This is a genomic window from Cohnella fermenti, from assembly GCF_004801405.1.
Taxonomy (GTDB): domain Bacteria; phylum Bacillota; class Bacilli; order Paenibacillales; family Paenibacillaceae; genus Cohnella; species Cohnella fermenti.
Window position 1 is genome coordinate 1 of the sequence record NZ_SSOB01000058.1, and the last position, 55,427, is coordinate 55,427.

Here is a 55,427-nt window from a genome sequence, read left to right on the forward strand (position 1 = left end):
AATAACCATTCTGTGAAAGATGCGTCGAAGAGCCGTATGCGGGAATTCCGCACGTACGGATCTGTGAGGGGGACGGGCACAATCCTCGAAAGGAGAGGCCCTACCTACTCGACCATAAAATCGCAAAGCTGGCGGATCAGAGGGAAAAGACATTGAACCAGAGGGGGCGAATAGCCTCGCGGGGAGCCGGATTGGCGAGTTTCGTGCGAGCATCGGATGGTCTTCGAATGGTCGTCGTGCGAGCGCCGGGCTTGCGTTCTGCCGCGAATGCGAATGACGTATGGTGGACCGGCATCTGGGGAAGGATGAACCTGATCTTCATTCTTCTTCCAGAGGTGAACGGGCATGAATCGGGCAGAGCAAGCAAGCGACGATTTGTCGGCGCCGCCGACAATATCCAACATTGTAGAACAGTTCGAGAACTGCGCCGACTTCATCAGACGCGATTATGCCGCCGGCGGAATCAGCGTCTTCTATCTCGTCTCCGTGGTGGGCCAGGAGCCTCTGTTCCGCGACATCGTCCATCCCTTCGGGACTTCGAGCGAGGAAGACCTGCCGGCTATTCTCGATTACGCTCCTTACCGCTTGGCCGACGATACCAAAAAATGCATTGAAGGAATTCTTGCCGGTCACGCGGCCATCTTCCGGGAGGACAAGGCCTGGCTTGTCGATCTGGGCGAACCGCAGGGCCGAAGCGTCGAGCAATCCGAGACGGAGACGGTTATCGCCGGGCCGCATGACGGCTTCGTCGAGAGCCTGTACCAGAACGTCTCCGTCATGCGCGCGCGGGTCCGCAGCCCGCGGCTGAAGACGGTTATGCTGTCGGTCGGCGAGATCTCCAATACGCAGGTGATGCTGATGTACGTGGACGGCATCGTAAATCAAGATAACGTGGATACGCTGACGAACCGAATTCGCAGCATCGAGATCGATGCGGTCGGCGAAGGCAATATGCTTGTCCAATTGATCGACGAGAACCCGAACTCCGTCTTCCCGCAGTTTATTACGACGGAGCGTCCGGATGCGGCCGTGTCGAAGCTGATGGGAGGGAAGATCGTCGGCATCGTCGACGGAAGTCCCTCCGTCTTCGTATGCCCGACATCGTTCAGCGACTTCTTCTCTTCGCCGGATGATTACTATCAGCGATGGATGCTCGGCTCCGCGCTTCGTCTGCTTCGGATCATCGGATTTGCCATCACGATAGGATTCACGGCTTTCTACGTGTCGGTAACCACCTTCCACTACGAGATGATTCCCCATACGATGCTGCTCAATCTGACGGAATCCCGCAGCAAGGTGCCTTTTCCCCCGTTGTACGAAGCACTTCTTATGGAGACGACGATCGAACTGCTCCGCGAAGCGGGAGCGCGCCTGCCGACCAAGATCGGACAGACGATCGGCATCGTCGGCGGGATCGTTATCGGCCAAGCAGCCGTGCAGGCCGGCTTCACGAGCAACATTCTGATTATCGCGGTCGCTACGTCGGCGATTGCATCCTTCGTCATCCCCAGCTACATCATGAGCGCGTCGCTGCGCCTGATTCGCTTCGGATTGATTCTGCTCGCCGGGCTCCTTGGCAATCTGGGCATCTTCTTCGGAATTACGCTCATTATCATTCATCTGGCGGGAATCACCAACCTCGGGGCCTCGTACCTGACGCCGCTTGCGCCGATGAGCTTCCGGGATATGCTCGATACCATCGTGCGAGGTCCGTTCTGGGCGCTGACCCGGCGGCCGACGATCTCCAGATCGCCTAATCGGGTACGCGTCAAGAGACGAATATGAATAGGCGGTGAGATTTGTTGAAGGAGAAGATCAATGGATTCCATCTGGCGTTATTTATCTACATGTGCGAGCTGGACGTGACCGTCTTCAGCCTCTCCCGGATCACCGCCGAGAATGTCGGGACGAACGGCTGGGCGGCGCTATTGCTGCTGTCTCCTGTCGCTTTGTTCAATATTTATCTTTATCGTCTGCTCTTCCGAGTAGGCGAAGGGCGATCGGCGTTCGAGCTGCTGGAGGGCGTGCTGCCCAACTGGGTCCTGTTCCCGGCATACGCGGTGCTGGCGTTTTTCTGGGTGACGCTTGGAAGCATGATAGGCAAGAACTTTATGCTGATCTATCAGACCTTCGCCTTCCAGACAACCAGCCCGAGGCTTCTGTTTCTGCTCTACTGCCTGGTTGTGTATCCTCTGCTGATCAAGGATGCGTACAGTATTCTTAAAGCGATCACGATCTTTTTTATTCTTACTTGTGCGATGAACCTGTTAAGCCCGTATTTCTTCGGAGATTGGAAGCTTGTCCGACTCACGACTTCTTTCTTCCAAGGGGGGGATCGGGCGCCTTCCTTCCACGGCTGGTTCGAGATTTATCTCGTATTCGTCGGCTTCGAGGTGGTGCTGTTCTTGTTCCCTTACCTGGACAAGAAGGGCGCCGCCTTCCGGGGAGCGTATATCGGTCATCTGCTTATCACGTCCGTTTATCTGCTTGCCGTCATTATCGCGTTCGGCTTCTTCAGCTTCCAGGAAGTCCAGGTTCTGCAGTATCCGCTGATCAACACGTTGGAATACATTGAACTGCCCTTCCTCAACCGGATGGAAAATTTGATCTTCACGGGTTTTCTCTTCGCGAACCTGGTCTCCACGGTCATTTATTGTTATGCCGGCAAGCTTACGCTGCAGCGGATCGTTCCCCGGGTCCCCGACAAGCTCATGTCGGCATTGGTTGTGGCGGCGGTATTCGTGATCAGCGGCTTCTTCCATATTCTGCGTGACATCGAACGATGGCTGCAGACAGGCTTGATGACGGAAGCGATCCTGTCGTTCGCGATGCCGCTCGCTCTGCTTCCGATGGCGGCGTATCTGAAGAGGAGAAAAAGGAGGCAGAGCCAACGTGGGAAAGCTTCGTAATCTCGTCGGGGTTGTCGCGCTGTCCTGGCTGCTGGCGGGCTGCGGCGATCAGCGGGTTCTTGAGAAGATGGGTTTTATCCGGACGGTCGCTTACGAGCTGCCCGACGGAGAGGAAGATGAAGGGAAAAAAGAAAAAATCAAGTTCACCATCAGCATTCCGAAGCTCAACCAGAAGGAGTCCATTCTCTATACGACCATCGCGAAGACGGCCAGGGAGGCGAGGATCGACTTCGATCGCCAGAACGACCGGAGAATCGTGAACGGCCAACTGCGTCAGGCCCTCTTCGGCGAGAGCCTGGCCAGAGAAGGGGTGTGGGAGCATATCGATTCGCTGATCCGGGACCCTTCCATCGGGAATCGCGTTCACTTCCTCGTGGTTGAAGGGTCGGCGGAAAATCTCATGAGGCGGTCGTATCCCCAAGGCGGCACGGCGGGAGAGTACATCGACAACCTGATTCGGACGGAGACGGGAACGCTGAACATGCCGGACACGAATCTGTATTCGTTCACCCGCGATTACTATGACGACGGCATCGAACCGATCGCAGCGATCATACGCGGGAACCCCGGCAGCATCGAATTCAGCGGGATCGCCTTGTTCCTCAAGGACAAGATGGTAGGCAAAGTGCCGCCGGACGATATGCCCTACTTCGGAGCGATGTACGGCAAGGTTAAGTCGGGCGACCTGTTCATGGACTTCAAAGGCGAGCAGTACTCCAGCGACGCCTCGTCCATGCTGTACTTCTCCAGCACGCGGAAGGTCAAGGTCAACGCGCCGCCTTCGGAGCTCGCCGGTCCGAAGGTCACGCTCAAGCTGAGCTTGATCGGTTCGATTCTGGAATACTTCGGCCCTTCCGGAATCAGCAATGCCGACCAGCAGGTCAGGCTGGAATCCGAGATCGCGATGCTCGTCAAGGAGAAATGCGAGGAACTGGTTCGCCGAATGCAGAAGGCCCACGCCGATGCGATCGGAATCGGTCAATACGTTCGCAACGCGATGCCCTATTCCGAGTGGAGGAAGCTCGATTGGGCGGAGACGTTCTCCCGGGCGGATATCGACGTGCAGGTCAAGGTTCGGATCAAGAATGCCGGCAAAATCATATGAGGAGGACGTATGGTCCGGCGAGGTAGGCGGATGGTCTGCGCGGTTGCGGTTGCGGGCTGGCGTCGGTCGCGGAGTGTGCTCGACACCGTCAAGGCTTTCCTGGCCGCTCACATGTGGGCTCCGTCGTCCGCTGTCGGCAAGAAGGAAGAGAGCCTCGCTCGGGAGGCTCTCTTTGGCGCTTGTGCAGTCGTTTTTTCGCGGAAATAGGCGTTCCTCCACGGCCAAACAGGCTCCTGCCCGGTTGCGCGACAGGGATGCGGTTGCATATATTATGTTGAGTCCCGGAGAGCATTGACAGGCCGAGATAGGTTCTGAACGCCATGGTCGCCGCAATATCCGACCTGGCCGTACGCCCAAAATTACCGGGTTACCGCACCAGCATCCGAAGCCGTTCATATGATAAAGTTGACTGTATCCCTTAACCTTGTAATCATTCCATTCCCGGGCAAGGAGGGGTGACACACTTGAAAGGCAACGACCACAAAAGCAAATTCCTTCTAACCAACCGGGAACGCGAAGTCTTCGAACTTCTCGTCCAGGATAAGACGACTCGCGATATCGCCCAGCAACTGTTTATCAGCGAGAAAACGGTCCGCAACCACATCTCCAATGTTATGCAAAAGTTGAACGTCAAAGGTCGTTCGCAAGCGGTTGTCGAGCTTATCAAGCTCGGGGAGCTCAAGATCTAACGCGGCATGCGAGGCGGATTCGCGGGTGCAGCCGGCCTTCTTTTTCGCTGTCCTACCCGGGCGGCGGAAGAGAGGGCTCTTGGTTGTTGAATAACGAAGGCAAGCGATGTTTAGTCTAGAGGATGGCTTGTTTTAGGCGGTAAGCGTAATCTTCATTGTTTCAAAGTCCGCTTTGCAGTTGACTCTCATCATGAAGTCAATGCCAAGTATTCCGTCAAAGCCATACGATTCTTGTATCGATCCGAGCTGGACAGGGAAGTCCTTTAAACAAACATGCTCAATATAAAGCTCAGGGAGAAACTGTTCGTAGCATATCTCGCTTGTTCCCCCGACCCCATACATTCGCTTGGCCCTGCCATGGATAAAATCAATGTCTATACCAATCTGAGCAAGCCTATCGGTATCAAACACAGTTGCTGCACAGCCAGTATCGAACAGGATGTTCGACAAGACAACCGATTGGTTGTTGTGAGATAAGGTCAAAGAAACAATCGGCAACCCGTGTTGGAGGTGGATATTCATGGTCGATGCCGCACACCCGAGAAGAATTCTTCAACTACCTCTACATCGCTTCTGCTGGTGTGGAATACATAGAGCTCGCGTGATGGATGCAGCTTGTGAAAATGTTTGTAACCGCTCCATGCCTCTTGCGGATTATTGTAGTCCTGTATAACCGCCATATCCTCCAATTGACGAATACGCTCATTAGAGCTTGCTTTTATCGCCTCCACTAATACCAAACGGCTTGGATACAGTTCGGTAATTTCTCCCCACTTCATCGGCCGCACCTCGCTTGAATTGTTGTACGTCCAGTATAGCAGAATGGAAGCAAGCGCGGAGAGTGTATGGAGGTCCTTTGCGATTGGAGAGGTCCGCAACCGCATTACGAATATAATGCAAAAGTTGAACGTCAAAGGTCGTTCGCAAGCGGTTGTCGTGCTTATCAAGCTCGGGGAGCTCAAGATCTAACGCGGCATGCGAGGCGGATACGCGGGTGCAGCCAGCCTTCTTTTTCGTTGCCCGACCCGGGCGGCGGAAGAGAGGGCTCTGGGTGGTTCATGGCCAATGCCGCCCACCCGAGAAGAACTCTTCGACAACCTCTACATCGCTTCGACTGGTATGGAATACATAGAGCTTGCGTGATGGATGCAGCTTGCCAAATGTTTGTAACCGTTGTTTAGCGACGTTTATTAAGAACAAACACCTAATAGCCGGAGGTGAATAAACTGGAGCAAGAAGGGAGCTGGAGATATGAATGGTGTGTATTTTGCGAATGGATATCTTCTAATTCCCTATTGGTCCCCGCAATTATCCTCTCTATCGTACAATAATGATTCAGCCCCGCGGAGAAGAGCTCTTCAGCCCGATTCTCCGGATGCTCCGAATAGCTCGGAACCACCGCTATTAATATTCCAGCAACCGCTTATTATTAGTATGTGGAAATACTTTGACGTCCTGTATAAGAACTATGAGGAGTATCGGGATCAAAAATGTATTAAATTTATTGAAACTGATTACAAATGTGAAGAAATAAACTTCTTTGGCACTAAAATTACGTTGGGATGCGGAGGTCAACCGGGTAAGCAAGAATGGCCTTGTAAATATAGGCGGATTTTACGGATTCAACTTCGGGTGAATGCGCGGGACCCTAATCCGAGTACGCAGCATCTGTTAGACAGTCTGAATTGTTTTAAAAATGCCCCAAATGCGGCTAAGAAGTTCGATGAAATTGTTTCATTAGACGCAGGAAGAGTTATTCGAGAGGATACTCTTGAAAAGGCGCGAGCTGAAGCATTGAACACATATATCGAAGAAGTACGCAATTGTATACCAAGTGAGCATCGCAACTGGTTCAACACCTTGGAATTTTCCATTACAACTATGCCAACAGTAATTGAAGACTTTAAGAATATTACTCCGGATCCACCATTGCCGCCGGGGGCGAGACCGATATGATTCGTAAACTGGTCCTGTAAGGATTTTATGCGAAAATTCACATTCGTGCAGCGAGGTAACGGGCAGGTTGGGCGATTCTATGTGAAAAATAGCATACATGGAGAAAATTCCGGTTCGAGTTGCTGTATGTATGCTAAAAATCATATAAAACGTCGGGATTCCCGCTAATTTCGGCTGACGAATGTGAAAAATCACATAAAATCGCGGCAACCTGCCGTCACCGCCGGAAGACGGAGACGGTCTCGTGAAGCTCGCTGATATGCTTGGTCAGAATGTCGGACGAGGCCGCCACCTGCTCAAGCGCGGCGACCTGCTCCTCCTCCATCGAGGAGATCTCGTCGATCTCCTGCTTGATGCGCTCCGCGCGGAGCTCCGCTTCCTTCACGAGCTGATGGACCCGCTGAACGCGCTGGCCTCCATGGTTGATCTCCTCCGTTATCGTCTGGACCTCCGCCTGCACGGCCGCATTCGCTTCATGAATGGACCGATACCCCGCTTGCGCCTTCGTTGCCACTTCTTCGCCAATGTGCAGTTGTGCCATACTCTCCGTCATTCGATTCTGAATCGCTTGCACGGTGTGACGGACATGGCCCATCTTCTCGTCAATCTGCGCGGAGAGGCTCGACGTCTCGCCGGCCAACTGCTTCACTCTGCCAGCGATAACCGCGAAGCCTCTGCCGTGCTCGGACGCTCTCTGCGCTTCGATTGCGGCATTCAGCGACAGGATGTTCGTCTCGGACGAGATTCTGCGGATGTTCTGCAGCATCGCGGCCATCTCTTGCGAGAGCCGATACAGCAGGTTGGCGTCATGGTCCACTTGCGTTACGGTCAGTTTGAGCTTGGCGAATTGGGCCATGAACGCCTTGATGTGCCGATTGCCTTCCCCGGCGATATGCAGCGAATCGCAGGATTTGGCGTTGATCTTGTGCGAATTCGTTGTGATCGATTGGAATAACCGCACGAGCTCGTCGAATTCGCGCACCGATAGTCGGATGTATTCGTCGTGCTCGTACAAGGATTGCGAGACCTTCATGGCCGCGGTGGCGATGTCTTCTCCGGCCTGCTTGTTCTCGCGAAGCCCCGCATCCATCCGGCCGGAGGAGGAGGCGACCTGTTTGTTCGTCTCCCGCACGCTGTCGATGATGGTGCGCAGCGTCTCGAACATGGTGTTGAAGGCTTCGCACAATTGCCCGATCTCATCGCGGCTGCGGCTGAAGACGGGCTCCAGCGCAAGCTGGCCTTGGGCCAACTGGGAGGCGTTCCCGCTTAATTTGCGCAGCGGCACGGCGATCCGACTTGAGATTCTCCAGGCGATGAGCAGAGAAACGGCGATGACGGCAGCAAATACAACGCTGTACAGGAGCACGTTATGGTTGAAGCGGGAGGTGATCGCATCCTTCTCGGACGAGCTCGCGATTAATTTGGCGCGAATCAACTGATCCAGATCCGACTCCACAAGGCTTGAGACCAGCACGATATTCTCGAAGAGGGCCGTCTGCTCGTCGACGGTCGCTTTCGCGGCAATCTGCCGATCCAGCTTGTCCAACTGCGATTTGAGAGAATCCAGCGTTTTACGGACGGCTTCGATTTTCTCTGTGACTGCGGGTGCTCGCTCCTTCTTCTCCAATTCCGATAATTGCTCTTCCATATGTTCGATCATCGCATGATGCCCGCTCTCCTCGAAGGTCTGCCGTCCGTTCACGATCTTCTCGATCTCCGGGTCGAACTCCGACTTGAGGGAGCCGGTCAAGGCATTGGCCTTCTCGATGGACACGAGCATGGCGTTGTATTGGCCGATATCGTTGTTGAATACGATCAACTGAGCCCCGCTTACCGTCCCCATCAATACGAGCACCAGGACAAATGCGATAATCAGTTTGCTTCTAATGGGCAGGTGTCTGTACCCGTTTATTCGATTCACTCTTATTAGATTCATTTGACGGCCCCCTTGGAAAATAATTCATGTCAAAACTGCTATGCCCAACCTACTATGAAACTCGGGGGGAAGTCTTTAGTATATTCAGCTATTTTATGCAATGTTCCGATGTTTGGAAGCGATTCCATTGACGGCTGCCCATAAAGCTGAAAAGTATATAAAAAGACAGTTTATTCTAAATACGAACGGAACCCCGATCCTCTATCATGAATAATCATGACCTGGTCATCCGCGAGGAATGTCATGAGCAGGTTCGTTATTCATTATGTCTAGAGGAGGCAAAAAAGCGTTGAGAAACTCGGCAGCAGGCAGGAAAAAAATAGGACGTAAAGCTTGGGCGTTTATCCTATGCGTCAGTATGCTGTGCTCCTTCATGTCGCCGGCCATGACTTCGGCGGAAGAGGTTGCGGTTACGGCAGTTGCGCCGCTGAAGGCGTTCCATGAAGACTTTAACGGCGGGAATTCCGTCAGTTGGACGACTTATCACGGGACATCCGCCGAAGACGGCCGCGGGATCTGGTCCGTGAATGCAGCGAAGCAGTATAGCATCAAGGGGTCGCCGGGCGCCAAGACGGTGGCGGACAATACGTACTTCCAGGACCTCGTCTATGAAGCGGATTTGACCGTCGGTGGGGCCAACTCCGACTCGACCGGTTTGCTCTTCCGGGTGAACAACCTGTCCGACAACGTTGCCGACGGCTACACCGGCTATTATGCGGCATTGACGGTGGACAAGAAGGTGACGCTCGGCCGGGTAACGGGCAACGGCGATGTGTGGAAGGAGCTGGTGGCGCCGACGCCGGTCCGTTGGAATCGCGGACACGTTAAGGTGATCGCGGTCGGCAACCATATCCGGATGTACCTGAACGATATGGACACTCCGGTCATCGACTATGTCGACAACGACGGCCAGCAAATTACGGAAGGCGGCCAGATCGGGCTGCGAACGTGGTGGGGAACCACAACGATCGATAATATCGTCGTCAGAGAGTATTCGGAGCAGCAGACGGCCGCGCCCGAATTCAGTGTTGCTCCCGGCAATTACGCCCAATCGCAAGCGATTGCATTAACGTCGGCTGCGCCCGGCGCGGTTATTCGATACACCGTGGACGGGAGTCAGCCGAACAGCGGCTCTCCGGTGTATGTGGCCCCCATTGCAGTGACGGATGCGACAATTGTCCGAGCGTATGCCGAGAATTCGGGCGAGATGGTCTCCGATACGGTCGAGGCATTCTATTCGATCTCCAGAACCGAGGCGGAGTGGACGGACGACTTCGCGGACGGCAATGCGGACGGATGGACAACGTACACCGGCATCCAGACAGGCGTATGGACGGTAACGGACGGAAGATATGAAGTGCAGAACGGCAGAGGCGACAAAGCGATGCTGGCTGTCGCTCCCGAGAATTTTATTGTGGAAGCGGCGATCAATCCTTACGCAAGCGGGCAAGCAAGCGGATTCGCGCTGCGGGTCAGCGATCCCGGGAACGGCGCGGACAAGATGAGCGGCTACTTCGTCGGGATCTCCCCGATCGGAACGCTTGAAGTCGGCAAGATGAATTCTGCGGGGAACGGCGGTGCCGGCCAATGGACAAGCATTGCGAACCAGACCGCCGCCGTCTATCCCAATACCGATAACCAGTTGAAGGTAGCAGGGCTCGGTTCGACCTATTACGTCTTCTTGAACGGCAAGCTGGAGTATCAGTTTACGGATGCGGACTACCAGACCGGCGCAATCGGACTGAGAGCCTGGAACGACAACAACAAAGTGTCTTACGACAACGTCAAGATTACGAGCTTAACGAACAAAGCGGAAGACTTCACAGCGAGCTTCGATGACGGAACGGCTCCGGGCTGGACGACGTACGGCGGCACCTGGAGTGCGGCAGACGGCAATTACAAGGTGTCCAAGGGTGCCGGCTACAAGGCGGTGGCGGATGGAACCCAATACAGCAATCTGACGTTCGAGACGGATATTGCGATCAGCAACGGTTCGAGCGACTTCAATGCCGGTGTGCTGTTCCGCGTCAGCGACCCGACGGTCGGCACGGACAATCTGAAGGGGTACTATGCCGGGATTAACGTCGACGGACATGTCGCGGTAGGCAAGTTCAACAACAATTGGACAGGGCTGGCCTCGATTCCTTATCCGATCAACCAGAACCAGGTTTACAGGCTGAAGGTCGTGGCCGAGGGGAAAAACATCGATGTGTATGTGGACGGAGAGCACGTGGTCAGCGTTGCGGATCGGTCCTATTCGGAAGGCGCTATCGGCCTTAGAACATTTAACGTTAACGCCGTCTACGACAATATCCGAGTAACGGACAGCGGGCAGGTGGTCCAACCGACCTATGATTGGTCATGGGTGCAAGGGGCGGTATTCGTACCGACCAACGCGGTTAACCAGATCGAGCAATGGCGCAGCTACGATCACGATATTAACGACCGTGAGCTGTCGTATGCCAAGACATACGGGATCAACTTCGTGCGGGTGTTTATGCACAATCTGCTGTGGGAGAACGACAAGGATCATTTTATTGCGAATATGAATGATTTCCTTGCCCTGGCAGCCAAGTACGATATTAAAGTAGAGCTTGTGTTCTTCGACGACTGTTGGGACGATTACCCGGTATGGGGCGATCAGCTTGCGCCCAGATACGGCGCGCACAACAGCCGCTGGGTGGAGGCGCCGGGCGATGCCGTCAAGGCGGACTACGCCGCCAACAGAGAGAAGCTTAAGGAGTACGTCCAAGGTGTCGTGCAAGCGTTCGGCAGCAATGACGCCGTCGTGTTGTGGAACATCTATAACGAGCCGAGCAACGGCGAGAGCGGCTTGATGGACACCGTTACCAAACAGATCATGAACGATGCCCGCATCTGGGTTAAGGAGACGGGCTCGACGATACCGGTCAGCTCGACGGGCGGCCAATTCTCGGGCGGACCGTTCTCCGACTTCATTACGTACCATCCTTACGAAGCGACCTATCCGACGTATCCGGACCAGTTCGGACCGAACAGCGAGGTTCTGGCCGATGAGGTGATGAACCGGTTGACGCAAACGGTGCCCGGCGTCGTTGAGAACTTCGGAGACAAGGGCTTGGGGTTTGTCATGTGGGAGCTTGGCATTGGCCGGGACAACACGAGATTCCCTTGGGGGAGCGACGTGAATCCGCTGACGGAAGAACCGACGGTTCCCTTCCATGGCGTCGTCTATCCGGACGGCCACCCGTGGGATGTGAATGACATCCGAGCGTTGGTAGGCGATGCTTACGATACGCTGCCGATCTTTAACGTGCAGTACTTCAAGGATACGAGCTTCTCGCAGCTCGCGAAGAAGTCCATTACGCCTCGCATCGACTTCGATCTGGGAGACGAGAGAGGAACAGGCTCGCCCGATCCGACGGCAGGCATCGGCGAAGACAACTTCTCCGTGAGATGGAACGGAACGATTCAGCCGGCCGCAACCGGCGACTATACGATCTTCGCGGACAGCGACAATATCGCGAGAGTATGGATCGGCGGCACGGAAGTGATCGACAAGGAATCGAACGTTCGCGAAGAAGTTAGCGGCACGATCAGCCTGACCGGCGGAGACAAGCTTGCGGTAACGGTCGAATATGTACACGCGACAGGCGCTGCCAGCTTGCACCTGAGCTGGTCCGGACCGGGCATGGCCAAGCAGGTTATGCTTCCGGTATTCACCGCCATTCCGGTTGATTCCGTGACGGTAACGCCGTCCGAGGTATCGGTCAAGGTTGGCGAGACGAAGCCGTTGATCGCGTCCTTCGTGCCGGCCAATGCTTCGAATCAGCAGGCGACCTGGACTTCCAGCAAGCCGGGGGTCGCTGTAGTCAGCGCCGACGGCGTGGTGAAGGGTCTTGCCGTAGGAACGGCAACGATAACGATCACGACGGCCGACGGCGGGAAGACGGCGACGGCAGAGGTGACCGTGACGGAAGGAACCACGTTCACGAACCCGATTGTGCCGGTCTCCTCAAGCGCAGGTTCGGCGGACCCCTCGATTGTGTTCAAGGACGGCTACTATTATTATGTGAAGTCCGTGAACGACACGTCATTGGCTGTTGCCAAAGCGAAGAGATTGGAAGACATCGGCTCGGCGCCGCGCGTAACGGTGTATACGCCGCCGACAGGCTCGACGTACTCGAAGGAGCTGTGGGCTCCGGAATTGCAGTATATTAACGGCAAGTGGTACATCTACTTCGCTGCAGACAACGGCAGCAACGCGAACCATCGGATGTACGTCCTCGAAGGGAATTCGCAAGATCCGCAGGGCACCTACACGTTCAAGGGGAAGCTATCGGATTCCACGAACAAGTGGGCGATCGACGGTACGGTGCTGCAGGCGGACAACAATTCCTTGTACTTCGTATGGTCGGGTTGGCCGGGCGATGTCGACGGCAGACAGAATCTCTACATCGCACCTATGAGCAACCCGTGGACGATCAGCGGGGAACGGGTATTGATCTCCACGCCGACGGAGTCGTGGGAGACGAATGCAACGCCTTACGTGAATGAAGCGCCCGAGGTGTTGAAGAAGGACGGCAAGGTGTTCATCGTGTACTCCGCCAGCGGAAGCTGGACGGACAATTACACGCTGGCAATGTTGACGAACACGGATGGCGACTACCTGAACGCGGCTTCCTGGACGAAGAGCGGCCCGCTCTTCACCAAGATCTCGACTACGTTCGGTCCGGGCCATAACACGTTCGTCCAATCTCCGGACGGAACGGAGGACTGGCTTGTTTATCACGCAACATTGAAGTCCGGCGCAAGCTGGGGCAATCGCAGCGTGAGGGCGCAGAAGTTCGCCTGGAATCCGGACGGAACGCCGAACTTCGGAACCCCTGTCGCGTACAACGCGGCGGTGGAGCAGCCTTCGGGCACGCCTGTCGTTGACCGTGTCAAGTATGAGGCGGAGGATGCGGAACTGCATGGCAACGCTGCCGTTATAACGTCGGAGAACAGCTCCGGCGGCAAGGTCGTCGGCAAGCTTGAGACGGCAGACAGCGATTATGTCGAGTTCACGGTTGAGGCTGCACATGCGGGGGCTTACAGCCTGATCGTTATGGCAGAGAACGGCTCGGCCGATTCGGCGGCGGCCGAGCAGGTCGTAACGGTTAATGGCGCCGCAAGCCAATCGATCTTCTACCCGTACTTCGGTCTGGAGCATATCAATCCAAGCTCTGTCGATGTCATGCTGACTGAGGGCACGAACACGATCCGGTTTACGAAGGCGGCCAATACGGCACGGCTGGACTACATCGTACTCGACCGAATTGTGGCCGATCCTGCGAACAATCTTCCGGTCGAATCGTTGACGCTGGACAAGACAACGATCAATCTGCCCATCGGAACCTCTGCGATGTTAACGTCGTCGCTTAAACCGATTATGGTATCCGATCAGACGGTTAACGTGCAATCCTCCAATCCTGCGGTTGCGGCCGTGACGAAGGTTGGAACCGATTCGGCAACGGGGACCGCGATGTTCAAGGTAACCGCCTTGCAGCCGGGCACGGCGCAGATTCAAGTCGTCAGCGCCGCGAACGGCAGCGTCATGGCGGATAGCTTCGTCAAGGTTGTGCCGGCTCAGCAAGAGCCCGATCTGTCGCTTTACGATGTCGATTCGTTCGATACGCCTGCTCTCAACAGCACGTGGTCGATTTTCCAAGAGTTGTCCTCCAACTGGAGTCTCACGAAGAACAGCGGGTTCATGACGATCCGCACGACGGCGACGGACATCTACGAGGGCAACAACTCGCTGAACAATGTATTCCTGCGGGATGTGCCGGCAAGCGGGGACTTTGAGATCGTGGCGAAGTTCACGGCGCCGGTAACGCTGAATCACCAGCAAGCGGGCATCCTCGTCTGGCAGAATGCGGACAACTTCGTGAAGCTCAGCCATGTATGGGCGAACGGGAAGGTTCTCGAGACGGCCTACGAGATTAATGCCAAGTATCAGAAGCCGGGCAACTTCGTCAAGCATCCGGGCGGAGATACGCATATCCTGAAGATCAAGAAGATAGGCAATGTGTATACGACCTACTATTGGGACGGGTACGAGTGGATTCAAGCCTCCGATCCGGTCACGGCTTCGCTCGGCAGCATCAAGGTAGGCTTCTTCGCCAGCAATATCGTAGCGAGCGATTCGCCGATCGACGCGACCTTCGATTACTTCGCCATTCGGGAGATCGCAGGCGGCGTGGACGTGTCTCCGAAGACGGCAACGCTGCAGGTCGGGGAGACGGTGCAGCTTGAGAACTCGGGCAGCAGCGGTTCGGCTGTCGCTTGGACTTCGGCCAACCCGAGCATTGCGACCGTCAGCGGTACGGGATTGGTTGAGGCGAGAGCGCCGGGAAGAGCGGTTATTCAAGCGGTATCGAGCGGCGGAGACTTCAGCTCGCAGGCCGTTGTGACGGTATCCGGCGGCGTTGCTCCCGGAGAGCTGCTGTACAGCGAAGAGTTCGCCGGCGGGGACTTGGGCGACTGGGCCACCTATGGCGGCGTATGGTCTGTGCGTGACGGCGCTTATGCCGCGACAAGCGGCAATGGCAATAAAGCGATGCTGGAGACCGAGCAGTTCACCGACTTCGTGCTGGAGGCGGATGTGAAGATCGTCAGCGGAACGGAAGCCGGCCTCGTCTTCCGAGCTTCTGATCCGGATGTGGGGCCCGACGCGCTGGAAGGGTACTACATCGGAATTAATGCGGCGACCAAGTCCGCTGTACTGGGCACGTTCGCGAACGGCAAGTGGAGCGAGATCGCGACCAAGAACTTGCCGATCAGCGTGAACGTATGGTATCCGATCAAAGTGGTGGCGAGCGGCAATCATATCCAGGTCTACATTAACGATAATCCGCTTAATGAGAAGCCATATCCGAAGTTTGATCTGGCCGAGCCGTCCCACGCTTCGACCGGGCTGATCGGCTTAAGAACGGTCAATGCGGCTGCGCAGTTCGACAATGTGAAGATCATCTCCTACGAGGAGACCATCACGGGCGCTACCTACAACAACTTGAATCTGCTCGGCGGCATCGCCGACCCGCATGTGATGTACTACGAGGGCGTCTATTACCTCTACGGAACGGACACGGCGAAGTCTTCGACCGATATGCAAGTCGGCATTAAAGTGTATACGTCGACCGACCTTGTCAACTGGACGGAACGAGGCTATGCCCTTAGCAATGAAGATTCATGGGGCAGCAAGCAGTTCTGGGCCCCCGAGGTGATCGAGAGAGACGGCACCTTCTATATGTACTACGCCGTTGAGGAGCATCTGGCGGTTGCCTCAAGCGATTCGCCGCTCGGACCGTTTAAGCAGGAGGTCCAAGCGCCGCTTCATCCGGATACCAAAGAGATCGATGCGCATATCTTCACGGATGACGACGGCAGGTCGTACATGTACTTCGTTCGCTTCAACAACAACAATCATATTCTTGTCGCCGAGATGAACGAGGACATGAAGTCGATCAAGGAGGACACCATTCAGTTCGTATTCGCTCCGACGCAGGAGTGGGAGAACAGCCAGAAGGAGCCGGTTGCCAGCATCAACGAAGGGCCGTTCGTCATCAAGCATAACGGCACCTACTACATGACGTACTCCGGCAACCACTTCCAGAGCCCGGATTACGGGGTCGGCTATGCAACGGCGCCGACGCCTACGGGACCGTGGACCAAGTATGAGTTCAACCCGATTATGAAGTCCAACGAGCTCGTACCCGGAGCGGGGCACCATTCGTTGATTCAATCGCCGGACGGCACCGAGTTGTTCATGGTGTACCATACGCACTATGCCGTCGGTCAGACGGAGCCGAGAAAGCTGGCGATCGACCGGGTCCAATTCGTGCCGCAGGAGAATGGGCCGGATCTGATGGAAGTATGGGGTCCAACGATGACGCCGCAGCTTATGCCTTCTGCAGATGGAGGCGGAGGCGACGGCGGGGAAGGCGAAGGAGACTTCGTGAATGTGGATTCGCTCGTCTTGAGCGGTCAAGGCGGAGCAACGACGATCGCAACGAAGGGCGGAACGCTGCAACTGACGGCTGACGCGCTTCCGAGCAATGCCACGAACCAATCGGTGACCTGGTCGATCGAGAACGGCACGTCCCTCGCGACGATTACGGCTGGCGGCTTGTTGACGGCCGTCGCGGATGGCACGGTAACGGTGAAGGCCGTATCGGTCAGCAACCCGTCGGTGTCGAGCACGATTGCGATTGCGATCTCCGGCCAAGCGCAGGCAGACCCCGGCTCCGGCTCCGGTCCGGGCACCCCGCCGGTTACGACACCGGGCACGGAGACGCCGGCAGAGAAGCCGGATGAGAAGCCGGATGGAAGCGGAGAGCTTGCCGTGTCTATCGTGGATACCAGCAAGCTGCCTGCCGAAGCCCGCGCCATTGCCCGCGGCAATCCTGTCTACGAGGTCACGTTCAGCGTGGACGGAAGACCTGTCCCCGACTTCGGCGGACAATCGAGGAAGGTATCGCTCGACTACAGCTTGAAGTCGAACGAGAAGCCGAACCAGGTTGTCGTGTACTGGATCGGCGACGACGGCAAGCCCGTTCTTATCAAGAACGCGAAGTATGATGCCGCCACTCGCACCGTACAGTTCAATGCCGCGCAAGCCGGCATGTACGTTGCGGTCAGCAACGCCGTTGCGTTCACGGATCTGGCCAAGGCGGCATGGGCGCAATCGAGCATTGAAGCGCTCGCGGCCCGCGGCATTGTGAGCGGCGTGGGCGGCGACAAGTTCTCGCCGGACAGCAAGGTGACGAGAGCGCAGTTTATTACGATGCTGATGAACGCGTTCGACTTCGCGGCTTCGGGCGAGGCAAGCTCGTTCGGCGACGTGAAGGAGGGCTCCTGGTATTACCAGGCTGTCGCTCTTGCGCAGCAGCTTGGCATCGTCAAGGGCAAGCCGGACGGCAGCTTCGGCGTGGACGACGAGATCACCCGCGAAGAGATGGCGGTTATGGCGTATCGTGCTTCCCAGCTTGCCAGGGTTGATCTTGGCGCTGCCGGTGGAACGCAATCGCAGCCATTCGCGGATCGGTCCGACATTGCCGCTTACGCCGCCGATAGCGTCAGCGCCATGCAAGGCGCAGGAATTATCAACGGCAAGGGCAACGACCGGTTTGCTCCGAAGGATCACGCTTCGCGAGCAGAGGCTGCCAAGATCATTTACAGCCTGTTTAACCTGCTGCCTTAATTCCAGCCTTAATCCCAGCCGCCGCCTCCGTTCTCATCGGGGGTGGCGGTTTTTGGCCGCATATAAGAATCTATAAGCTTTGGGGCAGCCCATTTAGAATCGTGCGGGAGGGGGACCGGGCATCTCGTCGGACTCGCCGGATAGAGGGATTTATGTGAAATATCACATTCGAGCGTCGCGATAACGGGCAGGTTGGACGATTCTATGTGAGAAATAGCCTATATAGAGAAAACTCCGGCTCCCGTTGCCGCATGTAGGCTAAAAATCACATAAAACGCCGAGAAAGCGGCTCATTCAAACCGATGAATGTGAAAAACCGCATAAAATCGCAAAAGAGCCGGCGGATCAGAGGGCAAAATGGGCTCACGGAGCGGGAGAGGAGCGGCGCGCTCAATGCCTAGAGATCAGCTAGCCATGCATCCGGTACGCGGCACCGTCTCCCCCGCACCGTCTCCCCCCGCGCCGTCTCCCCCCGCGCCGTCTCCCCCGCGCCGTCTCCCCCGCGCCGTCTCCCCCGCGCCGTCTCCCCCGCGCCGTCTCCCCCGCGCCGTCTCCCCCCGCGCCGTCTCCCCCTCTGGGGGCATTAGGTCTCCTCTCCCGCTCGTTCAGGTAAACATAAGTCCGAATAGTATATAAAAGACCATTTGCGTGTAAATACAGCGCTCTTCCGAATCCGTAAAATGAGAGATGACCAATAAAAACAGAGTGTTCATCCAGGAAGGAGTGGCCTAATGAGGAGCGGAGACGTACTGCTGAAGATGGAAGAAGTGAGCAAAACCTTCCCGGGGGTGAAGGCGCTCAGCGACGTGAACTTTACCCTTCGCCAAGGCGAGGTCCACGCATTGATGGGCGAGAACGGCGCGGGGAAGTCGACCTTGATAAAAGTGTTGACCGGCGTTCATCCGATGGACCAAGGGAAGGTATATCTGAACGGAAGACCGATCGTCGCCAGATCGCCGCTGGAAGCCCAGCACCTTGGGATCAGCACCGTCTATCAGGAGATTAACCTGTGCACGAATCTGTCGGTGGCGGAGAACCTGTATATCGGGCGCTTGCCCAGGCGAAGAGGGGCGATCGATTGGAAGAAGATGCATGCGGACAGCGAGCAATTGCTGAGGCGTTTGAATTTGAACCTGGATGTGAAGAAATCCCTGTCCGATTATTCGGTAGCGATTCAGCAGATGGTCGCCATTGCCAGAGCGGTGGACATGTCCAGCGGCGTGCTGATTCTGGACGAGCCGACGTCCAGCCTTGACGCCCAAGAGGTGCAGCAGTTGTTCGCGGTAATGCGCAAGCTTCGGGACGAAGGCATGGGAATCGTCTTCGTCACCCACTTCCTTGACCAGGTCTATGAGATTACCGATCGCATCACGATTCTGCGCAACGGGTCGCTGGTCGGCGAATACGAGACAAGCAAGCTGTCCAAGAGCAGCCTGGTCACCCATATGATCGGACGCGAGTGGAAGGAAGAGGACGAGCATCGCAAGACGGAATCGAGCTATACGCCGGAAGTGGTGATGGCGGCGAAGTCGCTGACCCGGGCGGGGTCGATCAAGCCGGTAAGCCTGAGCGTGAGGAAGGGCGAAGTCGTCGGGTTGGCGGGACTGTTAGGCTCCGGACGTTCGGAATTCGCCAATCTGATCTTCGGCATCGATCAAGCCGACAGCGGCGTCATGACGCTCGGGGCCGAGCAGTTCCAATCGATGAACCCGAAGAAGGCGATCCGCCAAGGGATCGGGTTCTGCCCGGAGGATCGCAAGATCGCCGGCATCGTAGGGGAACTGACCATCCGCGAGAATATTGTTCTGGCCCTGCAGGCGAAGAAGGGGATCTTCAACTATATTCCGCTGAAGAAGCAGCAGGAGATCGCACAGAGGTTCATCGACCTGCTGCGGATCAAGACGCCGAGCATGGAGCAGCGGATCGACAACCTGAGCGGCGGCAATCAGCAGAAGGTCATTCTGGCCCGGTGGCTGGCCACCGAGCCGAAGCTGCTTATTCTGGACGAGCCGACACGGGGAATCGACGTCGGTTCCAAGGGCGAGATTCGCCGGCTTATTCTCGACCTGGCGAAGTCGGGGCTCTCCATCCTTATTATCTCGTCCGAGCTTCAGGAGATGATTGAATGCGCGGACCGGATCGTCGTGCTTCGCGACCGGATGCAGGTGGGCGAGATCAGCGGCGGCGACATGAATGAAGCAAGCATTATGAAGATGATTGCAGAGGGAGGCGGAACCAGTGAGCAATACCCGCAGACGGGCAGCTAACATCATGCATACGAAGATCATCTGGCCCCTTACCGCCTTGGCCGCGATCCTGCTGTTTAATTTGTTTTTTGTCCCGGGATTCTTCCATATGGAGATCAAGGACGGTCATCTGTTCGGCAGCTTGATCGATATTCTGAACCGTGCGGCGCCGATTATGGTCATCGCCATCGGGATGACGCTGGTCATTGCGAAGGAAGGAATCGACATCTCGGTAGGCTCCGTGCTGGCTATCGCAGGGGCGGTCGCAATCTCCCTGATCGGCGTTGTGCCGCTGTGGATGGCAATCGGCGCCGCTCTGATCGTCGGCGCTCTGTGCGGCCTCTGGAACGGCGTGCTGATTGCTTACCTGGGCATACAGCCGATGGTCGGGACGCTGATCCTGATGACCGTCGGACGGGGCATTGCCCAGCTCATTACGGAAGGCAAAGTGTTGACGACGGACAGCAAGTCTTACGGATTTATCGGCAAGGGGTTCTTCCTCGGGCTTCCCTTCTCGATCTTTATCGCGGCGTTCGTGTTCCTTCTCGTACTGTATCTGAAGAAGCGCACAGCGCTCGGCCTGTTCCTGGAAGCGACGGGGACCAACAAGGTGTCCAGCGAATATGCGGGGGTGGAGCCTCGGAAAATTTACCTGTTCGTCTATATCGTATGCGGGCTGTGTGCTGCGATTGCGGGACTGCTCGTGAGCTCGAACATCAGCAGCGCCGACGCGAATAACGCCGGCTTGTGGATCGAGCTGGATGCGATTCTGGCCGTTGTTATCGGCGGAACGTCGATGCGCGGCGGACGGTTCTTCCTGGCAGGCACCGTAATCGGCGCGCTGTTCATTCAATCCCTGACCACAACGATTTATTCCATGGGCGTGCCGCCCGAGAGAATCATGGTGGTCAAAGCGATTGTCGTTATCATCGTAAGCTTGATGCAATCCGATCGCTTCAGGCAGATGTTCCAGCAGAAGAGCAAGAAGGCGGTGATCGGATGAAGCTCGAACGGATGAGGCTGGGCCTCCGAATCAACCAGAACAACATCATTATTTTCTCAACCTTGCTTCTGATCCTTCTGTTGTACGGAGCCGGTTCGGTGCTTTATACGGGCTTCTTCTCCTGGCAGGTGTTCTTTAATCTCTTCATCGACAACGCGTACCTGATTATCGTGGCCACCGGCCTTGCCTTCGTTATTATTACAGGCGGCATCGACCTGTCGGTCGCCTCCGTGGTGGCTTTTATCAGTGTCGTATCGGCCTCCTTGCTGCAGCAAGGAATGAACGCCTATGCCGTCATGGCGATCTGTCTGATCATCGGCATCTTGTTTGGCGCAGCGCAGGGCTACCTGATTCAACGCTTCGATCTGCACCCGTGGATTGTTACGCTGGCGGGGATGTTCCTGGCGCGGGGCGCGAGCTACTTCATCACCACGCAGAGCATTGTCATCGAGAACCCGACGTACCTGTCGATATCGAAGTACAAAATCCATCTGGTCGGGTCGAACTTTATCTCGGTCAGCGTTATTATCGCCTTGGTCGTAGTCGCGCTGGCGGTCTACGCAGCGAAGTATACCGAGTTCGGCAGAGCGGTGTTCGCCGTCGGCGGAAGCGAGAAGTCCTCGGTTCTGATGGGTCTTCCCGTTCCCCGCATTACGGTGCTGGTCTATACGATCAGCGGCTTCTGCTCGGCGCTTGGCGGGATTGTGTTCACGTTCTACATGCTGTCGGGCTACAACCTGCACCTGATGGGAATGGAGATGGATGCGATTGCGGCCTGCGTCATCGGCGGCATCCTGCTGACAGGCGGCTTCGGCTACCTGGTCGGCCCTCTGCTTGGCGTGATCTGCTCCGGGATCATTCAGACGATCGTCATGTTCCAAGGAACGCTCAGCTCCTGGTGGACGAAGATCGCGGTCGGCTTCCTGCTGTTCCTGTTCATTCTGCTGCAGCGAGTAATCGTTATCCGCAGGCAGAGACGACGGGTGATCAACCATGGAAGCACGATGACGCCTCCGCAATTGCAGCCGTTAACGAATGCTGAATATAGCAAATTATAACGTTATTTTCTAAATACAATCGATTTATAAAACTTTATATTGGGAATGCAAGCAAAACATAGAATTCAAAGGGAGGAACAAACAAGTGTTTAAATTCAAAAAGAGCTCTTACGTAATGACAACCGTGCTGGCGGCGGGGCTGCTGTTATCCGCATGCGGCAGCAACAACGGCGGCAGCGGCGGCGCAAGCAGCTCGCCGGCGAACACGGGCACGAACACGGAGAGCGCGGCTCCGGCAAGCTCGCCGGCAGCGGACAAGAAGATCGTGCTCGGCTTCTCGCAGATCGGTGCGGAGAGCGGCTGGCGCGATGCGGAGACCCAATCGATCAAGGATACGTTCGGCAACGATCCGCAATTCGAGCTGAAGTTCTCCGATGCGCAGCAGAAGCAAGAGAACCAAATCAAGGCCATTCGAACCTTTATCTCCCAGAAGGTAGATGCCATCGCCCTCGCTCCGGTCGTGGAATCCGGATGGGAGACGGTGCTGGAAGAAGCGAAGGCGGCCAACATTCCGGTCTTCCTGCTTGACCGTACGGTCAAGGTAAGCGACGAGTCCCTGTACACGTCGTTCATCGGCTCCGACTTCATTCTCGAAGGCCAGAATGCCGCCAAGACGATGATCGATCAGCTTGGCGCCGACAAGCAGGTCAACATCGTCGAGCTTCAAGGCACGGTTGGCGCAAGCGCCGCGAACGACCGCCAGAAGGGCTTCCAGGAGATTGTTGACGCCAACCCCAACTATAAAATCATCAAGTCGCAATCCGGCGACTTCACGCGCGCCAAGGGCAAGGAAGTGATGGAAGCGTTCCTGAAGTCCGACGGCAAAAACATTCAAGCCGTGTATGCCCACAACGACGACATGGCTCTCGGCGCCATCCAGGCCATTGAAGAATATGGCTTGAAGCCGGGCACCGACATCTTCGTCGTATCGGTAGACGGCATCAAGGCGGCCTTCGAAGCGATCCGCGACGGCAAGCTGAACGTAACGGTGGAATGCAACCCGCTTCTCGGGCCGCAATTGAAGCAAGCCATCCTGGACTACCAGGCCGGCCAAACGCTGGAGAAGTGGATCAAGTCGGACGAAGACGTGTACTTCGGCCAGAAGGCCATCGACGCCTTGCCGAACCGTTTGTACTAAGGGCTAAAACGATAGATTGCAAAGGGGCTCCCGCCTCTTTGCAATTTGTTATGTTCCGCGGCTGGCAGCCGAAGTATACTGATAGAAACATAGAAATAGGTGAGAATGTGATAGCGGACATCAAGAGTTTGGAGTTCATCCAACGGTTTCAGAATCGCAGCATTCGGTTCAAACTTCTCATTTATTTTGTCATTATTATTCTTATATCGATCGCCACTTTAAGTGCGATAGGAACGACCGTGTACAAGCGGTCCATAGAAGATACGACCAATAAGCATACGATTCAGATGATGGGCCAAGTGAAGAACAACGTCATTCATTACTTTAACGAAATGGAAAATATACTCGCCTATCTCGCGAACGACGACAAGGTGACGGCGTTCTTCGCCGCCGCTGCGGAAGCGAACGCTGCCGATCCCGGGCAAGCGCCGCTGCGGGCCGACGTGGGGAAGGTTATCGGAATCTATGAGAACAGACATCCCGAGATTGCCGGAATTCTAATGGTCAATGCGGCCGACCAGTATGTAAGCAACAAGCTGGACAGAATGATCCGCGATCCTTTAACCTCGGAGAGCTGGTACAAGCAGGCGGCAAGCAATCCCGACGAAGTGCTGCTGATCAGCAAGCCGATTGGAAGAAATATTAAAGCGGAGCACAACTACAGCGCGGATCAGGTGCTGTCGTTCGTGCAGGCGATTAAGGACCCGGCCACCGGCGGCGTGCTCGGCGTCATTCTGCTCGATATGGAGCTGAGCATCATCCAGACGGCAATCGAGTCGGTGTCCTTGGGCAAGAGCGGGTTCGTCTATATTACGGATGCCCAAGGCGGCATCGTTTATTCGCCGGTGAATCCGATCGTTTATCGCATTAACAACGAATGGTTGGAAAGCGGTTACACGAGCATCGAGAAGACGATAAACAATCGCTCCTATCAGATTATGCAGGACAGGTTCGAGCATATCGGCTGGAAGATTGTTGTCGTGTTCCCGTTCGACGAGGCGAAGTCCTTCGTTATCAAATGGCAATTCTACACCGTGGTGATTGTCCTCTTCACCGTATTTCTCGCGGTGCTCGTCTCCTGGTTCTTCACCAATTCGATTATCAAGCCGGTTCGCAAGCTGCGCAGAATTATGCAGAGGGTAGAGGAAGGCGAGCTGCATCTGAGGTTCGAGGGCCGTTCGAAGGACGAGATCGGCCAATTGGGCGACAGCTTCAACAAGATGGTCCAGGAGATCGAGCAGCTTATCCACATGGTCTACTCCGAACAAAAGGGGAAACGGGAAGCGGAATTAAAGGTGCTCCAGGAGCAGATCAAGCCGCATTTTCTATACAACACGCTCGATACGATCCAGTGGATGGCCCAGGATCGCGATGCCGACGATATCGTGGAGATTGTCATCGCGCTTACCAACCTGTTCCGGATCGGCCTTAGCAGGGGGAACGAGCATATCCCGCTGGAGGACGAGATCAAGCATGTCGAGAGCTACTTGATTATTCAGATGATGCGTTATGAAGGCAAGCTCAGCTACCAAATCAATGAACTTCCCTATCAACTGAAGAAAAGCAAAGTGCTGAAGCTGATTCTTCAGCCGCTCGTGGAGAACGCCATCTATCACGGCATCAAGATGAAGAAAGGGAAAGGCCACATTCGCATCGAGTCGGAAGCGAGAGACGGCAAGCTGGTGCTGTCCGTCATCGACAACGGGCTCGGGATGAAGCCGGAGCAGCTTGAGATCATCCGGCAGGGCGTGATCCACGTCGGGAACCCCGAGCATAAGGACGGCTTCGGCCTGTTTAATGTGAACGAGCGGATTCGCTTGACGTACGGGATCTCCTATGGAATCGAGGTGCACAGCGAATACGAGGCCGGCACCCGGGTGGAAGTCTTCTTGCCGTTGTAGACAGAGGAAGCGGCCGCTTGAACTTAATCGTCCAAAGGGGAGAACACGATGTGGAAATTACTTATCGCTGATGATGAGCCGAGAATTCGACGGGGGCTGCGGAAGGTGCTTCCGTGGGAGGAGCTGGGCATTCAAGTTGTAGGGGAAGCGGAGGACGGAATCGAAGCGCTGGAATTGGCCAAGGCGACCAGGCCCGATCTCGTCTTTGTCGACATCAATATGCCGTTTATGGACGGGCTATCGTTCATTAAAGAGCTGCAGTTGGAGTACAAATGCCTGATCATCGTCATTACCGGCTACGACGAATTCAAATTCGCGCAGCAAGCCGTGAAGCTGAATGTGTTCGACTACATTCTCAAGCCCGTCGACAAAGCGCAGTTGCAAGAAGTGATCGATAACACGCTGGCCGAGCTGACGAGTCAGAGGATAAAAGAAGAGTTCCGCACGTTTACGAACAAACAGCTAACGAACAATTCCCTTTTGATCCGGGATCATTTTCTGCGGAAGTGGATAAACGGCCTGGTGGACACCGCCGAAGCGGAGGCCAATCTTACTTATATGCAGCTTGCGATTAACGCCTCGACCCGGATGGCGGTGTTTAAGGTTGTGCAGAGCACCAATGTGGGCACCGTGAAGAAGGAATGGACCAAGGATCTGCTGGACTTCGCCTCCAAGAACATCGTCGAGGATATCGTTCGGAACAAATCTCCGCATCTTGTATTCCACGACGATAAAGGTCATCTCGTCCTCTTCTCTTCCATGGAGAAGGAGAGCGATTGGAGCGACCTGTGCACGGCCATCCAGAACAAATTCGAGGAGATTCTTGCGAGGATGGTTATATATGCGGATAAGGTGATGGGGGATTCCTATCTTCGCGCGGACCAGATCTATAACGAGCTCGTCAAGGGCATCAGCATGAAGGGAAGCTTGTCGCCCGTCGTCCTGCTTGCCAAGAAGATTGTCGAGCAGGCGTATGCGATGCCGAATCTGTCCCTGCAGGAGGTTGCGGACCAGGTGCGCGTCAGCCCTACCTACTTAAGCAAGCTGCTCAAGAAGGAGATCGGCTCCTCCTTCATCGACTACTTGACCGAGGTGCGGATCAAGCAAGCCGTGCTCTTCATGAACGATCCGAGCTACAAGGTGTACGAGATCGCCGAGAAGGTGGGCTACAACAGCCAGCATTACTTCAGCAATGCCTTCAAGAAGATTACCGGCGTGTCTCCCATGTCCTATCGCAAGGGAAGCCGGTCATGAAGGGTGCGCAATTGAAGATGCTGTTGTTTATGGTCGCCTTCCTGGGACTGGTAAGCTTGTACTCCTGCAGCGGTTCGGAGAAGCACGGGACAAGCGACGAGGTGAAGTTCCTGATCGGCGTCTCGCAGCCAAGCCTCAACGAGCCGTGGCGCGTGTTGATGAACGAGGAGATCAAGAGGGGGGCGGCGGCCTATCCGAACCTGAGAGTGATCTTCACGGACGGCGGGAACGACAGCGTGCAGCAGAGCGAGGACTTGCATAAATTGATGGGCTACGGGATCGATCTGCTTATCATCTCGCTGGACGATCCGATTGTGCTGACCCCCGCGATTACCGAGATTTACAGCAAGATTCCCGTTATCGTGCTGGGGCGGGGCGTCACGGGGTACGATTATACCTTGTATATCGGAACGGATAATCGGCTGATCGGCAGCAAGGCGGCCGAATATGCGAAGCAGCTTCTGGGTCCCGGCGAGAATCGCATCGTCGAGCTTCTGGGCCTGCAAGGCTCCCCGACGGTGGCCGAACGCAGCGAAGGCTTCCGCGAAGGGCTGTCCGATCGCAGCGATATTCGGATCGTCGATTCGATCTATGCGGACTGGCAGCGCGACAAGGCCGAAGACGAGCTGACGAAGAGCCTTCAGGCCGATTCGGACATCGACCTCATCTTCGCTCACAACGATGCCATGGCGTTGGGCGCATCGATTGCGCTTAAGAAGCAGGGGCTGACCGGGGTGAAGGTGATCGGGGTGGACGGTGTCGCGGGGGAATCCGGAGGGCTGAATCTGGTCGAAAATGGCACGATTACCGGAACCTTCACAAGTCCCACAGGCGGCGGAGAAGCGATCCAGTATGCGGTCGATATTCTGAGCAAGGAGAAGGGGCTTCCGAAGAAGGTCATCCTGAGAAGCCATCAGATAACGGAGCAGAACGCAGACGCGTATATTCGCAAGGCGGCGAACCCCGAGCCGAAGCCGGTGCGGGAATTGACCGAAGCGAGTCCGATCAAGATCGGGTTTGCGCAGGTGGGCCTGGAGAGCGGCTGGCGGCTGGCGCATACCAATTCCGTGATCAATGCCGCGAAGGAAGAAAATATTGAATTGATCTACGAGAACGCGCTTCAGAAGCAAGACAAGCAGATCGAGTTCATTCGCCAGTTCATCGCGAGCAAGGTCGACTTTATCGTCTTCTCCCCGGTGGTCAAGACCGGCTGGGACGAGGTGCTGCTGGAAGCGAAGCAGGCGGGAATTCCGGTTATTCTGTCCGACCGCGAGGTCAAAGTAAGCGACGACTCTCTCTGGACGGCCTATATCGGCTCGGACTTCGTCGAGGAAGGGCGGCGTGCCGCAAGGTGGCTTGTCCACGAGATCGACGACAGCAGCGTGCCCGTCAATATCGTCGAGCTTCAGGGAACGAAGGATTCGGACCCGGCCGTGGGGCGCAAGCAAGGGTTCGAAGAGATTATCCGGAGTGAGCCCAATTATCGAATTGTCCAATCCATGCAAGGCGACTTCACGCTGCAATCGGGGAAGAAGCTTATGCTCGAGGCGCTGGCCGCACACGGCAGCGACATCGACGTCGTGTACGCGCACAATGACGATATGGCCCTCGGGGCCATTGAGGCCATCGAGCAGTACGGCTTGCGGCCGGGCAGAGACATCAAGCTCATCTCGATCGACGCGACCAGGGCCGCCTTGAAGGCTCTGGGCACCGGCAAGCTGAATTTTGTCGTGGAGTGCAACCCGCTGCTCGGCCCTCAGTTGATGAAGGCCGTGAAGGATTATATGGCCGGCAAGGAGCTCCCTATGAAAATCATTACTTCGGAGGGGGTGTTCACCCAGGAGACGGCGAAGCGCGAGCTTGCGACAAGGGAATATTGAAGCGAATATTGTGAAGCGAATATTGTGAAGCGAATATTGAGGGCGGCAATTTGGAACTTTCCTCCGCCCCCGTTCGTTTGATAGAATAAGAGTTCGCCAGCATTCTTTCTTATTCGACTTCAAAGGACGGTGAAGGGCATGAAACACCGGTTCGCCGCTACATATCTCCGCAGCCTGCCGCTTCGCAAGATTGCACTTCTATTGGCGTTGGCGATAATGAGCGCGGGTTTCCTGACGGCCGTTCCGGCCGAGGCGGGCTTCGTCGACCGGATCAAGGACATCTACGAAGCGCCGGACAAGCTTGAGGAGATTCAATCCGAATATAATCAGACGAAGGAAGAGCTGAATCGCCAGGCCGAGCAGTTCGCCGCGGAGCGCGAGGAGCTGCAGCAGCGCACCGAGGCGCTGATCGGGCAGAACGAGTCGCTTGCCGAGCAGAACGGCACGCTGGCCGACCGCAACGATACGCTGGCTTCGCAGAACGAGTCGCTCGCCGCCCAGAACGCGGCGCTTCTCGAACGGCTTGAGCAGGCGCAGCGGGACAAGGAGCGCAAGGCGGCATTGACGAGGAAGATCATCCTGACGGCGGTTACGATTGTCGGCTTCGGCTTGGCGTACTTCTTGTCGATCCGGCTCTGGCGGTTCGCAGCATGGCGCCGTCACCGCCGCTTCGCGGGAGGGCAGAGCCGATGAACGTCGCGGCGCCTCATCCGCAGGAGCATGTCCGCATCGAGCTGGAGGAAGGCGAGGCGCTTCATGTGCTCCATCCGAAGGCGATCGTTGCATTCCGGGGATCGCCGGCCAGCCGCGAGGACCGGGTTATGGACCTGCCGAATGCCTATCGGAAGAGGAAGTGGGTCCGCTCCAAGCTGACCGGCCCGGCCGAAGCGGTGCTCGGCTTGCCGGTCGAATGCTCGCTGACCGTCGTCGACATCGCGGAGGACAGCGACCTTCTGTTTAACTTCCGCCATGTGCTCTTCTATACCGACGGGCTCGAGATGAAGAGCCGCATCCAGAAGATTCGCACGGCATGGATCACGAGAGAATGGGTGCGGATGAGGTTCTCCGGACCGGGGAAGCTCGGCGTTGTCACGGCGGGGGCCATGGCCTCGCTGCCGCTCAGCCCGGACGTGCCGGTGTTCGCCGAAGCCGGGTCCCTCGTCGCCTATCCCGAGAAGGCGGACGTGAGGCTGTCCGTCTACGGGAACACGCTGGCGAGCCAGCACATGGGCGTCCAATGGCAGCTCACGGGCCGCGGCCCGATTCTGATTCAATGCGGCGGAACCGATTCCGGCTTGCGCGATCATCTGAACGGGGACGGCATCGTGAAGCGTCTGCTGCGCGAGCTGCTTCCGTTCGGCGGCGTATATATTAAGTAGCGGGTCTTCGCTCACAGGCGGCCTCCGTTCATTCGACTCGATTCGAACGAACGCCGCGGGAATCGACCGTCTTCCGCTTTTTGCGGCGTCCGTCCCCGGCCTAGTCCACCGGACCAAGCGCGCGGAAGCTGCTTTTTTTGTCGCTCGCCCCTTACGGGGGCGGGCTTTTGACGATTCGGACGAGTTTTTTTTGATTCTATCGGTTCCGACACGACGAACTGACAGCATCTGCGGCCGGCGCTGTCTATAATGAGAGAAAATCCGCTTAAATGCTCTAGATTAAGCAAACTACGCAAACGGAGGGATTGACTATGGAAAAGGTGAATATCGAGACGAATTTTGAGAGATTGGCCGAGAAACACCGTCTGACCCAGCGGGAGAAAGAAATTCTCTCCTACTGGATGCGCGACTACGACTACAAGCATATCGGCATTCTGCTCGGAATCAGCCACCACACCGTCAAGGTTCATATCTCCCGAATCAACCTGAAGCTTCAGGTGAACTCCAAGGCATCGCTTATTCTGAAACTGATCAGCGCATAACGGCCGCTCCATTGAACCCAGCCGCCCCGTCCGGGCAGGCTGGGTTTTTGCCGTGTCGTTCGAAGCGGGAGAATAACGGAGCACGAAGGATCATTCCCGAGCAAATCTGGCATTGACCGGACCGTATCCCCGAAGAAGGACGGAAAACGTTTTTCAAGGACGGTTCTCCCTGTTTTTCGCGGTTTACAGCGGGCCCGTTATGCCTGAAAATGATGAAGTCAACCAACTGTGAACGCGCGTTTACAACTATTATTATTCGTTAATCGAGTAGGAGGATCATCATGAGCACCGCCGAAGCCGCAACCGCCCGCGAAGCCCGCAGTCCGGGTCCGGGAGCGGGTGTCCATTCCGAAGGAGCCTCGTACGGCATGGAGCATCTGTTCGCGAACGAATCGCTGACGGACCGGCGCCCGTCGCGATTCCTGTCGCTGCTGTACAAGGACCATTGGCCGAAGCTGGCCCTCTCCGTCTTTTTCTTCCTGCTTAAGCATTCGCCTGTCTACGTGCTGCCGATCGTCACGGCGAATCTGATCAACCTGGCGACGAAGCCGGAGCAGCACGGCCGCTCGGAGCTGTGGTGGAACGTCGCCGTGCTTCTGGTCGTCATCGTGCAGAACATCCCGACGCAGGTGTTGCACATCTCGTACATGAGCAAGGCGATTCGCTTCGTGGAAGCCGGATTGCGGAGCACGCTCGTGCGCAAGCTGCAGCGGCTCTCGATGTCGGCGCACGGGGAGCTGGCCGCGGGCAAGCTCCAATCGAAGGTGCTCCGGGACGTCGAGGCGATCGAGTTCCTGTCCCGCCAGGTGATGCTCTCGGTCGTCCCCGCCATCGTCAGCGTTATCGTCGCCATCTGCATCACGGCCTCCCGCAGCTTGCTCGTCACCGGGTTCTTCGTGCTGACGATTCCGGCGGCTCTGGTCGTGATAAGGTTTTTCCGCAAGAAGATTCAGAGCTCCAACCAGGAGTTCCGCAAGCAGATCGAGTCGATGTCCGGCCAGGTATCCGAGATGGTGGGCATGATGCCGGTGACCCGCGCCCACGGGCTGGAGCGGACGGAGATCGCCAAGATCGATTCGACGCTCGGCCGCCTGCTGAGCAAGGGATATCGCCTCGATATCGTGGAAGCGTACTTCGGCTCTTCCGCTTGGGTGACATTCCAGGTGTTCCAGGTGCTCTGCCTGGCGTTTACGGTGCTGCTCGCCTACCAGGGCACGATTCCGGTCGGAGACGTCGTGCTGTACCAGTCGTTCTTCACGATGATTCTGAACTCGGTCAGCCAACTGCTTAACGTGTATCCGAACATCGCCAAGGGCTTCGAGTCGATCTACTCCGTGACGGAGATTCTGTTCTCGAAGGACGAGGAGGAATACCGGGGCAAGAAGAAGCCGGAGAAGGTGAAGGGCGCCTTCTCGTTCGAGCGGGTCCACTTCGGCTACCCGAATTCGGACCGCCACGTGCTCTCGGACTTCAGCCTCGAGGTGAAGGCCGGCGAATGCATCGCTCTCGTCGGCGCTTCCGGCGCGGGCAAGTCGACGGTGCTCAACCTCGCGATCGGCTTCAGCCGCCCGTCCAAGGGGAGGGTGCTGCTCGACGGCATTCCGCTGGATGAGCTGGACATGAGCGATTACCGGCAGCGCCTGGCGGTCGTCCATCAGAGCACGGTGCTGTTCTCGGGAACGATCCGGGAAAATATTACGTACGGACTGCCGACGGTAAGCGAGGAGAAGCTGGAGGAGGTCATTCGCATGACGCATCTGCGGGATGTGATCGCCATGCTTCCGCAGGGGCTCGATACGCCGGTCGGCGAGCATGGCGGCAAGCTGTCCGGCGGCCAGCGCCAGCGCATCGCGATCGCCCGGGCGCTGATCCGCGACCCGAAGATCATCCTGCTCGACGAGGCGACGTCCGCGCTCGACAACGAATCGGAATATTACGTTCAGCAAGCGATGCAGGAGCTGATCAAGGGCCGCACGACGTTTATCGTCGCGCACCGGCTGTCCACGATCCGCGATGCGGACCGCATCGTCGTCATGAAGATGGGCCGCTGCGTCGAGATCGGCACCTACGACGAATTGATGGCGAAGCAAGGCGAGTTCTATCAATTGAAGCAGCTTCAGAGTTAAAGTATGATGAGAGGAGAAGAGTGCAGGAGGCGGACGAATGACGGGCAAGAGCGCAGAGGATACGAATGCGGAACTGACGAAGCACGAGCAACTGCTGCATTACATCAAGGAACTGCCGGTCGGCACGCGAATCTCCGTCAGGCAGATGGCGAAGGATCGGGACGTGTCGGAGGGGACGGCCTACCGTGCGCTGAAGGAGGCGGAGCAGCTCGGCTACGTCAACACGAAGGAGCGAATCGGCACGGTGCGGGTCGACCGGAAGCGCCGCAGCCAGCCGGAGCAGTTGACGTTCGCCGAGGTGCTGGAGATCGTGCAGGGCGAGCTGCTCGGAGGCAAGGACGGCCTGGACAAAACGCTGCATAAGTTCGTCATCGGAGCGATGGAGCTCGGAGAGATGATGGGGTATATCGACGCGGGCAGCCTCTTGATCGTCGGCAATCGCTCGAACGCGCAGCGGCTGGCCCTCGAGCAGGGCGCAGGGGTGCTCGTCACCGGGGGGTTCGGCACGAGCGAGGAGGTGCGCACGTACGCGAACGAGAGGCAGCTTCCTATCCTAAGCTGCAAGCACGACACGTTCACCGTCGCGTCCATGATCAACCGCGCGATGTACGACCGGCTGATCAAGCGCAAGATCATGACGATCGCGGATCTCGTCGAGCCGCAGGCGAAGGCGGGAGCCTTGAAGATGGGCGCAACCGTCGCGGAGTTCCTGAAGCTGAGCGAAGAGGCGGGCTACAGCCGCTTCCCGATTACGGACGACTGGAATCGCGTCGTCGGCATTGTCACGTCGAAGGACGTCGTCGGTTCCCCGGGGACGCAGACGCTGGACAAGCTGATGACGCGCAGGCCGATGACGGTGACGATGGCGACGCCGATCGCGTCGGCCGCCCACCGGATGGTGTCGGAAGGAATCGACCTGCTGCCGGTCGTCGACCGCCAGCGGAAGCTGGTCGGCGTCGTGAGCCGGGCGGAGGTGCTGCGGTCGATGCAGTTCGCTTCGAACAATCTGCATCAGGGAGAGACGTTCGACGCGCTGATCTGGGGAGGCTTCTCGGAGCGGAGGGACGAGGAGAATCGGCTCTTGTTCGCGGGGCTGGCGACGCCGCAGATGATCGGGCCGTTCGGCACCGTATCGGAGGGCGTGCTGACGATGCTGATGCAGCAGGCGGCGGCGCGGGCCGCGAACGATCTGCAGCGGCGGGACCACGTGCTCCAGAACATGACGACCTACTTCCTCAGAACGGTGCCGATCGACGCCTCGCTCTCCATCCTGCCCAGCGTGATCGAGGCGAGCCGTCGCCACCTGATGATGGAAGTGACGGTCATGCAGGACGGAGACGTCATGGCGAGGGCGCTGCTTACCGCGCAGACGATCGATGCTTGGTGAAGTAGGAATGGTTGCGCATTCCCGCGAACAGGTTGAACAGGCCGAGCACGAGGAAGATCGCGCCGATGATGACGCGCAGCGTCGAGCCGCTGAACAGCAGCATCTGGATCAGCGCGAGCAGGATCAGCGTGAGGCCCAGGCAGATGTTCATCCGGGCCCCGTACAAGCCTCTCAGAATCGTGTCGGACGACCGGCGCGAACGGTAGCTGAAGAAGACGGACAGGACGGACGATACGATGACAAGCACGCCCAGGACCCATTGAAGTGCGGATTCCATCGAGAGAGTAGCAGCTCCTTCTAGATACGAGTTTTGTCCTCTATTGTAGCATAGGAGCCTGCCCGTGGCATCTGAGCTTGGGTGGCGGGCTTGGCCGGCGGGCTTGGGTGGCGGTCGACCGCTAGGATGAATGTGATTTTTCACATTCGTTTTGGTTTTGAGCGCCGATTTTGGAGGTTTTATGTGATTTTTCGTATATATCGCGCAGTTGGCGAGAGCTTTCTGCTTGATATATGCGGTTTTTCGCATATAATCCGCCAAATCGCCCGAGCTGCAAGGAACGAATGCGATTTTTCGCATTCGTGCTCGTGCGCGATGTGATCGGGGCCCGGAGGCGGCGAGGGGACGCGACTGGGATACCCCCACCCCGTATTTTTGTCGCACTATCGGCAAACGCTCGTTCCATCTTTTCAGAAAGGGTGCCTTATCCCCTCTTGTCAGAATCCTAATTATTGGAAATTCATGGCCTGAACAGACGGGATAAGGCACCCTCTCTAGAGAGACAGATGGGAGCGCTGCCCCCTCTGCCAATGCGAATAGGCGAGCCCTCTGCGCCTCCTGCGGTCACTTCACCGCCGAGAGATTCGCCTCGACCCACACCTGGAGCACCGAATCGGCGAGCAGCATCGTCCGGATGCTGACGGTGTACGTCTTGCCCATGGCCGTCTCGTACGGCTTGCCCGCGATCAGCTTGCGCACCAGCTCCGCATCCGAGCCGATGTCGTAGATGCTGTTGCCGATCAGGATGGACAGATCCTTCTCCAGCTTGGTCTTCAGCTCCGCCTCGGCCGCCTTGTCGAGGGGGGGCTTGCCGTCCTTCTCGAGCACGAACGAGACGATGCTGCGGATGACCGTCACCTTCTTGTTCGCCTGCAGTTGCGCTTCGGTCAGGGAGAGCTGCTCCTTCAGGTCGAAGTTCTGCTCGATGATGCGATTCGATTGGTCCACGACCATCGCATTGTAGAGCGCCGCCCCGACGATCATCCCGCACAGGAAAAACGCGATGGATTGGAGCCCCTTGCGATAACGCTGGAAGTCTGGAACTCTCACTTGCCCTCACCTCCGCCCGTCGCCTCGTCCGTCGCCTCGCCCGTTGCCTCGTCCGTCATCCCGCGTTCCGACACATCCATTGCACGAGCTCGCTGGCCAGATGCGCCCCCAGGAAGGCGAACAAAATATAAGCCACCTGCATGATAGCCGGAGACAGCGCCCCCTTCGAGACATTCCATTCGATCACCCGGATCGGGTCGATCGAGCCGCCGATGGCGACGACGACGGCCCAGATCTTGATCCGGACCACGATGTCCAGCATGATCGTCTGCGGCGGCTGCCAGATGAACAGGGCGGCCATTCCCGCGAGCATCGAAGCGCCCAGCACGACGCCGAACGCGACGAAGAAGTCCAGAGTCGCCTGCGTCAAGAACCGATTCAGGTTGGTCAGTTCGTTCATTCCGTTCATGCCGATCCTCCTCCTCCTAACATCTATATGGGACGTGCTTCGCGTCATATGATACAATTAGAGAAACAAACATATGATCGTATATGATCCGGTGGAAAAGAAGGGATACCCATGTGCGGTTTCGTTCATTTGCATGTTCACAGCGAATACAGTCTTCTGGACGGGGCTTCCCGCATCAAGGAGATGGCGGCCAAGGCGGCCGATCTCGGCATGAAGGCGCTCGCGCTGACCGACCACGGCGTCATGTACGGCGCGATTCCGTTCTACAAGGCGTGCCGGGAGAGAGGCGTCAAGCCGATCATCGGCATGGAGGCGTACGTCGCGTCCGGCTCCCGCCTGGAGCGGGTAAGCCGCAAGGAGCAGCCCATTTATCACCTGACCCTGCTCGCGAAGAACGAGGCGGGATACCGGAACCTGATGAAGCTGAGCACCATCGGCCATCTCGAAGGGTTCTATTACCGGCCGAGGATCGACTTCGAGATGCTGGGCAAGCACGCGGAGGGGCTCATCTGTCTGAGCGGATGCCTGGCGAGCGAATTGTCCCAGCATCTGGCCGGCGACCGGTACGAAGAGGCGAAGAAGACGGCGCTGCGCTACCGCGGCCTGTTCGGCGACGACTACTTCCTCGAGATCCAGGACCACGGCATTCTCGAGCAGAAGAGGGTGGCGGCCGGCATTCAGCGCCTCGCGGAGGAGACCGGCATTCCGCTTGTCGCGACGAACGATTCCCATTACCTGACCGAGGAGGATTCCTCGCTGCAGGACGTGCTCATCTGCATCGGCACCGGCAAAACGCTCGAAGACGACGATCGCCTCAAGATCGAGACCACTCAGCTCTATCTTAAGAGCGAGGCGGAGATGCGGCAGCTTTTCCCACACCTCCCCGAAGCCATCGCGAACACGGCGCTCATCGCCGACCGCTGCGAGCTGGAGCTGGAGCTTGGCCGGCACATCCTGCCGGAGTATCACCCGCTGCCGGAGGGGACGACCGCAGGCGCATACCTTGAGTCGCTGTGCCGCGCGGGGCTGGAGGAGCGCTACTCGCATCGCCCGGATTGGAACGACGGGGAGCGGAAGCCGAACGGAGATTCGAGCGCCCCTTCTTCCTTCCGCCGGCAAGCGGAGGAGCGGCTCGCCTACGAGCTCGGCGTCATCGGCCGCATGGGCTTCGACGACTACTTCCTCGTCGTGTGGGACTTCATCCGGTTCGCCCACGAGAACGGCATCGCGACCGGTCCCGGACGCGGCTCCTCGGCGGGCAGCCTCGTGGCGTACGCGCTGAAGATCACGAACGTCGACCCGCTGAAGCACAAGCTGCTGTTCGAGCGCTTCCTCAACCCCGAACGCGTCACGATGCCCGATATCGACATCGACTTCAGCGACGAGCGGCGGGACGAGGTCATCCGCTACGTCTCGGACAAGTACGGCAGCGGCCACGTGGCGCAGATCATCACGTTCGGAACGCTGGCGGCGAGAGCGGCGGTGCGGGACGTCGGCCGGGTCATGAACCTGCCGTACGGCGAGGTCGACAAGGCCGCCAAGCTCATTCCCGGCGCTCCGCACATGTCGATCGAGCGGGCGATGAAGGAGAATGCCGACTTCAAGGCGATCGCCGAGAAGGGCGGTCCGGTCGGCGATATGATCGCGATGGCCCGGCGGGCGGAAGGGTTCCCGCGCCATGCATCCACGCACGCCGCCGGCGTCGTCATCTCCTCGGAGCCGCTCACCGACTACGTTCCTCTTCAGGAGGGAACGGGAGGCGTGCCGCTGACGCAGTATTCGATGGAGCACCTTGAGGCGGTCGGGCTTCTGAAGATGGATTTTCTCGGGCTGCGGACGTTGTCCATCATCGAGAGGGCGATGCACGGGGTGAAGGAGCTGACGGGCGCCGAGCTGCGGTGGGAGACGATCTCCTACGACGATCCGGCGACGTACGAGCTGATGGGCAAGGGGGATACGACGGGCCTCTTCCAGCTCGAATCCGCGGGCGTGCGGCGAGTGCTGAAGGACCTGAAGCCGTCCGCGTTCGAAGACATCGTGTCGGTGCTCGCGCTGTACCGTCCGGGACCGATGGAGTTCATTCCGCAGTTCATCCGCACGAAGCACGAGCTCGCGACGGCGGAGTACCCGCACCCCGACCTCGAGCCGATTCTGCGGGACACGTACGGCATCATCGTCTACCAGGAGCAGATCATGCAGATCGCTTCGAGCATGGCGGGCTTCTCGCTCGGGGAAGCGGACCTTCTCAGACGAGCCGTCGGCAAAAAAAAGCGGGAGGTGCTGGACGAGCAGAGGGCGCACTTCGTCGCGGGCAGCGTTCGGCAGGGGTACAGCGAGGAGGAGGCGAACCGCGTCTACGATATGATCGTCCGGTTCGCCGACTACGGATTCCCGCGGGCGCACGCCGCCGCCTACGCCGTGCTGGCGTTCCAGACCGCCTACCTGAAGGCGCACTATCCGGTGTTCTTCATGGCGTCGATGCTGACCGCCGTCATCGGCAACCAGCGCAAGACGGCCGAATACGTGGACGAATGCCGTCGGATGGGCATCGCGGTGCTGTCTCCGGACGTGAACGAGAGCGGCGTGCTGTTCACGCCGCTGCCGGGCGAGCGGCCCGCGATCCGGTTCGGCCTGGCCGCGGTGAAGAACGTCGGCACGCAGGCGATCGAGAGCATTCTCGCCGCGCGCAAGGAAGGGCCGTTCGCTGACCTGACCGACCTGTGCCGGCGGATCGACCCGCGCGTGTGCAACAAGCGCGTGCTGGAGTCGCTGCTGCAAGCCGGAGCGTTCGGCTCGCTGCCCGGGCACCGCGCCCAGCAGCTCGCCGCGCTCGACGAGACGGTCGAGGCGGCCGCTTCCTGGCGCAAGGAGAAGGAGGAGCTGCAGCTTGAGCTGTTCGATCTCGGCGAATCGCCGAACTGGCACGTCGAGCTGCCGGCTATTGAGCCGTACACGCAGACGCAGACGCTCGAGCTGGAGCGGGAGCTGCTCGGCCTGTACTTGTCCGGGCATCCGCTCGACGAATACGAGCGGATCTGGGAGGAGCTGCGGCTCGACCGGCTCGTCGATCTGGCGGAGGCGGCGGACGGCCAGGCGGTGGTGACGGCGGGCATGGTCGTGTCGGTCAAGTCGATCACGACCAAGAGCGGGCAGGCGATGGCGTTCCTCGAGCTGGAGGACCGCATCATGGGGGCGGAAGTGGTCGTGTTCCCTTCGGTCTGGAGGACCGCGGCCGCGAACGTCCGCAAGGGCGCGCTGCTGCTCGTGAAGGCGAAGCTGCAGATGGGGGACGAGGACTTCAAGCTGCTGGCGGACGAGCTCGTTCCGCTTGGCGCGCCGGACCTGGCCGCGCAGGCGGCCAGGCTGCGCAGGGCCGGAGGGCCGCGCGGCGGCAAGGGGGGGCGGAGCCCGGAGCGGCCGCAAGCTTCACCGCAAGTTCCGCCGCAAGCTCCGCCGCCGGCCGTCCCGGCTTCGAACAGGCACGCCAGCGATCAGAAGGTGTACATCCGGATCGATGCCGCGAGCGAGAAGCCGACGACGCTGAATCGGCTGAAGGCGCTGCTCGCCGAACATCCGGGCACCCATGCGACATTGCTTTTCTACGAGCAAAGTCACCGCACGGTCGCTCTGTCCGACGAATTGATGGTAAGGCCGTCCCCGGAGCTGCTCCGCCGAATCGAGACGCTGCTAGGGGAAGGGAGCGTCCGGGTCAAATAAAGTTAAATCGGGAGCCCTCTCTTGGCCGCGTGGCCGAAGGAGGGCTTCGCCGCGGTCGGGGAGGGCTCGATGCGGGCGCCGGCGGGCGATCCGCAAAGCTCGGTTGCTTGTCTCAAGCCATGTGTGCTATCATTTCAGTAATGTGGAGGTTCTTTGACTTCCACCGAATGGACAGGCTTTGGCATGGACAGCGAGATGAACCAGCGCGATCGCGAAGCGATCGGCCGCGCCCGGGACGGGGGCGGGATCGCGTGCTCGCGACGGCTGCGAAGTCGAAGATTATGCCATCCTTTGGGGGTTCCGCTTCATGTGGACGGTCATTTACATCGCGCCGACCGCGAAGATTGCGGAGCGGATCCAGAAGCGATTGACAGAGGAAGGGTTCCTCGTTCGGATACGCCCCATCAATCTGACCAAGCCTCAGTACGAGATCTTGGTTCCGTCCGGCGAAGTTCAGGAAGTGCAAGAAGTTCTCGGAAGCATTCTGCATCTGTAGCCGACTCCGCCCGAGAGAATCGCCTTCGGCATTCCTTAAGGATTCGGCCTCCGATTAAGTGTCAGCAAGCCCCGCGACCGGGGCGGATAACCCGTTGATCGGACGAGAGGACCGTCGCCGCGCGTGATCGAGCGGCGCACTGTCCTGCGCACGTCACGCCTGAACGCTGCGGACCGTTACGAATGGCTCGGACGGACCGCCATTTTTGTGCCTTGTGAGGTGTCGCTGTGTTTAAGGATTTTTTCCAGAAGAAGAAGTATGCGGTAGTTCCGATGGGAGCGAATGCGTCTCCCGATAAGGCCGCAAGCGAAGCCGAGGAGCGCCCCAAGCGGGAGATTCCCGAAGGGCTGATGAATCGCTGCTCCAAGTGCGGCAATATTCAATTCACCAAAGAGTTGGAGAAGAACCTCAAGGTGTGCTCCACCTGCGGGCATCACTTCCGCTTGAACGCTTGGGAACGCATTGCGATGACGGTGGATGAGGGGACCTTCCAGGAGATCGACGCGAATCTCGTCTCCGAGGACCCTCTCGAATTCCCGGGCTATAAGAAGAAGCTTCAACAGCAGACGGACAATTCCGGGCTGAAGGATGCGATTGTGACGGGCATCGGCGAGATCGGCGGATTCTCCGCCGTCATCGGCGTCATGAGCTTCGACTTCTTCTCCGGAAGCATGGGCTCCGTCGTCGGGGAGAAGATCGCCCGCGCGATCGAGCTGGCGGGCGAGAAGAAGCTGCCGCTGCTGCTGTTCTCGACCTCCGGGGGCGCGCGGATGCAGGAGAGCATCCTGAGCCTCATGCAGATGGCGAAGACGAGCGCCGCCCTGGCGAAGTTCCAGGACGAGGGCGGCCTGTTCATCTCGGTGTTCACCGATCCGACGATGGGCGGCGTCTCCGCCAGCTTCGCCAGTCTCGGCGACTACAACCTGGCCGAGCCGGGAGCGCTCATCGGGTTCGCCGGACGCATCGTCATCGAACAGACGATTCGCCAGAAGCTTCCGGACAACTTCCAGACGGCCGAATTCAACCTGAAGCACGGCCAACTGGACAAGGTGGTTCACCGGAAGGACATGAAGTCGATTCTGACGAAGCTGCTGGATATGCATGCTCCCGAGAAAGGGGTGCGAGCGGATGTCCGTTGAGCTGCCATTCGAGAACCCGCTTGACGAGCTGAGGAAGAAGATCAATCATCTGAGGCAAGTCGGCCTGGATCAGCGGATCGACTTCACGGACGAGCTGGCGAGGCTGGAAGAGCGCTACAAGGAACTGGAAGAAGAGATTTACAGCAATCTGAGTCCGGCGAACATCATGCACCTGGCTCGGGTGCATCAGCGTCCGACGACGCTCGATTATATCAATCTGGTATTCACCGACTTCATCGAGCTGCACGGCGACCGCGTCTTCGCGGACGATCTTGCGATCGTCGGAGGGCTGGCCAAGCTGAACGGCGTGCCGGTGACGGTCGTCGGCCACCAGCGCGGGAAGGATACGAAGGACAACATCCAACGCTTCTTCGGAAGCCCGCATCCGGAAGGATTCCGCAAGGCGCTCCGTTTCATGCAGCAAGCGAACAAGTTCGGCCGGCCGATCGTCACGTTCATCGACACGAAGGGCGCTTATCCGGGCGATACCGCCGAAGCGCGCAATCAATCCGAAGCGATCGCACGCAATCTGTACGAGATGGCGTTGTTCAAGGTCCCGGTCATCTGCGTCGTTATCGGCGAAGGCGGCAGCGGCGGCGCGCTTGCGCTTGGCGTGGGCAACCGCGTGCTGATGCTCGAGAACGCCATCTATTCGGTTATCTCGCCGAACGGGGCGGCATCCATCCTGTGGAAGGACGCCTCGAAGGCGGACCAGGCGGCGGAAGCGATGAAGATCACCGCGAAGGACCTGAAGGAGTTCGGGGTCATCGAGGAGATCATCCCCGAGCCGAAGGGCGGCGCCCATCGCGATCCTGCCGTTCAGGCCGAGTCGATCAAGGGTGCGCTCTGGCGTCACCTGCAGGAGCTCTCCGCGATGACCGGGGAGCAGCTTGTGGAGGACCGCTATCGCAAGTTCCGCGCGATCGGAACGTTCGCGGAGCTGACCCCGGCCATGAGCGAGACGCCGTAATGCTTATTATTTATTCCGAAGCGAACCGCCGTCCCCTGACGGCGGGCGCTTCGGGTTTCCATTAATCAAACGCAAGCCTCACCATCAAACGCAAGACCCACAAACGGAGGAATCGAACATGATTCGTAAAACAAAAATCGTATGTACAATCGGCCCTGCCAGCGAATCCCTGGAGAACACGAAGAAGCTGATCCAAGCGGGAATGAACGTTGCCCGCCTCAACTTCTCGCACGGCGACTATGAAGAGCATGGCAACCGCATCAAGACGATCCGCCAAGCCTGCAAGGAGCTGGGCAAGACGGTCGCGATCCTGCTCGATACGAAGGGGCCGGAGATCCGTCTCGGCAAGCTGGCGTCGGAGCCGATCGAGCTTGTCCAAGGCGAGCGGATCACGCTGACGACGGAAGAGATTCTGGGCGACATCAACCGTGTTCCGGTCACCTACAAGGAGCTTCCGGGCGACGTGAGCGTCGGCTCCACCATCCTGATCGACGACGGCCTTATCGGCCTGACCGTGCTGGAAGTGTCCGGAACGGAGATCGTCTGCGAGATCGTGAACAGCGGCCAGATCAAGAGCAAGAAGGGCGTCAACGTTCCGGGCGTCGCGATCTCCATGCCGGGAATTACCGAGAAGGACGCCAGCGACATCCGCTTCGGCATCGAGCAAGGCGTGGACTTCATCGCCGCCTCCTTCGTGCGCCGCGCCAGCGACGTGCTTGAGATTCGCGAGCTGCTCGAGCGCCATGACGGCCGCTACATCCAGATCATCTCCAAGATCGAGAACCAACAGGGCGTCGATAACCTCGACGAGATTCTCGAGGTGTCCGACGGCCTCATGGTTGCCCGCGGCGACCTCGGCGTCGAGATTCCGGCCGAAGAGGTTCCGCTTGTTCAGAAGCAGATGATCGAGAAGTGCAACCGCGCGGGCAAGCCGGTCATCACGGCGACCCAGATGCTCGACTCGATGCAGCGCAACCCGCGCCCGACGCGCGCCGAAGCTTCCGACGTCGCGAACGCGATCTTCGACGGCACGGACGCGATCATGCTGTCCGGCGAGACGGCGGCAGGGAAGTACCCGGCGGAGTCGGTTCAGACGATGGCGGCGATCGCCGTTCGTGCGGAATCGGCGCTGAATTACCGCGAGATTTTCCAGAAGCAGGCGCAGGCGCAGCAGACTTCCGTCACCGAGGCGATCAGCCAAGCGGTCGCCAGCTCTTCGCTTGAGCTGGACGCGAAGGCGATCGTCACGTCGACGGAGAGCGGCTACACGGCTCGCATGGTGTCCAAGTACCGTCCGAAGTCGCCGATCGTCGCCGTCACGCCGGAGGACCAAGTGCTTCGCCGCCTGCAGCTCGTCTGGGGCGTCGTGCCGGTTCAAGGCACGCTCGTCGGCACGACGGACGAGATGTTCGACGTCGCGGTGGAAGGCGCGCTCAAGACCGAGCTTGTCCGCTTGGGCGACACGGTCGTCATCACGGCGGGCATCCCGGTCGGCCGCGCCGGCACGACGAACCTGATCAAGATTCACCATATCGGCGAATTGATCGCCAAGGGCCAAGGCATCGGCTCCCAGAGCGCAACCGGCAAGGTCGTGACCGCCCGTACGCCGGAAGAAGCGGTCGCCAAGATGACGGACGGCGCGATTCTGGTCGCTCCTTCGACGGATAAGGAGTACATGCCGGCCTTCGAGAAGGCGGCTGCCGTCATCACCGAAGGAGGCGGCATCACCTGCCACGCCGCCGTCGTCGGCCTGAACCTGGGCATTCCGGTCATCGTCGGCGTCGAAGGCGCGACAAGCCTGCTCAAGGACGGAATGGAAGTTACGCTGTACGCGGAGAAGGGCGTCATCTACTCCGGCCAGGCGAAGGTTCTCTAATACGGTTTTTGCGAAGAAGTAGCGGCAGCCTCGGCCGCTACTTCTTGCTATGAGGCGGAGGGGCAGGCGCAGGTCGTGGGAATAGGTCGGGGGCCGAAGTGGCAGGCGCAGGTCGTGGGGGCAGGCTAGAGGCCGAAGAGGCAGGCGCAGGTTGCAGGATCAGGCCGTAGGGCTGCCTTGAGCGTTGCCGGCTTAGGGGCCGCTCCGGCGGATTTTATGCGAAATTTCGCATTCATTGCCCACTTTGGAGGCACCTTGGGTCGATTATATGCGAAATTTCACATTCGTCGCCCACTTTGGGGGCACCTTGGGTCGATTATATGCGAAATTTCACATTCGTCGCCCACTTTGGGGGCACCTTGGGTCGATTTTATGCGAAATTTCGCATTCGTCGCCCACTTTGGGGGCCCCTTGGACCGATTTTATGTGAAATTTCGCATACATTGCCCGCGTTGGGACCGGCCGCGCGGATCGTGCGGATGTGGTGAGGGTTCTTGAGTGTAATCCCCGAGCGCGAACAATTCGTCGAAGCTGACGCCGATCATGCACGGTGCCGGACAGAACAGGAGTGAATGGGAATTGAGCAAGTGGTTTATGCACCCGATTCGGGTACGCTACCAGGAGACGGACAAAATGGCCGTCGTATACCACACGAACTACATTAATTGGTTCGAGATCGGACGGACGGAATGGATTCGTCAGGCGGGGCTGAGCTTCCGCGATATCGAGGGGATGGGACTTATGCTGCCGGTCGTTCATCTGGAGGCTTCCTACCTGAAGCCGGCCAAGTACGACGATTGGATCACGGTCTGCACGCGGGTGACCGAGTTCTCCAAGGTGCGCCTGCGCTTCGAGTACAAGGTGCTTCTGGGGGATCTGACCTCCGGCGGCCCGCTCGTCGACGAGGCTCCGGATGCTCCGCTGCTGACGAGCGGAAGCTCGCTGCACGGCTGGATCAATTCGGACTGGAAGATCGTCGCTCTCGACAGGAAGGCGCCGCAGTTGTACGAGCTGCTGAAGAAGCTGGCCGAGTAGGAGCCGGTGTCCGTTCCTGCAACGGTTCATTCCTTTGTCCGTACTATAGGGGAGACGAGGAGGGACAGATGATGTGGATTCGCAAGGCGGGATGGATATTCCTGATCGCGGTGGCGGCGGAGATAGCGGGGATTATGGCGATGGGAAGCTGGATCGGCGGATGGCCGACGTTCGGTCTGCTGCTGATCGGAGCCGCGCTGGGCGGGCTTCTCGTGCAGACGGAAGGGCGCAAGAGCTGGAATGAGGCGAGGAGCCTGATGCAGGAGGGACGCCCGCCGGGACCGGCGGTGCTGAACGGCCTGTGTGTCGTGGCGGGAGGCATTCTGCTCGTTGTGCCGGGTTTCCTCTCGGATATCGTGGGACTGACGCTGCTGCTTCCTTTTACACGACCGTTGTATAAAGGGTATCTGTATCTGTGGCTGGAGCGCAGGTTCCGGTCGGGATCGATCCGCGTGTTCCGCGGGCCTCACGGACCGTCGTGAGGACTGCGCCGGAGCTGCGCCCGCCCGCGGGAACCCCCGAGCAAGTCGCGACTGCGGCTCGCGGCGGGGGTTTCTTCATACGCAAGGACCAGAACGGCACATAAGTCGGCGAGCCGGCGGTGCGATCGGTATTGTATAATAGGATTCAGTTAGAGAAACCTGTTGCCGTGGAGGATGTAGCGTCCGATGTCGCGGAAGATGCCGGCGCGGTGGCAGGTGGTCAGGATTACGATGGCGACGGGACCGAGGATGAGGCCGAGGACGCCCAGCAGCTTCAGCCCGACGAACATGGCGATCAGCGTGGGGAGCGGAGCGAGGCCGACGCTGGAGGCGAGCACCTTGGGCTCGATCACCTGTCTCGCGATCAAGACGATTCCGTATAGGAGGGATAAGGCTCCTCCCGTTCTCCAATCCCCGATGATGAACAGATAGGCGATCCACGGCACGAGCACGGCGCCGACCCCGAGGTACGGGAGCAGGTCGACCAGGCCGATCAGGAGCGAGATGGACAGCGCATTCTTGACGCCGATGATCATGAGGCCGATGAACACGACGACAGCGGTAATCGAGATCATGATCAATTGAGCCCTGATGTAGCCGAACAGCGCGTGGCGAAGGTCCTCCCATACCGCGGCCGCCCGCTTGCGGGTCCGCTCGGGGAACCAGCCGGCCATTCTGCCGATGTAGCGGCTCCAGTCCTTGCTGATGAAGAAGGTGGCGAGCAGCACGACGACGGCGATGGTTGCCACTTGGGGCAGGGAGGCGAGGATGTCGATAATCCCGTTGAGAAAAGCCCCCGCCAGGCTCGTGCCCGCCTCGGCCGCCGCTTTGGCCGTGTCCGAGATGCGGTTGTTGATCGTCTCCTGGTAGTTCGGATTCTCGCGGTAGAACGTGTTGATTCTCTCGATCAGCCGTTCGATCTCGGGGCTGGCGAGGAGCCGTTCGATCGCGTGCTGGGTCAGGGCGACGAGCTGCTGCAGCGAGCCGGACACGTTCGTCAGCTCTTGGGCGAGCCGGACGACCAGCGCCGAGACGATCGTCAGCATCGACGTCGCGAACAGCAGCAGCGTCATCGCGACGGCCATCCACCTCGGCATGTGCAGCTTCAGATGGAGCGCGTCCACGACCGGGTTCATGGCATAAGCGAGCAGCCAGCCGAGCAGGAACGGGTAGAGAAGCGGCAGAGCCCAGCCCGCCGCGAACGCGCCAAGGACGACAGCGACAAGCAGCATGAGCAGGCGAAGCCATTGGCCTGCAATCCGTCGATCCACGCAGGACGCCTCCTTCGGGCACAGCCGTTCGGTTAAGGGATGAATTCATTGTAGAGGATCGCCGCAGGGCTTCGCTTATGGCTGGCTTCCCATTTCGCCGAGTTATTTCGACTTTGGCTCCGCGGTTCGCGGCGAATTTTACACCGGGTTAACATTCGTGCGGCATAATGGAAGACAAGACATAAATGAGCAAGACAATCTAGGGGGAGCTAAGGATGACCGTGTCCAAAAAATACATCAATCGGGACTTAAGCTGGATCGAGTTCAATCGCAGGGTGCTGGAGGAGGCCGAAGATCCGACGACGCCGCTGCTCGAGCGGCTGCAATTCCTGTCCATCGTCTCCAGCAATCTGGACGAATTCATGAGCGTTCGGGTCGCGGGCTTGAAGGATCAGCTCAAAGCCGGATTCCTGAAGGCGGACTTCACCGGCTACACGCCGCACGGCCTGCTTAAGCGGGTGCTCAAGCGAACGAACCAGATGGTGCGCAAGCAGTACAAGGATTACCGCGAACTGATGCGCAGTCTCGCAAGGGAAGGAACGGTCATCGCGGCGTGGGAGGACCTGAGCCCCGAGCAGATGGAAGTGATGACGGATTACTTCCAGAAGATCGTCTATCCGGTGCTCACGCCGATGGCGGTCGACAGCAGCCGCCCGTTCCCGCTGCTGCACAGCAAGGAGCTGTACCTGGCCGTCGTGCTGAAGGCTGACCCGACGGACGAGAAGCTGAAGGGCCAGACGTTCAGCGCGATCGTTCAGGTTCCTTCGATCCTGCTGCGAACGGCGGGAGTTCCGGGGCGGCGCAATTCGCGCCGGGCGACGTTCCTGCTGCTCGAGGATCTGATCAAGCAGCATATCGGCCAACTGTTCAGCGGATACACGATCGAAGGCGCGCATGCGTTCCGCGTGACGCGCAATTCCGATCTCGCGCTTAACGAGGAAGGGGCCGAGGACCTGCTGCAGGAGATCGAGAAGGAGCTGCGCCGCCGCAGGCGCGGCTTCCCGGTCCGGCTGGAGGTCGAGACGGGGATGCATCCGGATGCGCTCGACCTGCTCAAGGATGAGCTGGAGGTGACGGAGGACGACATCTTCGAGATCGAAGGCCCGCTCGACTTGACGTTCCTCTCGAAGTTCGCTTCCTCGCTGCCGAATTCGGAGCACCTTCGTTACCCGCCGATCGACCCCGTCTATCCGGTCGAATTCGAGGAAGAGGACCAGATGATGGCCGTGATCCGCGAGCGCGACGTGCTCGTGTACCACCCGTACGAGTCGTTCGAGGCGGTCAACGATTTTATCTACGAGGCGGCTGTCGATCCCGACGTCATGGCGATCAAAATGACGCTGTATCGGGTCAACGTAAATTCGGCGCTTGTGAAGGCGTTGGCGCAGGCGGCCGAGTCCGGCAAGCAGGTGACCGTCGTCGTGGAGCTGAAGGCGCGATTCGACGAGGAGCGCAACATCGCTTGGGCGAGGCAGCTCGAGCGGGCCGGCTGTCATGTCGTCTACGGTCTGGTCGGGCTGAAGACCCATGCGAAGATCACGCTGGTCGTCCGAAGGGAAGAAGGCTCGCTGCGCCGGTACGTCCACGTGGGCACGGGGAATTACAACGAGAACACGGCCAAGGTGTACACGGACGCCGGCCTGTTCACCTGCCACCCGGACATCGGCACCGACGCGTCCGCCTTGTTCAACGAGATGACGGGCTATTCGACGCCGCACAACTGGCGTGCGTTCGCGGTCGCTCCGGTCGGCCTCAAGCCGAAGCTGTTCGACCTGATCGACCGGGAGATCGGCTTCGCGAAGGCGGGGAAGCCCGCGCGCATCGTCGCGAAGCTGAATTCCCTGTCCAATCAGTCGATGATCGACAAGCTGTACGAGGCCTCGCAGGCGGGCGTGTCGATCCAGTTGATCATCCGCGGGGTATGCTGCCTCCGTCCCGGCGTGCTCGGCCTCAGCGAGAACGTGAGGGTCGTCAGCATCGTCGACCGGTTCCTCGAGCACTCGCGGATCATGGCCTTCTCCGGCGGCGGAGAGGAAGAGGTGTACATCTCGAGTGCGGACTGGATGACCCGCAACCTGAGCCGGCGCGTCGAGCTGCTCTGCCCGGTGTACGATCCGTCCATCCGGCAGATGCTGCTGAACCTGCTGCAGATGAACCTGCTCGACAACGTGAAGGCGAGGGAGCTGGCGTCCGGCGGCGGCTACTCCCGCGTTGCAGGCGGGGAAGAGCCGCTGCGCAGCCAATTCGGCGCGTCCGACATTCCGCTGTGGAAGACGGTCGCGATTGCTGCGGAAGAGCAGGGATAGGACGATTTTTCACGCTGCGTTGACGTTCTTCTAATCTCCGGTTGATGAGCCCGCATTATGATGGGGGTAACAACCGGAGAGACGGGAGGGAAGAGCATGGTGGAATTCGACGTGATCGTGAACGGCAAGGTGGAGGAGACGATCCGGCCGAAGACGCAGAAGCTGAGAGAGATCTATGAGCTTCTGAACGGGCGGATGATGAACGGTCTGAAGCGGAAGTACGGCGTGGGCGTTCAAGTAAGACGAAGGATGGTCTACTAGAGAGGGTAAGGTGGCAATCGGGGCACCTTATTCTTTTTTTTATTTTACGCCGTCGATTGGCCTAAGCCGGCCTCCGTTCCTGTCGGACGGAGGTCGGCTGAAGGCGGGGCGCTTAGCGGGGGGGAGGGGCGAGCGTCGAGACGGAGAGGACCGGAGACAATCCCCAGCTCTTCTTGAAGTCCTTCGCGAGCGTCTCCACTTCCATCATCTCGACGTGCAGCGGGTGGTTCGCCGCGGCCGACAGCGTAAGCTGCCTGCTTCGCTCGACCGTGATATCGAGCGAGGCGATGCCTTGCGACTCGCTTCGGTCGAGAGCCGCCGCGAGCTGGAGCAGCATGCCCAGCTTCGAGATCCGCTCGAAGTCCCCTTCGCGCAGAAGCGCCTTGTAGGGGACAAGCCTGCTTCTCATCGCCCCGGGCCCCTTGTAGGAAGCGATGGCGGCGGTCAGCAGCATCTCCCGGTGGCCGAGGCCGTTCCAGTGGGCGTGCATCAGGATGTAGAACGTATGGTCCGCATTGTCCCCGACATCGATCATCGAGCCGATGCGGAACAGCCGCGAGGCCGCGTCCAGCAGCACCCGGCTGGACGGCGGCAGCGACGCCTCCGGGGCCAGACTGTCGTACAGGGAGAGAGCAAGTCGATTCACCTGCTCCAGGTGAGCCTGCGGGACGGTTGGATATAATGCGGACAAATTGCGTATGCTGTCTTCCAGAACTTGACGAGAGGAGAGGAACACTTCCTCCGCCGGAAGACAGGCGTCGAAGAAGATCCCGTCCCGCAGGCCGGCGCCGCAGACGACGACTCGGGACGCCTGGCAGGCCTGGACGACGGCTTGAAGGATCAGCAGCCCGGGAACGATGACGTCGGCCCTGTCCTTCGACAGGCCGGGCACCTTGCGCCTCTTCTCGACACCCAGCGGGGCAAGCGTCTGCAAGGCGTTCTCGAGCGCAAGAGGCGGGAATTCGTACCCGTGCAGGTTGCTCAGCGGGTAGTCGATGCTGCGCTGGGAGATCTTGGCGAACGAGCGCAGCGTTCCTCCGAGGCCGATCAGCGGAAGGCCCGGATGGGACCTGATCCAAGGCTCCGATCGCAGTTGGGCCGCAAGCTCGGAGACGGCCCGTTCCATGACGGCGGGAGGAACGGGCTCGTCCTTCATGCCGAATCGTCTGGACGTGTTTACGCATCCGAATGGGAAGGAGACCGAAGAGACGATTTTCCGATCCCGCAGCAAAGTAATCTCGGTGCTCCCGCCGCCGATATCGACGACGAAGCCGTCCTCCACGTCCATCGTCCGCAGCATGGCGAGGCTGCCGAAGCGGGCCTCGTCCTCTCCGGACAGCAGCTCGATGGTCAGCCCGGTAACCTCTGTCAGCCGCGCCAGCGCTTGCTCGCGATTGGCCGCCTGGCGGATGGCTGCGGTGGCGACGGCCTTGATTCGGGTTGTCCGGTGCATCCGGCAGATGCGCTTGAAGTGCAGCAATACCTCGGCGAGCTCGTCCACCGATTCGCGCGGGAGCTCCCCGCCGGCCGTCAGCTTCTGGCTGAGCCGGGCGGGCCAGCGGCCCTGATCGATGACGCGGAACGCGCCGTTCTCGGTTATCTGATACACGGCAAGCCGAACGGTGTTGGAGCCGATGTCGATCATGCCGATAATCTGTTTTTTGTACAAGGCTTCAGCACCTCCAGTCAGACCTATTCTATCATTACGGACGTTCCGGCAAAAGAACCTTTTATACGTGCGATAAAGCATTTTTATGCCTCGGTTTGTTCCAATCGATCTTGAAATCGTTTATCATTAGGGATGACTTATTTCCGTAACAATTCCCGATTACGGCTTATAATCGGACGTTAGGGTTCACCATTCCGACGCATTCGGGAACAAATTCGGGAACACTGGGATCATTCTTGCGTTTATTCGCTACGCTGCTTCCGGGCGATTACCGGGTGATTTCTTTACTTGACCAAGAAGGAGAGATATCCATGACAGCAACGAAAGGCCTGGAAGGCATCGTGGCTGCGACGTCCTCGATCAGCTCCATCATCGACGGCGTGCTCACTTATCGCGGCTATAACATTGACGAACTGGCGGAGAAGGCTTCCTTCGAAGAAGTCGCTTACCTGCTCTGGCATGGCAAGCTCCCTAACCAAGAGGAGCTGAGCGGGCTGAAGGCTCAGCTCGACGAATATGCGGCGCTTCCGGATGCGGTGATAGCCGGCCTGCGCCTGTATCCTTCCGGCAGCAACTCGATGGCGGCGCTCCGCACGGCCATCTCCAGCCTGGCGCTGTACGATTCCGAAGCCCAGGACATGAGCCGCGAAGCGAACGTTCGCAAGGCGATTCGCCTGCAAGCGCAGCTTCCGACGGTTGTCGCCGCGTTCGCGCGCATTCGCGAAGGCAAGGAGCCGGTCGCTCCGAAGAAGGGCGTCAGCGTCGCTCATAACTTCCTGTACATGCTGACCGGCGAGGAGCCGGCTGCGGTTGCGGTCGAAGCCTTGGACAAGGCGCTTGTTCTGCACGCAGACCACGAGCTTAACGCTTCGACGTTCGCGGCCCGCGTTACGGTCGGCACTCTGTCCGACATCTACTCCGGCGTCACTTCCGCGATCGGCGCCCTGAAGGGGCCGCTGCACGGCGGCGCGAACGAAGCGGTTATGGTTATGTTGGACGAGATCGGCACGATCGACAACGTCGAGTCCTACGTGCAGTCGAAGCTTGACAACAAGGTCAAGATCATGGGCTTCGGCCACCGCGTCTACAAGAACGGCGACCCGCGCGCGAAGCATCTGCAAGCGATGTCCAAGTCGCTTGGCGAGCTGCGCGGCGACATGAGGCTCTACGAGATGTCCGTCAAGATCGAATCGATGGTCGTCGGACAGAAGGGCCTGCGCCCGAACGTCGACTTCTATTCCGCTTCTTGCTACACCATGTTGGGTATTCCGCGCGACCTGTTCACGCCGATCTTCGCGATCAGCCGCGTCTCCGGCTGGACGGCGCACATCCTCGAGCAATACGAGGACAACCGCCTCATCCGCCCGCGCGCCGAGTATGTCGGACCGGTCAACCAGCTCTACGCGGCCGTCGCCGATCGCGCGTAACGAACAAGTCGGTCTGAACGCCGGCAGCCCGTCTTCCCGTCCGCTCTTCGGGCGGAGGGGGGACGAGCGCCGGTTTTTGCGGTAAAATACACTTATACGATTATTTAGGAGGAGTTATATTCATGGCACAACTCGAGAAATTCGCAGCGCCGACTTCCGGCGAAGCTATTACGGTACAGAATGGCGTTCTGAACGTTCCCAACAATCCGATCATTCCGTTCATCGAAGGCGACGGCACGGGCCGCGACATCTGGCGCGCTTCCCAGCGCGTTCTGGACGCGGCTGTAGAGAAGGCATACAAGGGCGAGAAGAAGATTGCCTGGTACGAAGTGTTCGCCGGCGAGAAGGCGTTCAATGCTTACGGCGAGTGGCTTCCGGCCGACACGCTGACGGCTATCCGCGAGTACATCATCGCGATCAAGGGTCCGCTGACGACGCCGATCGGCGGCGGCATTCGTTCCCTGAACGTTGCGCTTCGCCAAGAGCTCGACCTGTACGTGTGCTTGCGCCCGGTTCGTTACTTCAACGGCGTCCCTTCCCCGGTTAAGCGTCCGGAGCTGGTCGACATGGTTATCTTCCGCGAGAACACCGAGGACATCTACGCCGGCATCGAGTACCAAGCGGAGACGGCCGACGCGAAGAAGGTCATCGAGTTCCTGCAGAAGGAGATGGGCGTGAACAAGATCCGCTTCCCGGAGACGTCCGGCATCGGGATCAAGCCGGTATCCTCCGACGGCTCGAAGCGTCTCGTTCGCGCTGCGATCGAATACGCGATCAAGCATGAGCGCAAGTCCGTTACCCTCGTGCACAAGGGCAACATCATGAAGTTCACGGAAGGCGCGTTCAAGAACTGGGGCTACGAAGTGGCCGAGACCGAATTCGCCGACAAGACCTTCACTTGGGGCCAATACGATGCGATCAAGGCGGAGCAAGGCGAAGAGGCGGCTAACGCGGCACAGAAGGCTGCTCTTGCCGAAGGCAAGATCCTCGTGAAGGACGCTATTGCCGACATCGCCCTGCAACAAGTTCTGACTCGTCCGACCGACTTCGACGTGATTGCAACGTTGAACCTGAACGGCGACTACCTGTCCGACGCTCTGGCTGCGCAAGTCGGCGGCATCGGCATCGCTCCGGGAGCGAACATCAACTACCTGACCGGCCACGCGATCTTCGAAGCGACTCACGGCACCGCTCCCAAGTATGCCGACAAGGACGTCGTCAACCCGGGCTCCGTTATCCTGTCCGGCGTTATGCTCTTCGAGCACCTCGGCTGGCAAGAAGCGGCTGACCTTATCTATAAGGGCCTCGAAGAATCCATCAACAGCAAGGTCGTTACTTATGACTTCGCTCGCCTGATGGAAGGCGCAACGGAAGTGAAGTGCTCCGCGTTCGCGGACGAGATCATTAAGAACATGTAAGCTTTCGAACCCTCTGGACACCCGACGGATAACGTTGGAGCGACAGAGACGCGTGAGAAGGAACGCCGAAGTCTGGGCACCCGACGATTTATCGTTTGGTGTCCAGATTTGTTTTTATCCGAGGTTTGGATGAGGGCTTGCATGAATCATGCGGCTTCGAGGAATAATCTGCTAATGGATATATTAGGGAAGGAATGAACGAACATGGCGATCAAGCGTGCGAAAATAACGGTGGTGGGAGCGGGATTCACGGGGGCGACGACGGCGCTGATGCTGGCGCAGAAGGAGCTCGGGGATGTCGTGCTGATCGATATTCCGCAGATGGAGAATCCGACGAAGGGCAAGGCGCTGGACATGCTGGAGTCGACGCCGGTGCAAGGAATCGACGCTCGCATTACGGGGACGGCCGACTATGCGGAATCGGCGGACTCCGACGTGGTGATCATCACGGCAGGCATTGCGCGCAAGCCGGGCATGAGCCGCGACGATCTGGTGAACACGAATGCCGGCATCGTGAGGTCGGTATGCGAGAATGTGAAGGCAACGAGCCCGAACGCTTACGTCATCCTGCTGTCGAACCCCGTGGACGCGATGACCTATGTGGCATACAAGGCGCTCGGCTTCCCGAAGAACCGCGTCATCGGCCAATCCGGCGTGCTCGACACGGCCCGCTACAACACGTTCCTGGCGCAAGCGCTGAACGTGTCGGTCGAGGACGTGCGGGGCGTTGTGCTCGGCGGCCACGGGGACGACATGGTGCCGCTTGTGCGCTACACGACGATCGGGGGCATCCCGGTCGAGAAGCTGCTGCCGAAGGAGCAGATCGACGCGATCGTCGCCCGCACCCGCGTCGGCGGCGGGGAGATCGTCGGCCTGCTCGGCAACGGCAGCGCCTACTACGCGCCGGCGGCTTCCCTCGTGCAGATGACGGAGGCCGTCCTTAAGGACAAGAAGCGCATCCTTCCGGTCATCGCTTTGCTGGAGGGGGAGTACGGCTACGACAACCTGTTCATCGGCGTGCTGGCCGTTCTCGGAGGCGACGGCATCGAGAGAATCTTCGAGCTGGAGCTGACGGCCGAAGAGAAAGCGGCGCTCGACAAGTCCGCGGATTCCGTCCGCGGCGTCATCCGGGTCGTCGAGAACGGCTGACCGGCCGGAGCGGGTTGGCTCCTAGGCTCCGTTGAGAACAATCGCCCGCTCGTTTTGAAGCCCTCTCGATCCGGTTGCACGCCGGTCGGGAGGGCTTTCTTGACCTCACCTTATCTACCAGACACCGCCGCAGCGCCCCTCCGACTAAAATCTCCGAACCCCGGCAAACCCGCCGAACCCGACTAACCCGATACACCTGATAAACCCGTCGAAGCCCCCGCCGAACCCGACTAACCCGATACACCTGGCTAACCCGTCGAAGCCCCTGCCGAACCCGACTAACTCGATACACCTGATAACCCGTCAAGCCCCTGCCGAACCCGACTAACCCGATACACCTGATAAACCCGTCGAAGCCCCTGCCGAACCGATTGAACCCATCGAACCCGTCGAACCTGACTAACCCGATGATTCCGGCAAACTTGCCGAAGCCTCCGAAGCCCCCGCCGAACCCGCCAGCCACCGATTTTATGTGAAAAATCACATTGGCGAGCCTTGATGAGGGGCAGTTTGGCCGATTCTATGTGAAAAATAGCATACATGGAGAAAAATCCGGCCCGAGTTGGCGCATATATGCGAAAAATCACATAAAACACCGCGATTGCCTCCCCAATCAAGCCAACGAATGTGAAAAATCAGAGCGACCGAGCATAGGTTGAGTAACTTAGCAGGTGGAAACCCTGCTTGGAAAAGGCGAAGCCACGCCACCAATAGCGAGTCTTGGAGCGAAGCTGGCAACAGAG

The 55,427-nt window shown here is 58.6% G+C and carries 40 protein-coding genes; 31 read left to right on the forward strand and 9 right to left on the reverse strand.

What is annotated here, in order from left to right:
• Nucleotides 1-345 precede the first annotated feature (345 nt).
• The 4 genes from E6C55_RS29665 to E6C55_RS29680 all read left to right on the forward strand — a co-directional run bounded on the left by E6C55_RS29665 (nucleotide 346) and on the right by E6C55_RS29680 (nucleotide 4,703).
• Entirely contained in the window at nucleotides 346-1,785 is a 1,440-nt protein-coding gene (locus tag E6C55_RS29665; RefSeq protein ID WP_136373462.1) for a spore germination protein, read from the forward strand.
• A 17-nt stretch (nucleotides 1,786-1,802) separates the two neighbouring features.
• Nucleotides 1,803-2,909: a GerAB/ArcD/ProY family transporter gene (locus E6C55_RS29670; protein ID WP_136373463.1), complete on the forward strand. Its 1,107-nt coding sequence runs from the start codon at nucleotides 1,803-1,805 to the stop codon at nucleotides 2,907-2,909.
• Nucleotides 2,893-4,014, forward strand: a complete 1,122-nt coding sequence (locus E6C55_RS29675; protein ID WP_136373464.1) for a Ger(x)C family spore germination protein — start codon at nucleotides 2,893-2,895, stop codon at nucleotides 4,012-4,014. The genes E6C55_RS29670 and E6C55_RS29675 overlap by 17 nt, the downstream gene beginning before the upstream one ends.
• A gap of 464 nt (nucleotides 4,015-4,478) precedes the next feature.
• Nucleotides 4,479-4,703, forward strand: coding sequence for a helix-turn-helix domain-containing protein (locus tag E6C55_RS29680; protein WP_136373465.1), 225 nt, complete (start codon nucleotides 4,479-4,481; stop codon nucleotides 4,701-4,703).
• A gap of 132 nt (nucleotides 4,704-4,835) precedes the next feature.
• Here the strand turns inward: E6C55_RS29680 and E6C55_RS29685 are convergent, their stop codons facing one another.
• A complete protein-coding gene (locus E6C55_RS29685; protein ID WP_136373466.1) occupies nucleotides 4,836-5,225 on the reverse strand; it encodes an aspartyl protease family protein in 390 nt (129 codons plus the stop codon).
• The gene (locus tag E6C55_RS29690; RefSeq protein WP_136373467.1) at nucleotides 5,222-5,482 is read right to left on the reverse strand and encodes a hypothetical protein; all 261 of its coding nucleotides are present in this window, start codon (nucleotides 5,480-5,482) and stop codon (nucleotides 5,222-5,224) included. Before E6C55_RS29690 ends, E6C55_RS29685 begins: the two co-directional genes overlap by 4 nt.
• Here E6C55_RS29690 and E6C55_RS35505 point away from each other — a divergent pair.
• A complete protein-coding gene (locus E6C55_RS35505; RefSeq protein ID WP_407923776.1) occupies nucleotides 5,466-5,672 on the forward strand; it encodes a hypothetical protein in 207 nt (68 codons plus the stop codon). The two genes, E6C55_RS29690 and E6C55_RS35505, sit on opposite strands and share 17 nt — an antisense overlap.
• Before the next feature lie 282 nt (nucleotides 5,673-5,954).
• The gene (locus tag E6C55_RS29700; RefSeq protein WP_136373468.1) at nucleotides 5,955-6,659 is read left to right on the forward strand and encodes a hypothetical protein; all 705 of its coding nucleotides are present in this window, start codon (nucleotides 5,955-5,957) and stop codon (nucleotides 6,657-6,659) included.
• Nucleotides 6,660-6,876: 217 nt separating this feature from the next.
• Here E6C55_RS29700 and E6C55_RS29705 read toward each other — a convergent pair whose 3' ends face one another.
• Nucleotides 6,877-8,595 (reverse strand): methyl-accepting chemotaxis protein, encoded by a 1,719-nt coding sequence (locus E6C55_RS29705; protein WP_136373469.1) that lies wholly within the window; start codon nucleotides 8,593-8,595, stop codon nucleotides 6,877-6,879.
• 289 nt (nucleotides 8,596-8,884) lie between these two features.
• Here E6C55_RS29705 and E6C55_RS29710 point away from each other — a divergent pair, with 289 nt between their 5' ends.
• Nucleotides 8,885-17,818 (forward strand): family 43 glycosylhydrolase, encoded by an 8,934-nt coding sequence (locus tag E6C55_RS29710; protein WP_168735946.1) that lies wholly within the window; start codon nucleotides 8,885-8,887, stop codon nucleotides 17,816-17,818.
• Between the two features lie 404 nt (nucleotides 17,819-18,222).
• On the opposite strand, the gene E6C55_RS29715 is transcribed toward E6C55_RS29710, so the two are convergent.
• Complete coding sequence (locus E6C55_RS29715) at nucleotides 18,223-18,402, reverse strand: hypothetical protein (RefSeq protein ID WP_136373471.1); 180 nt, start codon at nucleotides 18,400-18,402, stop codon at nucleotides 18,223-18,225.
• A 147-nt stretch (nucleotides 18,403-18,549) separates the two neighbouring features.
• Here E6C55_RS29715 and E6C55_RS29720 point away from each other — a divergent pair, with 147 nt between their 5' ends.
• The 12 genes from E6C55_RS29720 to E6C55_RS29775 all read left to right on the forward strand — a co-directional run bounded on the left by E6C55_RS29720 (nucleotide 18,550) and on the right by E6C55_RS29775 (nucleotide 33,732).
• Nucleotides 18,550-20,085, forward strand: coding sequence for a sugar ABC transporter ATP-binding protein (locus E6C55_RS29720; protein ID WP_136373472.1), 1,536 nt, complete (start codon nucleotides 18,550-18,552; stop codon nucleotides 20,083-20,085).
• The gene (locus E6C55_RS29725) at nucleotides 20,057-21,067 is read left to right on the forward strand and encodes an ABC transporter permease (protein WP_230986918.1); all 1,011 of its coding nucleotides are present in this window, start codon (nucleotides 20,057-20,059) and stop codon (nucleotides 21,065-21,067) included. The genes E6C55_RS29720 and E6C55_RS29725 overlap by 29 nt, the downstream gene beginning before the upstream one ends.
• The gene (gene yjfF / locus E6C55_RS29730) at nucleotides 21,064-22,125 is read left to right on the forward strand and encodes a galactofuranose ABC transporter, permease protein YjfF (RefSeq protein ID WP_136373473.1); all 1,062 of its coding nucleotides are present in this window, start codon (nucleotides 21,064-21,066) and stop codon (nucleotides 22,123-22,125) included. Before E6C55_RS29725 ends, yjfF begins: the two co-directional genes overlap by 4 nt.
• A gap of 85 nt (nucleotides 22,126-22,210) precedes the next feature.
• Nucleotides 22,211-23,263: an ABC transporter substrate-binding protein gene (locus E6C55_RS29735; RefSeq protein ID WP_230986919.1), complete on the forward strand. Its 1,053-nt coding sequence runs from the start codon at nucleotides 22,211-22,213 to the stop codon at nucleotides 23,261-23,263.
• A 239-nt stretch (nucleotides 23,264-23,502) separates the two neighbouring features.
• Entirely contained in the window at nucleotides 23,503-25,164 is a 1,662-nt protein-coding gene (locus E6C55_RS29740) for a cache domain-containing sensor histidine kinase (RefSeq protein WP_211093677.1), read from the forward strand.
• A gap of 48 nt (nucleotides 25,165-25,212) precedes the next feature.
• Nucleotides 25,213-26,418 (forward strand): response regulator transcription factor, encoded by a 1,206-nt coding sequence (locus E6C55_RS29745; protein WP_136373475.1) that lies wholly within the window; start codon nucleotides 25,213-25,215, stop codon nucleotides 26,416-26,418.
• Nucleotides 26,415-28,298 (forward strand): substrate-binding domain-containing protein, encoded by a 1,884-nt coding sequence (locus tag E6C55_RS29750; protein ID WP_136373476.1) that lies wholly within the window; start codon nucleotides 26,415-26,417, stop codon nucleotides 28,296-28,298. Before E6C55_RS29745 ends, E6C55_RS29750 begins: the two co-directional genes overlap by 4 nt.
• A gap of 216 nt (nucleotides 28,299-28,514) precedes the next feature.
• Nucleotides 28,515-28,991 carry a hypothetical protein gene (locus E6C55_RS29755; protein ID WP_136373477.1) on the forward strand — a complete coding sequence of 159 codons (477 nt, stop codon included), beginning with the start codon at nucleotides 28,515-28,517 and terminating at the stop codon, nucleotides 28,989-28,991.
• Nucleotides 28,988-29,677, forward strand: coding sequence for an AIM24 family protein (locus E6C55_RS29760; protein ID WP_136373478.1), 690 nt, complete (start codon nucleotides 28,988-28,990; stop codon nucleotides 29,675-29,677). The genes E6C55_RS29755 and E6C55_RS29760 overlap by 4 nt, the downstream gene beginning before the upstream one ends.
• A 311-nt stretch (nucleotides 29,678-29,988) precedes the next feature.
• Nucleotides 29,989-30,219, forward strand: coding sequence for a helix-turn-helix transcriptional regulator (locus E6C55_RS29765; protein WP_136373479.1), 231 nt, complete (start codon nucleotides 29,989-29,991; stop codon nucleotides 30,217-30,219).
• Nucleotides 30,220-30,500: 281 nt separating this feature from the next.
• On the forward strand, nucleotides 30,501-32,345 hold the full coding sequence (locus E6C55_RS29770; RefSeq protein WP_230986920.1) for an ABC transporter ATP-binding protein: 1,845 nt from the start codon (nucleotides 30,501-30,503) through the stop codon (nucleotides 32,343-32,345).
• Between the two features lie 37 nt (nucleotides 32,346-32,382).
• Nucleotides 32,383-33,732: a DRTGG domain-containing protein gene (locus E6C55_RS29775; protein WP_136373480.1), complete on the forward strand. Its 1,350-nt coding sequence runs from the start codon at nucleotides 32,383-32,385 to the stop codon at nucleotides 33,730-33,732.
• Here the strand turns inward: E6C55_RS29775 and E6C55_RS29780 are convergent.
• From E6C55_RS29780 to E6C55_RS29790, 3 genes are all read right to left on the reverse strand, one after another.
• Complete coding sequence (locus E6C55_RS29780; protein ID WP_136373481.1) at nucleotides 33,704-34,009, reverse strand: YtpI family protein; 306 nt, start codon at nucleotides 34,007-34,009, stop codon at nucleotides 33,704-33,706. The two genes, E6C55_RS29775 and E6C55_RS29780, sit on opposite strands and share 29 nt — an antisense overlap.
• 564 nt (nucleotides 34,010-34,573) lie before the next feature.
• Nucleotides 34,574-35,059, reverse strand: coding sequence for a hypothetical protein (locus tag E6C55_RS29785; RefSeq protein ID WP_136373482.1), 486 nt, complete (start codon nucleotides 35,057-35,059; stop codon nucleotides 34,574-34,576).
• A gap of 55 nt (nucleotides 35,060-35,114) precedes the next feature.
• Complete coding sequence (locus E6C55_RS29790) at nucleotides 35,115-35,468, reverse strand: YtrH family sporulation protein (protein ID WP_407923775.1); 354 nt, start codon at nucleotides 35,466-35,468, stop codon at nucleotides 35,115-35,117.
• A 111-nt stretch (nucleotides 35,469-35,579) separates the two neighbouring features.
• Between E6C55_RS29790 and E6C55_RS29795 the strand changes: the two genes are divergently transcribed.
• The 7 genes from E6C55_RS29795 to E6C55_RS29825 all read left to right on the forward strand — a co-directional run bounded on the left by E6C55_RS29795 (nucleotide 35,580) and on the right by E6C55_RS29825 (nucleotide 45,183).
• Entirely contained in the window at nucleotides 35,580-39,185 is a 3,606-nt protein-coding gene (locus E6C55_RS29795; RefSeq protein WP_136373483.1) for a DNA polymerase III subunit alpha, read from the forward strand.
• Nucleotides 39,186-39,492: 307 nt separating this feature from the next.
• Nucleotides 39,493-39,681, forward strand: coding sequence for a glutamate decarboxylase (locus E6C55_RS29800; RefSeq protein WP_136373484.1), 189 nt, complete (start codon nucleotides 39,493-39,495; stop codon nucleotides 39,679-39,681).
• Nucleotides 39,682-39,908: 227 nt separating this feature from the next.
• Entirely contained in the window at nucleotides 39,909-40,820 is a 912-nt protein-coding gene (accD, locus tag E6C55_RS29805) for an acetyl-CoA carboxylase, carboxyltransferase subunit beta (protein ID WP_136373485.1), read from the forward strand.
• Entirely contained in the window at nucleotides 40,810-41,790 is a 981-nt protein-coding gene (gene accA / locus E6C55_RS29810) for an acetyl-CoA carboxylase carboxyl transferase subunit alpha (RefSeq protein ID WP_136373486.1), read from the forward strand. The genes accD and accA overlap by 11 nt, the downstream gene beginning before the upstream one ends.
• 121 nt (nucleotides 41,791-41,911) lie before the next feature.
• Nucleotides 41,912-43,666, forward strand: a complete 1,755-nt coding sequence (gene pyk, locus E6C55_RS29815) for a pyruvate kinase (protein ID WP_136373500.1) — start codon at nucleotides 41,912-41,914, stop codon at nucleotides 43,664-43,666.
• 579 nt (nucleotides 43,667-44,245) lie between these two features.
• Nucleotides 44,246-44,701, forward strand: coding sequence for an acyl-CoA thioesterase (locus E6C55_RS29820; protein ID WP_136373487.1), 456 nt, complete (start codon nucleotides 44,246-44,248; stop codon nucleotides 44,699-44,701).
• Nucleotides 44,702-44,772: 71 nt separating this feature from the next.
• Nucleotides 44,773-45,183 carry an FxsA family protein gene (locus E6C55_RS29825; RefSeq protein WP_136373488.1) on the forward strand — a complete coding sequence of 137 codons (411 nt, stop codon included), beginning with the start codon at nucleotides 44,773-44,775 and terminating at the stop codon, nucleotides 45,181-45,183.
• Nucleotides 45,184-45,332: 149 nt separating this feature from the next.
• Here the strand turns inward: E6C55_RS29825 and ytvI are convergent, their stop codons facing one another.
• A complete protein-coding gene (gene ytvI, locus E6C55_RS29830) occupies nucleotides 45,333-46,454 on the reverse strand; it encodes a sporulation integral membrane protein YtvI (protein ID WP_136373489.1) in 1,122 nt (373 codons plus the stop codon).
• Nucleotides 46,455-46,669: 215 nt separating this feature from the next.
• On the opposite strand from ytvI, the gene ppk1 reads away from it, so the two are divergent.
• The gene (ppk1, locus tag E6C55_RS29835) at nucleotides 46,670-48,760 is read left to right on the forward strand and encodes a polyphosphate kinase 1 (RefSeq protein ID WP_136373490.1); all 2,091 of its coding nucleotides are present in this window, start codon (nucleotides 46,670-46,672) and stop codon (nucleotides 48,758-48,760) included.
• Between the two features lie 57 nt (nucleotides 48,761-48,817).
• Nucleotides 48,818-49,021, forward strand: coding sequence for a hypothetical protein (locus tag E6C55_RS29840; RefSeq protein ID WP_136373491.1), 204 nt, complete (start codon nucleotides 48,818-48,820; stop codon nucleotides 49,019-49,021).
• Between the two features lie 112 nt (nucleotides 49,022-49,133).
• Here the strand turns inward: E6C55_RS29840 and E6C55_RS29845 are convergent, their stop codons facing one another.
• Nucleotides 49,134-50,690, reverse strand: coding sequence for a Ppx/GppA phosphatase family protein (locus E6C55_RS29845; RefSeq protein ID WP_230986921.1), 1,557 nt, complete (start codon nucleotides 50,688-50,690; stop codon nucleotides 49,134-49,136).
• A gap of 311 nt (nucleotides 50,691-51,001) precedes the next feature.
• Here E6C55_RS29845 and citZ point away from each other — a divergent pair, with 311 nt between their 5' ends.
• The 3 genes from citZ to mdh all read left to right on the forward strand — a co-directional run bounded on the left by citZ (nucleotide 51,002) and on the right by mdh (nucleotide 54,684).
• Nucleotides 51,002-52,117: a citrate synthase gene (citZ, locus tag E6C55_RS29850; RefSeq protein WP_136373493.1), complete on the forward strand. Its 1,116-nt coding sequence runs from the start codon at nucleotides 51,002-51,004 to the stop codon at nucleotides 52,115-52,117.
• A 122-nt stretch (nucleotides 52,118-52,239) separates the two neighbouring features.
• Nucleotides 52,240-53,535, forward strand: a complete 1,296-nt coding sequence (gene icd / locus E6C55_RS29855; protein ID WP_136373494.1) for an NADP-dependent isocitrate dehydrogenase — start codon at nucleotides 52,240-52,242, stop codon at nucleotides 53,533-53,535.
• 204 nt (nucleotides 53,536-53,739) lie between these two features.
• Nucleotides 53,740-54,684, forward strand: a complete 945-nt coding sequence (gene mdh, locus E6C55_RS29860) for a malate dehydrogenase (protein ID WP_136373495.1) — start codon at nucleotides 53,740-53,742, stop codon at nucleotides 54,682-54,684.
• The last annotated feature ends 743 nt before the right edge of the window (nucleotides 54,685-55,427 follow it).

What these genes read in the sequence shown, in the direction of transcription:
- E6C55_RS29795 (WP_136373483.1), top strand. Translation starts at nt 35,580, where the DNA reads ATGTGCGGTTTCGTTCATTTGCATGTTCACAGCGAATACAGTCTTCTG.
- E6C55_RS29705 (WP_136373469.1), bottom strand. Translation starts at nt 8,595, where the DNA reads ATGAATCTAATAAGAGTGAATCGAATAAACGGGTACAGACACCTGCCC.
- E6C55_RS29825 (WP_136373488.1), top strand. Translation starts at nt 44,773, where the DNA reads ATGTGGATTCGCAAGGCGGGATGGATATTCCTGATCGCGGTGGCGGCG.
- yjfF (WP_136373473.1), top strand. Translation starts at nt 21,064, where the DNA reads ATGAAGCTCGAACGGATGAGGCTGGGCCTCCGAATCAACCAGAACAAC.
- E6C55_RS29765 (WP_136373479.1), top strand. Translation starts at nt 29,989, where the DNA reads ATGGAAAAGGTGAATATCGAGACGAATTTTGAGAGATTGGCCGAGAAA.
- E6C55_RS29665 (WP_136373462.1), top strand. Translation starts at nt 346, where the DNA reads ATGAATCGGGCAGAGCAAGCAAGCGACGATTTGTCGGCGCCGCCGACA.
- mdh (WP_136373495.1), top strand. Translation starts at nt 53,740, where the DNA reads ATGGCGATCAAGCGTGCGAAAATAACGGTGGTGGGAGCGGGATTCACG.
- accA (WP_136373486.1), top strand. Translation starts at nt 40,810, where the DNA reads ATGTCCGTTGAGCTGCCATTCGAGAACCCGCTTGACGAGCTGAGGAAG.
- E6C55_RS29720 (WP_136373472.1), top strand. Translation starts at nt 18,550, where the DNA reads ATGAGGAGCGGAGACGTACTGCTGAAGATGGAAGAAGTGAGCAAAACC.
- E6C55_RS29755 (WP_136373477.1), top strand. Translation starts at nt 28,515, where the DNA reads ATGAGCGCGGGTTTCCTGACGGCCGTTCCGGCCGAGGCGGGCTTCGTC.
- E6C55_RS29775 (WP_136373480.1), top strand. Translation starts at nt 32,383, where the DNA reads ATGACGGGCAAGAGCGCAGAGGATACGAATGCGGAACTGACGAAGCAC.
- E6C55_RS29750 (WP_136373476.1), top strand. Translation starts at nt 26,415, where the DNA reads ATGAAGGGTGCGCAATTGAAGATGCTGTTGTTTATGGTCGCCTTCCTG.
- E6C55_RS29800 (WP_136373484.1), top strand. Translation starts at nt 39,493, where the DNA reads ATGTGGACGGTCATTTACATCGCGCCGACCGCGAAGATTGCGGAGCGG.
- E6C55_RS29770 (WP_230986920.1), top strand. Translation starts at nt 30,501, where the DNA reads ATGAGCACCGCCGAAGCCGCAACCGCCCGCGAAGCCCGCAGTCCGGGT.
- E6C55_RS29840 (WP_136373491.1), top strand. Translation starts at nt 48,818, where the DNA reads ATGATGGGGGTAACAACCGGAGAGACGGGAGGGAAGAGCATGGTGGAA.
- E6C55_RS29715 (WP_136373471.1), bottom strand. Translation starts at nt 18,402, where the DNA reads ATGCCCCCAGAGGGGGAGACGGCGCGGGGGGAGACGGCGCGGGGGAGA.
- E6C55_RS29685 (WP_136373466.1), bottom strand. Translation starts at nt 5,225, where the DNA reads ATGAATATCCACCTCCAACACGGGTTGCCGATTGTTTCTTTGACCTTA.
- E6C55_RS29700 (WP_136373468.1), top strand. Translation starts at nt 5,955, where the DNA reads ATGAATGGTGTGTATTTTGCGAATGGATATCTTCTAATTCCCTATTGG.
- icd (WP_136373494.1), top strand. Translation starts at nt 52,240, where the DNA reads ATGGCACAACTCGAGAAATTCGCAGCGCCGACTTCCGGCGAAGCTATT.
- E6C55_RS29690 (WP_136373467.1), bottom strand. Translation starts at nt 5,482, where the DNA reads ATGAAGTGGGGAGAAATTACCGAACTGTATCCAAGCCGTTTGGTATTA.
- E6C55_RS29780 (WP_136373481.1), bottom strand. Translation starts at nt 34,009, where the DNA reads ATGGAATCCGCACTTCAATGGGTCCTGGGCGTGCTTGTCATCGTATCG.
- E6C55_RS29745 (WP_136373475.1), top strand. Translation starts at nt 25,213, where the DNA reads ATGTGGAAATTACTTATCGCTGATGATGAGCCGAGAATTCGACGGGGG.
- citZ (WP_136373493.1), top strand. Translation starts at nt 51,002, where the DNA reads ATGACAGCAACGAAAGGCCTGGAAGGCATCGTGGCTGCGACGTCCTCG.
- E6C55_RS29790 (WP_407923775.1), bottom strand. Translation starts at nt 35,468, where the DNA reads ATGAACGGAATGAACGAACTGACCAACCTGAATCGGTTCTTGACGCAG.
- ppk1 (WP_136373490.1), top strand. Translation starts at nt 46,670, where the DNA reads ATGACCGTGTCCAAAAAATACATCAATCGGGACTTAAGCTGGATCGAG.
- E6C55_RS29760 (WP_136373478.1), top strand. Translation starts at nt 28,988, where the DNA reads ATGAACGTCGCGGCGCCTCATCCGCAGGAGCATGTCCGCATCGAGCTG.